This is a genomic window from Aeromonas sp. QDB63, from assembly GCF_027707425.1.
Lineage (GTDB): Bacteria > Pseudomonadota > Gammaproteobacteria > Enterobacterales > Aeromonadaceae > Aeromonas > Aeromonas caviae.
Map to the genome: position 1 here is coordinate 3842 of NZ_JAPCIS010000020.1, position 57226 is coordinate 61067.

General features: G+C 58.7%; 51 protein-coding genes and 1 riboswitch (1 of these 52 only partly in view). Of the genes, 35 read left to right on the forward strand and 16 right to left on the reverse strand.

All coding sequences use genetic code 11. The features are described 5' to 3' along the window. Positions 1-1119 precede the first annotated feature (1119 nt). The gene (locus tag PG879_RS13185) at positions 1120-3981 is read left to right on the forward strand and encodes a UvrD-helicase domain-containing protein (protein ID WP_119196781.1); all 2862 of its coding nucleotides are present in this window, start codon (positions 1120-1122) and stop codon (positions 3979-3981) included. A 33-nt stretch (positions 3982-4014) separates the two neighbouring features. Then, complete coding sequence (locus PG879_RS13190; RefSeq protein WP_125117152.1) at positions 4015-4686, forward strand: hypothetical protein; 672 nt, start codon at positions 4015-4017, stop codon at positions 4684-4686. 119 nt (positions 4687-4805) lie between these two features. On the opposite strand, the gene PG879_RS13195 is transcribed toward PG879_RS13190, so the two are convergent. The 4 genes from PG879_RS13195 to PG879_RS13210 are packed head-to-tail and all read right to left on the reverse strand — an operon-like array spanning position 4806 to position 10156. Then, positions 4806-5219: a hypothetical protein gene (locus PG879_RS13195; RefSeq protein WP_125117153.1), complete on the reverse strand. Its 414-nt coding sequence runs from the start codon at positions 5217-5219 to the stop codon at positions 4806-4808. Beyond that, complete coding sequence (locus PG879_RS13200) at positions 5219-7285, reverse strand: integrase (RefSeq protein ID WP_125117154.1); 2067 nt, start codon at positions 7283-7285, stop codon at positions 5219-5221. Before PG879_RS13200 ends, PG879_RS13195 begins: the two co-directional genes overlap by 1 nt. Continuing rightward, positions 7282-8937 (reverse strand): hypothetical protein, encoded by a 1656-nt coding sequence (locus PG879_RS13205; protein WP_125117155.1) that lies wholly within the window; start codon positions 8935-8937, stop codon positions 7282-7284. Before PG879_RS13205 ends, PG879_RS13200 begins: the two co-directional genes overlap by 4 nt. 1 nt (position 8938) lies before the next feature. After that, positions 8939-10156, reverse strand: a complete 1218-nt coding sequence (locus PG879_RS13210; RefSeq protein WP_119196780.1) for a tyrosine-type recombinase/integrase — start codon at positions 10154-10156, stop codon at positions 8939-8941. 138 nt (positions 10157-10294) lie between these two features. Between PG879_RS13210 and dnaQ the strand changes: the two genes are divergently transcribed. After that, positions 10295-11017: a DNA polymerase III subunit epsilon gene (gene dnaQ / locus PG879_RS13215; protein WP_270830294.1), complete on the forward strand. Its 723-nt coding sequence runs from the start codon at positions 10295-10297 to the stop codon at positions 11015-11017. Further along, positions 11014-12264 carry a TIGR03503 family protein gene (locus PG879_RS13220; protein ID WP_171864876.1) on the forward strand — a complete coding sequence of 417 codons (1251 nt, stop codon included), beginning with the start codon at positions 11014-11016 and terminating at the stop codon, positions 12262-12264. Before dnaQ ends, PG879_RS13220 begins: the two co-directional genes overlap by 4 nt. Before the next feature lie 75 nt (positions 12265-12339). On the opposite strand, the gene PG879_RS13225 is transcribed toward PG879_RS13220, so the two are convergent. After that, positions 12340-13857, reverse strand: coding sequence for an HD domain-containing phosphohydrolase (locus PG879_RS13225; protein ID WP_039038835.1), 1518 nt, complete (start codon positions 13855-13857; stop codon positions 12340-12342). A gap of 174 nt (positions 13858-14031) precedes the next feature. Next, the gene (gene fadE / locus PG879_RS13230) at positions 14032-16488 is read right to left on the reverse strand and encodes an acyl-CoA dehydrogenase FadE (protein ID WP_270830296.1); all 2457 of its coding nucleotides are present in this window, start codon (positions 16486-16488) and stop codon (positions 14032-14034) included. A 252-nt stretch (positions 16489-16740) separates the two neighbouring features. Between fadE and lpcA the strand changes: the two genes are divergently transcribed. The 3 genes from lpcA (at position 16741) to PG879_RS13245 (ending at position 18865) form a co-directional block, all read left to right on the forward strand. Further along, positions 16741-17319, forward strand: a complete 579-nt coding sequence (gene lpcA / locus PG879_RS13235) for a D-sedoheptulose 7-phosphate isomerase (protein ID WP_270830297.1) — start codon at positions 16741-16743, stop codon at positions 17317-17319. 112 nt (positions 17320-17431) lie between these two features. Continuing rightward, the gene (locus PG879_RS13240; RefSeq protein WP_010674143.1) at positions 17432-18229 is read left to right on the forward strand and encodes a class II glutamine amidotransferase; all 798 of its coding nucleotides are present in this window, start codon (positions 17432-17434) and stop codon (positions 18227-18229) included. A gap of 300 nt (positions 18230-18529) precedes the next feature. Next, a complete protein-coding gene (locus PG879_RS13245) occupies positions 18530-18865 on the forward strand; it encodes an Hpt domain-containing protein (protein ID WP_039038838.1) in 336 nt (111 codons plus the stop codon). A gap of 12 nt (positions 18866-18877) precedes the next feature. Here the strand turns inward: PG879_RS13245 and PG879_RS13250 are convergent, their stop codons facing one another. After that, a complete protein-coding gene (locus PG879_RS13250) occupies positions 18878-19801 on the reverse strand; it encodes a gluconeogenesis factor YvcK family protein (RefSeq protein WP_270830298.1) in 924 nt (307 codons plus the stop codon). Positions 19802-19914: 113 nt separating this feature from the next. Between PG879_RS13250 and PG879_RS13255 the strand changes: the two genes are divergently transcribed. Together PG879_RS13255 and PG879_RS13260 are read left to right on the forward strand one after the other, a co-directional pair. After that, positions 19915-21096, forward strand: a complete 1182-nt coding sequence (locus PG879_RS13255) for an FIST signal transduction protein (RefSeq protein ID WP_270830299.1) — start codon at positions 19915-19917, stop codon at positions 21094-21096. Between the two features lie 18 nt (positions 21097-21114). Then, positions 21115-23190 carry an ATP-binding protein gene (locus PG879_RS13260; protein WP_270830300.1) on the forward strand — a complete coding sequence of 692 codons (2076 nt, stop codon included), beginning with the start codon at positions 21115-21117 and terminating at the stop codon, positions 23188-23190. Between the two features lie 272 nt (positions 23191-23462). Here PG879_RS13260 and PG879_RS13265 read toward each other — a convergent pair whose 3' ends face one another. The 4 genes from PG879_RS13265 to narQ all read right to left on the reverse strand — a co-directional run bounded on the left by PG879_RS13265 (position 23463) and on the right by narQ (position 27263). Beyond that, positions 23463-24038 carry an LON peptidase substrate-binding domain-containing protein gene (locus PG879_RS13265; protein WP_043154220.1) on the reverse strand — a complete coding sequence of 192 codons (576 nt, stop codon included), beginning with the start codon at positions 24036-24038 and terminating at the stop codon, positions 23463-23465. A 302-nt stretch (positions 24039-24340) separates the two neighbouring features. After that, entirely contained in the window at positions 24341-24766 is a 426-nt protein-coding gene (locus PG879_RS13270) for a globin domain-containing protein (protein ID WP_042882584.1), read from the reverse strand. Positions 24767-24912: 146 nt separating this feature from the next. Further along, complete coding sequence (narL, locus tag PG879_RS13275) at positions 24913-25551, reverse strand: two-component system response regulator NarL (RefSeq protein WP_039038841.1); 639 nt, start codon at positions 25549-25551, stop codon at positions 24913-24915. Further along, positions 25551-27263, reverse strand: coding sequence for a nitrate/nitrite two-component system sensor histidine kinase NarQ (gene narQ / locus PG879_RS13280; protein ID WP_042882582.1), 1713 nt, complete (start codon positions 27261-27263; stop codon positions 25551-25553). Before narQ ends, narL begins: the two co-directional genes overlap by 1 nt. A 78-nt stretch (positions 27264-27341) precedes the next feature. After that, a riboswitch (molybdenum cofactor riboswitch) is annotated at positions 27342-27481 on the forward strand. On the opposite strand from narQ, the gene moaA reads away from it, so the two are divergent. The 18 genes from moaA (at position 27469) to PG879_RS13370 (ending at position 42285) form a co-directional block, all read left to right on the forward strand. Continuing rightward, positions 27469-28464 (forward strand): GTP 3',8-cyclase MoaA, encoded by a 996-nt coding sequence (gene moaA, locus PG879_RS13285; protein WP_270830301.1) that lies wholly within the window; start codon positions 27469-27471, stop codon positions 28462-28464. Its footprint overlaps the riboswitch before it by 13 nt. Before the next feature lie 251 nt (positions 28465-28715). Next, the gene (napF, locus tag PG879_RS13290) at positions 28716-29225 is read left to right on the forward strand and encodes a ferredoxin-type protein NapF (protein ID WP_270830302.1); all 510 of its coding nucleotides are present in this window, start codon (positions 28716-28718) and stop codon (positions 29223-29225) included. Next, positions 29222-29524, forward strand: coding sequence for a chaperone NapD (locus tag PG879_RS13295; protein ID WP_010674154.1), 303 nt, complete (start codon positions 29222-29224; stop codon positions 29522-29524). The genes napF and PG879_RS13295 overlap by 4 nt, the downstream gene beginning before the upstream one ends. A 189-nt stretch (positions 29525-29713) precedes the next feature. Continuing rightward, positions 29714-32203 (forward strand): nitrate reductase catalytic subunit NapA, encoded by a 2490-nt coding sequence (gene napA, locus PG879_RS13300; protein WP_270830303.1) that lies wholly within the window; start codon positions 29714-29716, stop codon positions 32201-32203. Positions 32204-32219: 16 nt separating this feature from the next. Then, positions 32220-32954, forward strand: a complete 735-nt coding sequence (gene napG, locus PG879_RS13305; protein ID WP_119196777.1) for a ferredoxin-type protein NapG — start codon at positions 32220-32222, stop codon at positions 32952-32954. Further along, positions 32951-33826: a quinol dehydrogenase ferredoxin subunit NapH gene (gene napH / locus PG879_RS13310; protein ID WP_119196776.1), complete on the forward strand. Its 876-nt coding sequence runs from the start codon at positions 32951-32953 to the stop codon at positions 33824-33826. Before napG ends, napH begins: the two co-directional genes overlap by 4 nt. After that, complete coding sequence (locus tag PG879_RS13315; RefSeq protein ID WP_041212738.1) at positions 33826-34281, forward strand: nitrate reductase cytochrome c-type subunit; 456 nt, start codon at positions 33826-33828, stop codon at positions 34279-34281. Before napH ends, PG879_RS13315 begins: the two co-directional genes overlap by 1 nt. Positions 34282-34292: 11 nt before the next feature. Continuing rightward, positions 34293-34883: a cytochrome c3 family protein gene (locus PG879_RS13320; RefSeq protein ID WP_010674159.1), complete on the forward strand. Its 591-nt coding sequence runs from the start codon at positions 34293-34295 to the stop codon at positions 34881-34883. Positions 34884-35077: 194 nt separating this feature from the next. Beyond that, positions 35078-35584: a molybdenum cofactor biosynthesis protein B gene (gene moaB / locus PG879_RS13325; RefSeq protein WP_270830305.1), complete on the forward strand. Its 507-nt coding sequence runs from the start codon at positions 35078-35080 to the stop codon at positions 35582-35584. 50 nt (positions 35585-35634) lie between these two features. Then, on the forward strand, positions 35635-36129 hold the full coding sequence (gene moaC, locus PG879_RS13330) for a cyclic pyranopterin monophosphate synthase MoaC (RefSeq protein WP_052814825.1): 495 nt from the start codon (positions 35635-35637) through the stop codon (positions 36127-36129). Then, positions 36126-36371, forward strand: a complete 246-nt coding sequence (gene moaD / locus PG879_RS13335; protein WP_048207331.1) for a molybdopterin synthase sulfur carrier subunit — start codon at positions 36126-36128, stop codon at positions 36369-36371. The genes moaC and moaD overlap by 4 nt, the downstream gene beginning before the upstream one ends. A 2-nt stretch (positions 36372-36373) precedes the next feature. Then, the gene (moaE, locus tag PG879_RS13340; RefSeq protein ID WP_119196775.1) at positions 36374-36853 is read left to right on the forward strand and encodes a molybdopterin synthase catalytic subunit MoaE; all 480 of its coding nucleotides are present in this window, start codon (positions 36374-36376) and stop codon (positions 36851-36853) included. Between the two features lie 54 nt (positions 36854-36907). Then, positions 36908-37630 (forward strand): molybdate ABC transporter substrate-binding protein, encoded by a 723-nt coding sequence (modA, locus tag PG879_RS13345; RefSeq protein WP_223954906.1) that lies wholly within the window; start codon positions 36908-36910, stop codon positions 37628-37630. Between the two features lie 116 nt (positions 37631-37746). Then, positions 37747-38427 carry a molybdate ABC transporter permease subunit gene (modB, locus tag PG879_RS13350; protein WP_223954907.1) on the forward strand — a complete coding sequence of 227 codons (681 nt, stop codon included), beginning with the start codon at positions 37747-37749 and terminating at the stop codon, positions 38425-38427. Then, complete coding sequence (gene modC, locus PG879_RS13355) at positions 38424-39479, forward strand: molybdenum ABC transporter ATP-binding protein (protein WP_223954908.1); 1056 nt, start codon at positions 38424-38426, stop codon at positions 39477-39479. The genes modB and modC overlap by 4 nt, the downstream gene beginning before the upstream one ends. A 67-nt stretch (positions 39480-39546) precedes the next feature. After that, the gene (locus tag PG879_RS13360) at positions 39547-40323 is read left to right on the forward strand and encodes an alpha/beta fold hydrolase (protein ID WP_042017457.1); all 777 of its coding nucleotides are present in this window, start codon (positions 39547-39549) and stop codon (positions 40321-40323) included. A 113-nt stretch (positions 40324-40436) separates the two neighbouring features. Continuing rightward, entirely contained in the window at positions 40437-41480 is a 1044-nt protein-coding gene (gene parM / locus PG879_RS13365) for a plasmid segregation protein ParM domain-containing protein (RefSeq protein WP_223302530.1), read from the forward strand. After that, a complete protein-coding gene (locus PG879_RS13370; protein WP_223954909.1) occupies positions 41473-42285 on the forward strand; it encodes a hypothetical protein in 813 nt (270 codons plus the stop codon). Before parM ends, PG879_RS13370 begins: the two co-directional genes overlap by 8 nt. Before the next feature lie 71 nt (positions 42286-42356). Here PG879_RS13370 and moeB read toward each other — a convergent pair whose 3' ends face one another. Beyond that, positions 42357-43112: a molybdopterin-synthase adenylyltransferase MoeB gene (moeB, locus tag PG879_RS13375; RefSeq protein WP_053288587.1), complete on the reverse strand. Its 756-nt coding sequence runs from the start codon at positions 43110-43112 to the stop codon at positions 42357-42359. Beyond that, complete coding sequence (moeA, locus tag PG879_RS13380) at positions 43109-44335, reverse strand: molybdopterin molybdotransferase MoeA (RefSeq protein ID WP_270830307.1); 1227 nt, start codon at positions 44333-44335, stop codon at positions 43109-43111. The genes moeB and moeA overlap by 4 nt, the downstream gene beginning before the upstream one ends. 370 nt (positions 44336-44705) lie before the next feature. Here moeA and folE point away from each other — a divergent pair, with 370 nt between their 5' ends. From folE to PG879_RS13395, 3 genes are all read left to right on the forward strand, one after another. Next, positions 44706-45362, forward strand: a complete 657-nt coding sequence (gene folE / locus PG879_RS13385) for a GTP cyclohydrolase I FolE (RefSeq protein WP_128273863.1) — start codon at positions 44706-44708, stop codon at positions 45360-45362. A 411-nt stretch (positions 45363-45773) separates the two neighbouring features. Beyond that, positions 45774-47429 (forward strand): methyl-accepting chemotaxis protein, encoded by a 1656-nt coding sequence (locus tag PG879_RS13390; protein WP_104452710.1) that lies wholly within the window; start codon positions 45774-45776, stop codon positions 47427-47429. 247 nt (positions 47430-47676) lie between these two features. Beyond that, on the forward strand, positions 47677-49764 hold the full coding sequence (locus tag PG879_RS13395) for a methyl-accepting chemotaxis protein (protein WP_128343474.1): 2088 nt from the start codon (positions 47677-47679) through the stop codon (positions 49762-49764). Between the two features lie 253 nt (positions 49765-50017). Here PG879_RS13395 and PG879_RS13400 read toward each other — a convergent pair whose 3' ends face one another. After that, positions 50018-51751, reverse strand: a complete 1734-nt coding sequence (locus PG879_RS13400) for a formate--tetrahydrofolate ligase (RefSeq protein WP_270830306.1) — start codon at positions 51749-51751, stop codon at positions 50018-50020. A gap of 66 nt (positions 51752-51817) precedes the next feature. On the opposite strand from PG879_RS13400, the gene PG879_RS13405 reads away from it, so the two are divergent. After that, a complete protein-coding gene (locus tag PG879_RS13405; RefSeq protein ID WP_010674174.1) occupies positions 51818-52219 on the forward strand; it encodes a hypothetical protein in 402 nt (133 codons plus the stop codon). 8 nt (positions 52220-52227) lie between these two features. On the opposite strand, the gene PG879_RS13410 is transcribed toward PG879_RS13405, so the two are convergent. After that, positions 52228-53130: a LysR family transcriptional regulator gene (locus PG879_RS13410; protein WP_039038856.1), complete on the reverse strand. Its 903-nt coding sequence runs from the start codon at positions 53128-53130 to the stop codon at positions 52228-52230. Between the two features lie 109 nt (positions 53131-53239). Between PG879_RS13410 and PG879_RS13415 the strand changes: the two genes are divergently transcribed. The 4 genes from PG879_RS13415 (at position 53240) to PG879_RS13430 (ending at position 56149) form a co-directional block, all read left to right on the forward strand. Then, positions 53240-53800, forward strand: a complete 561-nt coding sequence (locus PG879_RS13415; protein WP_010674176.1) for a YceI family protein — start codon at positions 53240-53242, stop codon at positions 53798-53800. After that, a complete protein-coding gene (locus tag PG879_RS13420; protein WP_213319526.1) occupies positions 53800-54534 on the forward strand; it encodes a hypothetical protein in 735 nt (244 codons plus the stop codon). The genes PG879_RS13415 and PG879_RS13420 overlap by 1 nt, the downstream gene beginning before the upstream one ends. 185 nt (positions 54535-54719) lie before the next feature. Further along, positions 54720-55841: an adenosylhomocysteinase gene (locus tag PG879_RS13425; protein ID WP_103259839.1), complete on the forward strand. Its 1122-nt coding sequence runs from the start codon at positions 54720-54722 to the stop codon at positions 55839-55841. Next, positions 55838-56149 carry a SelT/SelW/SelH family protein gene (locus PG879_RS13430; protein ID WP_010674179.1) on the forward strand — a complete coding sequence of 104 codons (312 nt, stop codon included), beginning with the start codon at positions 55838-55840 and terminating at the stop codon, positions 56147-56149. The genes PG879_RS13425 and PG879_RS13430 overlap by 4 nt, the downstream gene beginning before the upstream one ends. 63 nt (positions 56150-56212) lie before the next feature. Here the strand turns inward: PG879_RS13430 and PG879_RS13435 are convergent, their stop codons facing one another. Next, positions 56213-57226 carry the 3' portion of a lysophospholipid acyltransferase family protein gene (locus PG879_RS13435; protein WP_216944016.1) on the reverse strand. 711 nt of this gene lie beyond the right edge of the window, so only the last 1014 of its 1725 coding nucleotides appear in the window; its start codon lies beyond the right edge, outside the window — the gene reads right to left on this strand; its stop codon occupies positions 56213-56215.

Genomic DNA, 57226 nt, shown 5'->3' on the forward strand with positions numbered 1-57226 from the left:
ATCTCTAATCAGCTGCTCAATATTATCAGGCAGCTTAGGCATCGCTGCACTTCTAATCAGCTGCTCAACATGATCAGGTAGCTTAGGCATCGCTGCACCTCTAATCAGCTGCTCAACATGGTCAGGTAACTTAGGAATTGCCGCATCTCTAATCAGCTGCTCAATATTTTCAGGCTGCTGAGGTATTGCAGCATCTCTAATCAGCTGCTCAATATTTTCAGGCAGCTGAGGTATTGCAGCATATCTAATCAGCTGTTCAATATTATCAGGCAGCTTAGGCATTGCAGCACTTCTAATCAGCTGCTCAACATGATCAGGCAGATTAGGCATTGCTACATCAATCTTCTCAAACAGTTTTTCCAATTTCTCAGGTAGTTTAGCTGATATTACCGCAGAGGGCTGAGGCTTATTATTAAGCTGCTGCATGGCATTGTGCCACCCACCAGAAATCCCATTGAGTTCAGCAATGATGTCTAACGCTTGGGCTAGCTTTATTCCCTTTTCCTTGACGAGTTTTTTGGCTTTTTTACGGCAAAATTCGACGGTATTACCAGAAGGGAATTTGATGTGATCGTTTTGGTGTTTCATGATACGCCTGTCCTTCATCAATTTAGATGCGCTAGCCGACATACGCCCTATAGAAGAATAGGGTTAATTGAATTTTCTTTCACTCTGCTGGTCACACACCTTCGCCTAGGTCGGCTAACTGGGTGCAGAAGTACCCATGACATTATCATGCCATGAACGAAGAGGACTCATCAAGATCTTTTCTATTGGCTTTATCAGTTAGCTCTCTCTGGAATCGTAGTATCTTCAACGATGATGCTGACCGTACTCTCCCGCTTGTCGCCAACGTGGCTGTATGGAGCGATACATTGTTGCCAGCCCCATGAGACTTGTATGCTATGTCACATAACACCTAGTGTGCTGTCAGTTGGTTTTACGTACCCAAAGCACAACTTAGATGTAGCTCAGTGTGATCGCCCTCTCATCTAGTTTTCTCTGCTCACAGGTTTGTGACCAAACCACTCATGTAATCTGTTACGATATCACTCATTTGGCACCACAACTTGTGGGCTATGAAATAAGTCGCAAGACGCATTAATTAGAGAGTTGTTAATGAATGATTCCATAGCCAAGCTATCATTTAATTTCATTGGAAAAATCCTCGGCTCAGATACTATTGTTGTGCAGGGAGATAATTTAGTATCCTCAAAAAAAGATAATATATTAGAAAATGACTCTGCATCCGATTTCAGGAGTTTTGCAACTTTTGAACGAAAATTTCTAGGCGGGATACTTACCTACAAGATTGGAAGTAAGACTAAAAAACATAAATTTATTAGATGTGCTGATTCAGATAGCTTCGTTGAGTCGCTAAATATTTTAATAGCAAAACATATTACAACAACAATAGAGCAGAAAGTTACCGAGTTTAATCGTCTTGCTTTTGACGAGTACCCAAGGGACTCTTGGGTAAGCCACCTTACCCAGATATGTGCATCATTGAGCTTCGACTATCAGGCTCAGAACGAGCAATGGGAAAGGTATTTAAAACCTGATCTGATAACGAAGGTTAAAAATGTTATTTCACATCACCCTATTAACATTGAATCTCTACGAGATCGACACGAAAAACTACAACTTATAAAAAGAAAAGGATTCTTTGATGTTGTCGAATCAAATCCATTAACTAATGAGCAGCGTTTGGGAGTATTACGCTCCAATGATAGGAATATGGTGCTTGCCGCTGCTGGCACGGGGAAAACATCAGTCATGGTTGCTAAAACTCTTGATCTAATCGACCGAGAATTAGCAAAGCCATCGGAAATATTGGTTCTTGCGTATAACAATACCGCCGCTAAAGAACTACGTGAACGCCTTGCAGATAAAGCTAAGACGTCTAATATCGAGCTAGAATCAGCTCCACACATAGCTACTTTCCATGCATTAGGCAGAATGATTCTACGTAATTCAAATGTTGATACCAACATATCTGTTTTTACTGATGATGACGTAAAGCTAAAAGTATGGGTCACCTCATGGCTTGAAGAATATTTGTCATCGGATATCGATAGAATTTATGACTTTATAAATTTGTTCCCAGAACCCGTTAACCCTTTTGATTTTAAGTCAAAATCAGAATATGAAGCGTATATCAGGGACAACGAATTTAGAACCCTCAATAGTGATCTCGTTAAGGGCTATCAGGAACTCCTTATAGCAAATTTCCTCTATGAGAATGGTGTTGAGTATAAGTATGAGTCTCCATATGTGACCAAACGGCGTATTGATATTGGTTTTGACTATCGCCCAGACTTTAAAATCATAGAACCTGAACTTTATATTGAGCATTTTGGTATAGACCGTCATGGAAGAACCAGGCCAGATATAGATCGTGTTTCTTATAATCAGTCCATTAATAATAAAAGAATGCTTCATAATGAATGTGAAACTGTTTTAATTGAGACATTCCATTATGAATGGATAGAGAGTGTTTTACTGGAAAACCTCAAGAAAAAGCTGTTAGATAATGGTGTCATTCTTAATCCATTATCTCCTGATGAATTGTTCAGCAAGCTGCGTGATATGGGTCATATCACAGGCTGGGGTGAACTTTTGACAAAAGCCCTCCAATCAATTCGAGTTGAACGCCTCACGAAAGAGTCCATACAGAGTCGGTTCGATGCTACTGGTGTGCATCATTCCAAGAAGCTCTCAGAAATTTTGGATTTGCTTCATCATGCATATATCAGTGAGCTCAGAGAACAGAATGCAATTGACTTTGATGACATGATAATCAGAGCGATTCAGGAGGTGAATGCTGGAAAATATATTCCTGAATGGCGATACATACTGGTTGATGAGTTCCAGGATATATCAACAGCTCGAATGGAGTTCATTCAGACCATCATTAATAATGGGCCACAGCCATCACTAACTGTCGTTGGTGATGATTGGCAGTCAATTTATCGATTTAATGGTGGAAAGTTAGAGCTAACAACTCGCTTTGGTGAAATCGTTGGTAGCTACACGCTTACTAAACTACAAAAGACCTTCCGCTATAACAATAGCATTGCCGATACTGCTGGTCAGTTCATTATGGAAAATCCTGAACAGTATAAAAAGTATATAGAAACGCATACTGTAGTTGAGGATTCACAGATTTATCTGCTTGATGACAAATCCCCAGAAAAAGGCGGTTTGAATAAAAGAGTCGCTGAGGTTGTTCAAAAGATTAGAGAGAATGATGCGACTGGAAGTATCGCCGTCATTGCTCGTTATAACTATCTTTTAAATGAGGCTAAGAGTGCATTAAAACAGACTAATAGTTTGCGCAATGTTAACTTCTGGAGCTTCCATAAAGCTAAGGGGTTAGAGGCAGACTATGTAATTTTAATCGGCTTCTTTCAAGGAAAGATGGGATTCCCTAATGAAAATAAAGACAACCTTATAGTTGAAGCCCTGCTGCCATCTCTAGACCCATATCCTCATTCTGAGGAAAGGCGTCTCCTGTATGTGGGCATTACCCGAGCAAGGAAGAAAGTATATATTATTGCCAATCCTACAGCACCATCCGATTTTGTGACGGAATTACTCTCGCCAAAATACAAGATAAATGTTGTTTCAAAAGCATTCAGTGAGGAATCAAAAAAAAGGTTCAAGTGCCCATACTGTACAGATGGCTATCTAAGGTTGGTCAAGGGGCCGTATAGTGATTTCTATGCTTGTAGCACAGGTTTTGGCTGTCCTGTAGGAAAGGCTAGAGTGTGTGAAAAATGCTACTCACCATCAATTGATACAAGGAATGAGAGTGTTTGCAATAATTCTCTTTGTGGTTGCAAAATTAAAATATGCCCTGAGTGCGGACGACCGATGAAAATCCGTAATGGTCAGTATGGTGACTTTTGGGGATGTACTGGTTATGGGATTAAGGATGACCAGTGCAAGGTTACCATCAAGGTCAAGGCAGGCTTATGATAACTAATTACGTAAGTTAAGGTAGGGGCACATATGGATACGTATTCCGAAATCATAAATGAATTCAATAGTACGTTTTCTACCAATGCTAGCCTGTGTGAAGATTTAAAGGTTGAGTGGGATCTGGGAGATTGTAGGTCTTTTGCTTTATACCAGTTAGTAGAAGACCAACGCAGTGCCCCCTTTGGTACGGTTCTATACCACCATATCGGCAGCTACAACACTGGTGAGGTATATGAGGCAGAGGGGACAGCCGGCTTCAAGCTCAGCTCACGACTCGATAGTATTGAAAAATTTTTCCCTTTGTCTTCAAACGAGGCGACTCGTAGATTAGATATTGGGTATCGGTCACCCTGGCTTGGCGGTAGTTGTGCATTTTCCTCTATTCCATTTAAGCGGTGGTGGGTTGATTCATTTAAAACATTGTGTGCAAATGTTCCTGCCCAGGCTGAGCTGGTTAACTCATTCTTGACGCGAGAGATAGAGGTTCTTGCAGAGGCTGCCAGGAATAAAGGCCATAGAAGTGGCTGGGTTTACAATAGGTTCGTTGATAAACTTGAGTATCTCTCGATGCGAGTGAATCATGAATTTCTTGACTCAACACAATATTTATTTAAGCCTGTGCTGTTTTTTAATGAGTTTTCTCATAACTTGGTTAGTTTGAATGAACAGGAGAAGAAGGAAATAAGACGTGAATTTCTATAAAGCATCTAATTGAGTTGTCAACTCAAGAATTTGTGATGCTTTTAATCTGGCTTCTATTTAGGTTTAAGGAATTAATAAGAAGCCAGATGTGAGGAACATATAATTTATATAAATGCTTGTTATTCTTTTCTGTTTTGTTTTGGCAATGCTCTCATCAGTGTTGAAGGGGTTAAGTTATGGAGGCTCGCATTATGGATAAAGCGCTGTGCAGTTTCTGCCATTCTCGACAACTCTTGTTTTAGTTGTAAGTTTTCTTGTCTCAACTTGGCAATCAGTTCGACAGCTGCGGGCATACTCTTGGGAATTGAAACATCAGCTAAAGCTAGCCGTTTTTTTTTCAGCTCAGCTTTCTTCGTTTTATAGGCATTTGTTAGTATCGGTTTCTTGGATAATGCCTGGCGTGTCGGCTTATAGCCAATAATCATCTCAGATGCATCACATATTGCATCCCAAGTGATGGACTCATTTGCTGGCCAGTTTCTGATAAGGGCTGCAATGTGTTGAAGATGCTTGTCAGTAATTGGACTAGGCATTAATTTTCCTCCGAAAGTAGCCGTAAGCAAGCGGCAAGATCATCACTGTATCCGAAGTCGATAACATCAACATTTTTTTCTAATGATTTTGTTTCTGTGTTATTTAAAATACGCATCTGATGACTAAAGTCAGTACCTTGAATTTTTATTGGGCTACCATCAGCAATATTTTCGTCTGTCATAATCTCAATTAGCTTGTTTAGCCGTTCAAGTGTTTGTAAATGTACTTGTTGCCAACGACTGGCTACTCTACGACCTGCATCTATTGCAGCCTGAGCCGCATCAAGATTTTCTTTAATATGATTACGTTCTTCAGTTATTGCCTCAAGAGATCTGCGGTGACCCTTGCATATTAGTAATTCAGAGCAGTTTAGACAATCAGCATGTTTGTTACAGGGCGTTAATGTATAGTCATGTGTACAAACACCATAACGAGTGGTGATGATTGGCCCAAAATCCATGATGCGATACTCGTCCTGGGTTATAGGCATTGATGTTTTTTGGCTTGGTGTCATGCCAGTTTGAGCTGCTATCTTTTGGGCTTTTCGATCTGGATCACCGTGCATATATACTCTGCTTTGAGCTTGAGATGCTCTGGTTGACCAGCGAGTAATGGCTTCAATCCCAACTCCTGCTTCATCAGCTACAGTGTTCAAAAAATGTCTAAGTTGATGCGAACGCAGCTCTAGCCCTTCGTAACCATGTTTTAATAAAATACTCATGTTCACTATCTTATTACCACGCTCCATATCTCTTGATTCAAGGCGTTTAGCATAATAATCGTAGTTCATTGGCGCGAGCAGTACAGAATTTGTCTGATTTCTAGTGGACAGTTGTTGATATCTGAAGCACATTAGCGACTCTGACATTCGCAATGGTGATCCGCTTGATGAATCTGTAGGATCAACCTGATAAGGAAAGAATGGGTTTAGTTTTTTATTTTCATTTTTTATGAGCGCCCATATTGAATTGAGCGTCCAGCCTTTGCATTTATATTTCCCCGTACAGCGATAGATAAAACTCTCGACATTTTTTGTGCTTGCGAATCCAAGCGCCTGAGTTAGCTCTTCTTGAGTTAGTATCTGATCATCCGACACATTAGGACACTGTGAGTGTCGGTAAAAAATGTCTGGCTTAGTTTCAATGTGTCGTGCTAATAAACGAGAGCTTTCTGTGATTTTCTGAAGTCGCCTCACAGCTTCCTTCGCTAGGGGAGCCATTACTTCGGGAATTTCTTTGTTAACATAACGGCCATTTTTAGGAACCCAATAGGATATGTATAGTTGGCTTTTCCCATTACTATCGGTTTCTTCTTTTAGTGGATTTGTTCTGAAAAATAGCATTTCATTAATGCGCATTGGTGCACATAACAAAAGACATGTCACGCAAGTGATAAAAATGTCTTCATCATCTTGAACACTTGTGTACCCGTTGGAAAATATCTCGGCTATTGCAAGTAGCGTGTCATCTGAAGGAAGTTTTTTAATCGCAGCGTCAGGGGAGTTTTTTAATACGCTAGCATTGGAGTCCTTCCCTAAAAATGGATGTTTCCAGTGTTTAAGGTTGGATGTACTAATATTCCAAGTGGCTAGATTCTTGGCTATGTTTTGGAGTGCATTTCCAATTCCTTGGCGGTCTTTGAATTCTTCAAAAATCATCAATTCGACAGCTCGGTCTAGATGTTTTCCGCTGATTTGTGTTACATCTGCATTTCCATTAATTTCGATTAGTGCAGCTTCAAGTAATTGTAATGCGGCAAAAGCTCTCCTGAAAGTCTTCGTTTTACGGATGTTCTGTGTATATCGTATATAGGATTTAGCAAAATATATGAATGGTGAGGTCATCAAATGTTGTTCTTCAGGTATTTTAGATTGATGCAAACCTCGTGCGCGGATGTTGATAAATCGAATGGAATTAAAGTGTGTTGGCCATACGGCTGCTTCCCAATCGAAACCATCTCGATCACTCCAAAGAGTCACTTTGTCACGTGATAAAACTATCAAGTCGGACAAGTTTTTTTCTGTAGATAATGACGCGTTGGATTTAAAATAAACAATATTGCTCATTTTATTTCCCCTAGGTATATTTTACGTGCCTCGCATAGAGCAATTACTTCTCTCACTGCTTGAATGTCCTTATCTAATTGAAGCGGCACAAGCAGTCGCCGCTGTTGTCTTGGTCTGGGAACTTCATTTTCTAGTCGTTGCCGTTCTAGCAGTCTGTTTAGTACTTCATTGTGAGGGCCAAATACCCAAGGTTGGAATTTGGTACAACGATAGCAAGGAATAGGGACTGAAGCGGAGCAAAAACCATATTCCCCGCATGTACCTACGCCCAAATCTTCCTGCCCATCTAGCTCGATACGGCTAGTCAGATCATCACCTCTGTCTGCTTGTGCCTCGCTATCTCTGAGATTGCCTTGAAACGCTTGGGCTAGAGGGGCTAATAATGGAGCTATTTGCTCGTTTAATACTCTGGCTCTTTCTGCTGGATCATCGTAATAAGCATCGAGAGAAAAATCCGTTTCATGACCCAGCCAATGTTGCAGGGCAGGTCTCGCACAACCAGCGCGAGCTATTTGCCGTGCGCGAGTATATCTGAACCGATATGCATTTTGGACTAATGGTTCATTTGTTCTATGAGAAACTACCGTCTCACCAAATGGACCTGTTTGTATAACACTGGAAACTTGGTTACCGGTTACGTGAAAGACATGTGATGCCAGCATTTCATTTTCATCATCTTCATGAAGAAACCTTGCATCATCCATTCGCTTCCTCAGTACGTTATCAGACCTATGTGTAAAGAGGGGTAATTTTAATTTCTGGTTCTGCGTAAGCTCATGGCCTAATGCCTCTTCAAATCGAAGAATAGTGTCTTTACTTTGACGCTGACAAAGTCGCCATAGTTCATTATTTATTGGATGAACTTCAATCTTTGAACCGCGAAATTCTGATGCATCAGCATCCTTAGCTCCAGGAAATTCAATGCGGCGACCAAAAACTCCACAGCTTATTCCATGCTCCTTGAGATCACAAATCTTCAGATGTGCAAATTGGATTGGACGACGTCCGAACTGTGCTGATAAAAGAAGAATACAAGTTCGCCACAGCGTATCTTCACCAGATTCATACGCCCGCCAAATAGCCTGTACAAGAGAGTCATACTCTTTGTCTGTATACCATCCTTCAGTTGGGTCATCAGATCGGACTCTGCTGCCTGAAGGCCTCTTTGGTTTCGGTAGTTTAACAAGGAATAAGAAGTCAATTACATCCTCTGAAATTGGATAATCCAGTGCATTCCACTTAATAAACAGTTGTTTTATAGAACCAAAAAAACTTGCTCCGACTTTATGACTTCGACATTTATCTAGAAATAATGATAGAGTCTCAACAGTGATGCCATCTATATATGCAAACCTAACATAGGATCTGAAGGCGATAATAATATTGTTTAATGATGCAATACCACCATTTGCACCGAGCCATCCAATGACACCAAGAAATGAGTTGAAGTCTTCATTTTTCAATTTCATCTTTATTGGATGAATATTAAATGAAGCGCCGCCTATTATTTTTAATTTGCGACCTTCTATTATCATATTCTTCGGGAATTTTATTGGTTGAGGTTTGTGTGTAATACGTGCAGTAATATTCATTGATTTATTCTTTACTTGCAGCTCGGTCAGTTCTGACTCTTCTATAAATGCAATGCCCATTTTAGACCTTCTTCTTCGTGTCATTAGCTATCTTTAAGCCAATCTCAAATGCAAGTTGCTCAATATATCGTCTGTTATATATTTTTGATGAAGGTGAGTCATCAACCCAGCCCATACAATATTCTCGAATCTCTCGCTCTTGTTTTTCAGTATAACCTCTTGACTTGGCTTCAAGTGAAAAACGGTAATTCCAATCATGCCTTAATAGATGTGGGTGGATCTCAGATAGCGCAGGAAATTTCTTCTTTAAATTCGATAATGAGGTTTCGAAATTTGATGTGTTAATCCCTAGACCAATCCTTGAACCACCTCTGAAATTCACTAAAAGAGGATCATGGTCTTTAAATCCTACACGGGGAATGTGAGAGCGTCTAATCATGTAATCAGAGATTGTAGTTGCGAGGTTCTCATCAATTGCGAGTTTACGACCAAGTGTTTTAGCTACAGGTTGTTTAACTCTATCATCATTTTCGGCGTCATGATTTCTACGTATAACCAAATATGCTGGCTCACCGCCAGAAGCAGAAATGAAATCTTGTAGCTGAAGTCCAAGGGCTTCTCCGATACGCATACCAGTCGAATACATAATTTGTAAAGCAAGAACATTTCGATGGCGAGTGTTCCGTTGGAGTGGATTTTTGAGACCACATTCAGGGTTGTGAAAGAGATTTAGTAGACATGTTCTTGCATCATCAGATAGTCGTTTGGTTAGTTGATCCTGCTTTTTCCGAGAAGCAGAACCTTGCCGTTTTATGCAACGACCAACTATCGATTTTTCCATACTGTCGATGGCTGAAGCTATCTCAAGTGCGTTAGAATCAGTGATTATTTCTCTTGCACACCACCCTAGATAGCTAGCGACAACACTTAATGAACGATTAAATCGCGACCTTGATATGGTGTTTCCTTGCTTATCCTTCACCTGTAAGAAAGTTGCCAATGAGTCTATTTGATGTGGTTTAAGAAATTGGCGTTTGAGAAAGGCCTGGTGCAGGTCTAAGGATGGTTTCTCTGAATGCGCCCAGTTGTAGAGCTTCTTGATCACCTGGAGTTGTTCTACTTGGCTGTTGTGCATCAGCCCCCGCAACTGTCTTGTGACATAAGCTGTTGGATAGAAAAGTGGAAACGCGGCATGATCAGAATCATCATGGTCAACATCGAACAGTAGTGAGAACCGTTCACCGTTTTGTGCAATGTAATTTCTGATCTGTAGTTTCATGTTTACACTTTTCAGGAGTTTGTTTGTACGATTTTTTGTAGTTTACACTTTTGCCCATAAATCTCATAGAGATTTCAGTCTAACTTCGTGATATAATTGAAATATTGTCTTTATAAACTGGTCTAAGGGTTACAGAGTATGTCTAATAGGGTAATTATTCTGGATACCGAAACCACCGGCATGAACACCGCGGGCGGCCCTGTCTATCTTGGGCACCGCATCATCGAGATCGGCTGTGTGGAGGTGATCAACCGCAAACTCACCGGCAACCATTTCCACGTCTACATCAAGCCGGATCGGCTGGTGGACCCCGAGGCCATCGCCGTGCACGGCATCACGGATGCCTTCCTGGCGGACAAGCCCTTTTTTAGCCAGATAGCGGACGATTTCATCGAGTTCATTCGCGGCGCCGAGCTCATCGCCCACAACGCCCCCTTTGACGTGAGCTTCATGGACTATGAGTTCAGCAAGCTCGGTCTGAACTTCAAGACGGCGGATATCTGCGGCATCACGGATACCCTGGCGATGGCGCGGGATCTCTTCCCGGGCAAGCGCAACAACCTGGACGTATTGTGCGATCGCTACGGCATCGACAACTCTCACCGTACCCTGCACGGCGCCTTGCTTGATGCGGAGATCCTGGCGGACGTCTACCTCCTGATGACGGGTGGCCAGACCAAACTCAATCTGGCGAGCGAAACCAGCGAGAGCGAGACCAGCCAGGATACCGGCATTCGTCGTCTGGAGAGCAATCGCCCGCCGCTCAGGGTGGTGCGCGCGAGCGACGAGGTGGCGGCTGTCCATGAAGCGAGGCTAGATCTGGTACAGAAAAAAGGAGGTGCCTGCCTGTGGCGGCAATGAGATCGCTTTGGGGGCTGCTGCTGCTGGCCTCCCTCCCGGCCGCGGCCAACGAGGTGTTTGCGCCTTCCGACATTCCTCTGCTCGACAACCGCTTTCGCATCGATTACGGCGTGAAGGAGATCACCTTCATCATCAAGCGCAAGCCGGGGACGCCTTCGGTGATCCTGGTGCGACCCGATGGCAGCAAGCTCTATGTGGGCAAGGTCAAGCCGCCCGACGTGGGCTGGTTGCCCCTCAAGGATCAGGATCTCATCACCATCCGCGACCCCATGCCCGGCCCCTGGCAGGCGATCGGAGAGGTGGACCCCGACAATCGGGTGCGCCTGCTCACCGACATCCAGGTCGAGAGCGAGCCGCTACCGGCCCGCCTCTATCAGGGTGAGCGTGTCAAACTGCAATCCCGTCTGCTGATCGATGGCGCGGCGCCTGGAGCGGGTTACTACCTCACCGATCTGGGCATGACCGTCAAGCTGCAGCAGTTCAACGATGCCAGCCAGAGCGGCGATCCCGTGTTCGAGGAGACCCTGGGACGCTACATGGATGATGGCAAGGGGGTGGACGAAGTGCCGGGGGACGGTATCTTGACCGCCGAGGCGGTACTGGACGTCCCTGCGGGAAAATACCGAGCCCTCTTCAGCACCGGCAATGAGGTCTTCTCACGAGCCCAGTCACAGCAGGTGCTGCTCTACCCCTGGCCGGTCAGCTATTCCCTGAATCCCCCCTCCGGGGAGGGGGGAGCCAAGCTCTCTCTGGTCATCGATGTGGATGAACTGGATCCCGCCTCCGTGGTCATCCAGGGCAAGGCCATCGACGGCAGCGGCAGTAGCATGACGTTCAACGAGGTGGCGACAGCGCCGCGTTTTGGCGTGGATCTCTCCGCCCTCAAGGCGGCAGGGCAGTACAAGGTGGAGGCCACCCTCTTTGGAACAACCCGGCTCGGTCGCGAGGTGCAACTGCAATTGCCGGCCAAGTCGTTCACCATAGCACCGCCTCCCCCCCCTCCCGCACCCTCTGCGGCCATGCCTGCATCCGCCGCCACCCCCGACCGGTTCGAGGAGCGGGAGAGTCCGGTCTGGCTGCCCTGGGCGCTGGGGGGAGGTGGCGTGTTGCTGCTCTTGCTGGGGGCCGGTGGTTTCATTCTGCTGCAAAAGCGCCGTACTCTGCACAAGGCGATGGCGGCGCAGAAGGCGCAACTTGAAGAGACGCCAGCAACCCCCAAACTGGATCTCAATCTGCCGGAGCAATAATTCCGCGCACATTGCAAAGAAGCCGCCCAATGGGCGGCTTCTTCATGGTGGCAAGTGGATGGGGTGAACCCGATATCAGTGAGCGCCGATATAGATGTCTTTGTACTGCTCGCGAATATCGAGGAACTTCTCCAGATTGGCCAGCATCAGGTCCACCAGGAGGGGGTCGAAGTGCTCTCCTTTCTCCTCCTTGATCAGCGCCAGCACCTGATCCAGCGGCCAGGCCTGCTTGTAGCAACGATCCGAGCCCAGAGCATCGAACACATCCGCCAGGGCGACGATGCGTCCTTCCAGCGGAATGTCCTCTCCCTTCAACCCGCGGGGATAGCCGCTGCCATTCCACTTCTCGTGATGGTTGCCCGCGATGGTGGCGCCTATCTGGAACAGGGCCAGGTCACTGCCGGAGAGCATGTCCTGCCCAAGCTGGGCGTGGGTTTTCATGATCTCCCACTCCTCGGGAGTGAGTTTGCCCGGTTTGTGCAAGATGGCGTCCGGGATCCCCACCTTGCCGATGTCGTGCAGGGGAGAGGCCCGCTTGATGAGCTCGCACCTGTCCTCATTCATGCCGAGCAGCTTGCAGAACAGTTCGGTGTAGAGGGCCACCCGCTTGACGTGCAAGCCGGACTCTTTCGAGCGGCTCTCCACCAGTTCACCGATGCGATAGATGATCTCTCGCTGGTTGTCACCGATCACCTCGTTGAGCCGGATATTCTCCAGCGCCACTATGATGTTTTCGGTGAACAGGCTCAGCAGCCCGGTATCCATCTGGCTGAGCGGGCGAGTGGTCTCGATGTGGAACAGCAGGTGATGACGGGCATTCTGGCAATAGAGCACCATCTGGTTGCCATCGTAGACATTGGCCCCCTTGGCCATGGCACAACGCAGGATTTCCGGCGCATCGACGAGGCGCAGCATGGGACCATCGCTGAGCAGAGGCTCGAGCACCTGATCCCGCACCTCATACGCCAGGTGCTTCACATCGTAAATCTGGGACTCTTCCAGATTGAGCAGGGCGCTGAGCTGGGTCTGGGCTCCTTCGACGAACTGGCGCAGGGCACGCTGCTCGAAGATCCCCTTGGACGCCTCGATGACCTTCTCCAGCCCCTGTCGATTGCTCTCAAGAGTTCGGATGTCCCGGTAAGAACGCAGGCTGGCGCGCAGCAGGGTGCGCAGTTTCTGGGAGGTAAGCTCGGTCTTGTCCTTGTAGTCGTTGATGTCGTAGTTGGTCACCACGTCATCTTCCGGGGCCTGGCCGGGCTGACCGGTTCGCAGCACGATGCGCACCATCTTGTTTTGCAGCTCGTCGCGCACGAACTTGACCACCTCGAGACCGGCATGATCGACCTCCATGACGACGTCGAGCAGCAGCAGGGCGACATCCGGGGTGAGGGCGAGCAAGGCTTTGGCTTCAGCCGCAGAGTAGGCGTGCAGAAAATCGATCGGCTTGCCGTCGAATTCAAACTTGTTCAGGGTGATTTTGGTGATGCGATGCACTTCGGGTTCATCGTCCACTATCATCACCTTCCAGCCGGCGGGACGCGGTGCTGATTGGGGAAGATCTTCATCATCAATAATCAGGATTTGATCATCCATTATGCAATCCTGTGTGTGATCCTGTGCTTACCTTAACCGCTTCATTCAATATAGGAAACGGATTGATATCCAAAATATGATCCAGTCGGTTTCTCTTTCTTCGTATCGGATGCCATCCACCAGCCCTTTCATGAAAAACGCCTCCACAAGGGAGGCGTTCTGGCATCAGAGGCATCAAGCTGCCCTGTGATAGGCGGAGGCTTCAAACAGTGCCTTGTTGGCCACCAGCTCGACGGGATCGAAATCATCGACGTTGATGGTGCGAAGACGACTCTCCTCGGCACGCCGCAGCAGATCCGCTTCGACCTGGTTGATGGCACCGAGGCTCAGGCCTGCCTCTGCCACCTTGTCGAGCTGGGTGAAGGGGCGTTTGCTCCCTTCGGCCTTGCACACCTTGTCAAACAGCGGCTCTGCGGTCAGCACATCGTCCAGCGCCTGTTCCAGCAGCCCGAAGGGGTTGCCCTCCTCGCGCGTCAGATATTGGCCCTCGGCCAGACGGCTGCGAGTGGCACTTGGCACCTGGAGCAGGCGGGCCACCTGGCTGTCGAGCTTGTCGGAGGGACGCTTCAGGTCGCGACCAAGGGGCAGCACGATGGCGCGCAGGGCCAGACCAATCCAGCGATTCGGGAAGTTGCGCAGCAACTCGTCGATCGCTTCCTGAGCCTTGAACAAAGCGTCTTGCAGTGCCCAGTGCAGCAGCGGCAGGTCGGCTTGCTGGCGTCCTTCATCCTGATAGCGCTTGAGGGCGCTGGAGGCCAGATAGAGCTGGCTCAGCACATCGCCAAGGCGGGCAGAGACCCGCTCTTTGCGCTTGAGCTCGCCACCCAGGGTGCCCATCGCCATGTCTGACAGTAAGGCAAGGTTGGCGGAGAGGCGAGAGAGCTGCTGATAGTAGCCCTTGGTCTGATCCTTGTAGGGCGCGGCGGCGAAGCGGGCACCGGTCAACCCCAGCCAGAAGCTGCGCACCAGGTTGCTGATGGCAAAGCCCACGTGGCTGAACATCGCCTTGTCGAAATCTTTCAGCGCCTGCTCTTTGTCGGGGTGGCTGGCGGCCAGCATCTCCGGCAACACGTAGGGGTGGCAACGGATGGCTCCCTGACCGTAAATGATCATGCTGCGGGTCAGGATATTGGCTCCCTCGACGGTCACCGCGATGGGGGCCCCCTGATAGCCACGGGCCAGATAGTTGTTCGGCCCCATGCAGATGGCCTTGCCGCCGTGGATGTCCATGGCATCGATGATGCACTTCTGGGCGCGGTCGGTGAGGTGGTACTTGACGATGGCGGAGATGACCGAGGGTTTTTCACCGAGATCGATGCCGGTGACCGTCAGTTTGGCGGCGGCGCCCATGATGTAGGCGTTGCCACCCAGGCGTGCCAGCGGCTCTTCAATCCCTTCCATCTTGCCAATCGGCAGCTTGAACTGGCGACGGATGCGGCTGTAGGCACCAGTGGCCAGGGCCAGCATCTTGACGCCGCCCGTGCTGTTGGAGGGCAGGGTGATGCCGCGACCGACGGAGAGACACTCCACCAGCATGCGCCAGCCCTGACCGGCCATGGCCGGGCCGCCGATGATGAAGTCGAGCGGTACAAACACGTCCTTGCCGCGGGTCGGGCCGTTCTGGAACGGCACGTTGAGCGGGAAGTGGCGGCGACCGATGTCGACTCCCTTGATGTGGGTCGGAATGAGGGCGCAGGTGATGCCGAGCTCTTCTTCCTCACCCAGCAGGTGGTCAGGGTCACGCAGCTTGAAGGCGAGGCCGAGTACGGTGGCGATGGGAGCCAGGGTAATGTAGCGCTTGTTCCAGGTCAGGCGCATGCCGAGCACCTCTTCCCCTTCCCACTCGCCTTTGCAGACGATGCCGAAGTCGGGAATCGAGCCCGCATCAGAACCCGCTTCCGGGCTGGTCAGGGCGAAACAGGGGATCTCCTTGCCGACAGCCAGACGGGGCAGGTAGTAATCCTTCTGCTCGTCAGTGCCGTAGTGTTGCAGCAATTCACCCGGCCCTAAGGAGTTGGGCACGCCGACGGTAGAGGCGAGCACGGCGCTGGCGCCGCACAGCTTTTGCAGCACGCAGGACTGGGCGTAGGCGGAGAACTCCAGCCCGCCATATTTCTTCTTGATGATCATGGCGAAGAACTTGTTGTCCTTCAGGTATTGCCACACTTCGGGGGAGAGATCGGCACGCTCGTGGGTCACTTCCCAGTCGTTGACCATGCGGCACACTTCTTCAACCGGGCCGTCCATGAAGGCCTGCTCCTCGGCGCTGAGGGTGCTCACCGGAATGGCGTGCAGCTTCTTCCAGTCCGGGTTGCCGGCAAACAGATCCGCTTCCCACCAGGTCGTCCCCGCTTCGATGGCTTCCTTCTCGGTACGGGACATCTCCGGCATGATGGACTTGTAGATCTTGAACAGCGGCTTGGTCAGCTGGTTACGGCGAAACTCCACCAGATTGAGGGGCAGGGCTATCACCGCGAACAGCGCCCACACCAGCAGGGGTACATGGCCATAGAAGGTGCCGGCGACCAGGGCGGCGGCCGTGGCAAGCGTGGCGGTGAACAGGGACGCACGGCGATAGGCCATGGCGCCGATCACCAGGATCACCCCGAGCAGAGTGAGGGTCGTCGTCATTGTTTGCTCCTTGCATGAATTGCCGAGGTTGGGAAATTGGCGTTAACTGATCCAGAGGTCTGACCTGTTGGATGTGGCCCCTGTTGTAATTCATACGCACAAACTTATCAAGCTGTTTACAAGCCTGTTACCTTGGCTCTGTGATCGCCATAACGCGCTGCCCGCCCCATCTTGGCGGGCGGGGGGCGACGATTGGACTGGCTTGTGCGACAATGCCGCCACCCTATGTTGGACGACGAGATTTCAAGAACCATGTACCAAGAACTGATCCGCAACGAGTTGACCGAGGCTGCCAGCGTGCTTCAGGCGTTCCTGGCAGATGAGCAAAATCTGAAAAACATCGAGGCGGCGGCCAGGCTGCTCGCCGACTCCTTCAAGCAGGAAGGCAAGGTACTCTCCTGCGGCAACGGCGGCTCCCACTGCGATGCCATGCACTTTGCCGAGGAGCTGACCGGTCGTTATCGCGAGAACCGCCCAGGCTATGCCGGCATCGCCATCTCCGATCCCAGCCACCTCTCCTGCGTCTCCAACGACTTTGGCTATGACTATGTCTTCTCCCGCTATGTGGAGGCCGTCGGCCGCCGTGGTGATGTGCTGCTCGGCATCTCCACCAGCGGCAACTCCGGCAACATCCTCAAAGCCATCGAGGCGGCCCGTGCCAAAGGGATGAAGGTGATTGCCCTGACCGGCAAGGACGGCGGCAAGATGGCTGGTCTGGCCGATGTGGAGATCTGTGTACCGCACTTCGGTTATGCCGACCGCATCCAGGAAGTGCACATCAAGGTGATCCACATCCTGATCCAGCTGGTTGAAAAAGAGATGGCCAAGTAATCAACGATCCGGGATTGAGAGGGGGGGATGGGTGACCATACCGGCCCTCTCATCCAGCCGTGACGGTTGATTGACGAAACCAGAGTCAAGACATTCAGGGAGTGGATGGTATATGTGCGAACTGCTCGGCATGAGTGCCAATGTGCCGACCGACATCTGCTTCAGCTTTACCGGGCTGATGCTGCGGGGCGGCAAGACCGGTCCCCACAAGGATGGCTGGGGGATCACCTTCTATGAGGGGCGGGGTTTTCGCACCTTCAAGGATCCCGAACCCAGCGCCCAGTCTCCCATCGCCAAGCTGGTCCAGGCACTGCCCATCAAGAGCCGCGCCGTGGTCAGCCATATCCGGCAGGCGAACCGGGGGTGTGTCTCCTTGGAAAACACCCACCCCTTTACCCGCGAACTGTGGGGCCGTTACTGGACCTTTGCCCACAATGGCCAGTTGACCGGTTACAAGAGGCTGCCCACGGGGCGGCACCGCCCGGTAGGCGACACCGACAGCGAGCACGCCTTCTGCTGGCTGCTCGACAGGCTGGAGCACAAGTACCCCAAACGGCCGGCAAATTTCCCCGCCATGTTCCGCTACCTCGCGACCCTGTGCGACGAGCTGCGCGGGCTCGGGGTGTTCAACATGCTGCTGTCGGACGGAGAGTTCGTGATGACCTATTGCAGCAACAATCTTTACTGGTTGACGCGCAGGGCTCCCTTTGGCGAAGCCCGTCTGCTGGATGAGGATGTGGCCATCGACTTTCAGAGTGAAACCACGCCGAACGATGTGGTGACCCTGATCGCCACCCGGCCGCTCACCGGCAACGAGAATTGGGTGAAGATGGTGCCCGGGGAGTTCTGCCTGTTCAGGCTGGGCGAGCTGGAATATGGCAATGCAGCCAACTTGTTGAACCAGAAATAAAAAATACCAGGGTAGATGTCTACCCTGGTTCTTCGCAGCAGCCATACAGGCAAAAAGGGATGAGAGAGGTGTTGCTGAGCCGCATCATTCTCATGGGTTGCATTGTTACTTTAATGTTAATTTTGTAACAACCTTTATCTCTCTCCATTCTGGCTGACATACCGATAACTTGAAGCTGCTCACATTCTGGTGTCGCAAGAGCATCCGGAGCGATACGGGCATGCCCGAAGGACGGGTGACAGCGGGGCTGTGGGTCCGCTATATTGTGGTCTGTTTGAATACCATCATAGGGAAGAGAAGATGGAGTGGCTGGATCAGAAAGTGCTGCGACAACTGGCAGATGATATCGGTCACGAGATGATGCCAGTCGTCATCTCGGTGTTTGTCGAAGAGGTAGGCGAGCAGTTGGCCCAATTAAGACCGCTTTTTGAGCAGCGGGACTGGTCAGCCCTTGCGCGTGTTGCCCACAGCATGAAATCGTCCTGTGGCAGCTATGGCGCCAAACCCAGCTATCAGCAGGTGATGGATCTGGAGTCCGCCTGTCGCCGGGAAGATGAGCAAGAGGCCGGCAGACTGCTGGCTGAGCTGGAGCACTCACTGCCCCAGGTCTTCACCCATCTGGCCCAGTTTCACTGAGCCAGAAGGGCATCAGCCCGCCATGTCGCGCTCGCCAAGCCTGCTCAGGATCACGGTGTCGAGTGCCAGCCGCAGCTTGAGGCGGTCGTGGCGGTGGGGGAGGGCCGCTTCACCCAGCTCGGCCCGAACGAGGCAGTGCTGCAACTCGGGTATCTGGGGGCCCTCGGGAGCCACAATGGCATCGATCCGGCCGCTGCCAATCCGCTCTTCCAGCCAACGATGTTGACTGGACAGTGACAACTGGCCTGCCGGACCCTCTTCGTCCACCAGATTGCTGATGAACACTACGATGGCGCGGCTGCTGCGGATCGCCTCCGCAATCTCGCGCAGCAGCAGAGGAGGCATGATGGAGGTGAGGAAGCTGCCCGGCCCCAGGATGATCATGTCGGCCTGGCTCAGCGCCTCGATCGCTTCGCGCGTGGCGGGCACGACCGGTTTCAGGCTCAGGGCCCGTGGCGGTGTGGTGAGCTGATCGATGGAGACCTCTCCCAGGATCTGATCGCCACAGACGGTGTGGGCGCACAGATCGGTGGGATGCTCGGACATGGGCAGCAGATTGGGTTCAATTTCCAGCATGTCGCTGATGAGCCGGATGGCATCCAGGGGGCGCACGCAGAGGTTGTCGAGGGCCAGCAGCATCAGGTTGCCGAGGTTGTGGCCCGCCAGCTCGCCGCGGCCGGTAAAGCGGTGCTCGAACAGCTGGCTACCGATGCTGGGGGTGGTCACCAACTGGTTGAGGCAGTTGCGCAGATCCCCCCAGGCGATGCACTCCTGGCTTTTGCGCAGGCGTCCGGTGGAGCCGCCATCATCCGTGGTGGTGACGATGCCCGTCAGCCGGGATCCCAAGAACGACAGGGAAGAGAGCACCCGGCCCATACCGTGCCCGCCGCCGATGGCGACAACCCGGTCGAAGTCATTGATATTTTTCTGCCACATGCAGTGATCCCGTGGGAGGCCAGTGAGCACCATTCTAGTCTCCATGGCCAGGTAATTGTTTGATAAGGGTATGATTTTTGCTTGATGCAAGCATCCCGTACCCCTAGGAGACGATGTTGAACTTCCTGACGGCTCACTCGCTTGCCGAGACGACCCCACTGGCCGCCCAACAAGTTACAGAGCGGTTGCATGCCCAGTCATCCCATGTTCCATCGCTGTTGCTGGTCTATTTTACCCAAGCACACGAGGCGGCGGAACTGCGCCGTGCGCTCAAGGCACGTTTTCCCGATACCCGGCTGATCGGTTGCAGCTCCTGCGGCGGTATCCTGACCCAGGATGGCCATCATGGTCGGCATGGCTGGAGCCTGTCGGTCGCCGCCCTTTATGATGACAAGGGGGCCTATGGCGTGGCTGGCCAGATGGGGGATCAACCGGATGTGCGGGCATTGCTGCGCCGCGCCATCGCCGATGGTGGCCGACCGGGAGAGCTGCCGCAGCTCGTGTTGCTGCACACCAGCCCGGGGCTGGAGGAGGTTGTGCTCGCGGGGATTGACGCCGAGTTTGGCGCGACCGTTCCCGTCGTCGGCGGGTCGGCGGCAGACGACGGCGTGGCCGGGCAGTGGCAGCTGTGCTGGGACGAAGGGGAGGGATCACAAGGGTGCGTGTTGGCGGTGCTTTACCCCGATTGCCAACTGGCGTTCCAGTTTCATTCAGGCTATGTACCCACCGAGTGTCGCGGCATCATTACCGGGATAGACGGGCGGGAGGTGCTGACCATCGATCACGAGCCGGCGGCCCGGGTCTATGGTCGCTGGACCGAGCGTGCGACGCCCTGGCCGGTGGGCCCCATCCTCAAGGAGACGACGCTCTCGCCACTGGCCCGTCAGGTCGGCATGCTCGATGACCTGCCCTACTACAAGCTCTCCCATCCCGAGGCGGTGACGGCGCGGGAGGGGCTGCGCCTCTTTACCGAAACCCGACTGGGAGAGCGGCTGCTGCTCATGTACAGCAGCCAGGAAGGGTTGTTGCAGCGTAGCCTGAATGCGGTGAATATCGAGCCTGAATATGGCATGGCGAGCAATATGCGCCCCTTTGGCGCCCTGGTGGTGTTTTGTGCCGGTTGTCGGCTGGCACTGGGGGACAGGCTGGGGGACATCGTCAGTCAATTCAGTCAGAGGCTGGGTGAGATCCCCTTCATCACGCCCTTTACCTTCGGTGAACAGGGACGATTACCCCATGGTGAGCTGGCGCACGGCAACCTCATGGTGTCGAGCGTAATCTTCCTCGAGAGCTGACACTGTGCTGGATTCAAGATGATAGGGAATAGCGAACTCGAAACTCTGGGTGACAAACTGCAAACCACGCTGGTGGAGCTGATGCGTTGCCGGGAGCGGGAGGCCAGATATCGGGAGGAGTCCCAAGCCCTGCTGTGCGGGGTGGCGACCCTGGCACAGGCCCAGAGTCTGGAGCAGGTACTGGAGAGTCTCATTCTTGCTCTCAAGCCCTTTATCGGATTCGAACAGGCGGACGTGGTCGCCTGGGAGGCCGTGAGGGGCAGCACCCATCTGAGCACCCAGCCGGACGAGGTGGGCCGGATCTGGTCGCTGACACCGATCTTCTCCAGGGCCATCGAGGGGGAGACCCTGGTTATCTATGATCCTGCCCAACTGCCTGAGCTGGCGCCGCTGGCGGGGGCGCCGGGCTGGGCCAGCGTCATGATGACAGGCTTGCAGGGACCGGGGTTTTCCGGGGTGCTCATCTGTCGGCACAGCGTGGCGGGCACCTTCGATCTCAAGAGCAAGGCGGCGATGCAGCGTTGTCGCCCGCTCATCTCCCAGGCCCTGGTCAACATCGCCTATCGGGCTCGCCTGCAAGAACAGGTTGACCTCAAGACCCTGGCCCTGCAGGCCAGCGAACAGCGTTTTCGCAGTTTTGCCGCCATGGCCTCCGACTGGTTCTGGGAGACCGATCCCCAGCACAGGCTCAGCTATGTCTCTGCCCCTGGCTATCAGGGAGAGGTGCTGGCCCGCCAGACGGGGAGAAGCCTCTATGATTTTGCCCACGACAAGCAGGACCCGGCCTGGAGCCACTACCGGCACCTGATCGCCCACCATCTGCCGGTGCGGGGAATGCGGGCCCAGGTGATGCTGGCGGGCGGGCCTTGCTGGATGGAGATCAATGCGGAGCCTTGCCATGATGCCGGTGGCCGCTTCCTCGGCTATCGGGGCACGGCGCGGGAGATAGGCAGCCAGATCCGCCGCGAGCAGGAGCTGGCGCGGGCGCGGGACGATGCCGAGACGGCCAACCGTGCCAAATCCCAGTTCCTCGCCATGATGACCCACGAGATCCGCTCTCCCATGAACGCCGTGCTGGGGATGCTGGATCTGCTGCAGCACGGCCGGCTCGACACTCCGCAACAGACCCTCATCGGCCATGCCACCCACTCTGCGCATCTGTTGCAGACCATCATCGACGATGTGCTCGATTTCTCGAAAATAGAGTCACATACCCTGACGCTGCACTGTGAACCCTTTCAGCCAGCCGAGCTGTGCCGTGCCCTGGTGGAGCCCTTGCAGGCACAGGCCAGTGCCAAGGGCATCACTCTGCACTGGCATCTGGATGAGACGCTCCCCGAACGCCTTCAAGGGGATGCCGTCCGCCTCTCCCAGGTGATAGGCAACCTGCTTGGCAATGCCGTGAAGTTCACCTCCGTCGGTAGCGTGCGTCTGGCGTTGACCTGGGAGGAGGAAAAGCTGGGGGTCATGGTCAGCGACACGGGGATCGGCATCTCCACCGAGGATCAGGCGTTGCTGTTCGAACCCTTCTATCAGGTCGACAGTTCGGCAACCCGCCGCTTCTCCGGCTCGGGGCTCGGGCTGGCCATCTGCAGGCGGCTGGTGCAGCTGATGGGGGGAGACATTTGCGTGCAGAGCACGCCTGGGCTGGGAAGCTGCTTCTGGTTCGAGCTGCCCGGGATGGCCTCTCCCTGTGCTCCGGCCGCCGCCCCCGATAGTGAAGAGTGCGCCAGACTGGAGCTGGATGTGCTGGTGGTGGAAGACAGTCCGGTCAATCAGCTGGTGGTATCCCTGATGCTGCAGAAGCTGGTGTGCAGGGTGAGGCTGGCAGGCAATGGGCTGGAGGCCCTGGCACAGGTGGCGAAGCAGCAGCCGGACCTTGTCCTGATGGATATGCGGATGCCGCAGATGGATGGGCTGGAGGCGACCCGACGCCTGCGGGACATGGGGTGCGAGGTGCCCATCGTCGCGTTGACGGCCAATGCCATGATGGAGGACAGGGCCCGCTGCCTTGCCCAGGGCATGAACGATTTTCTGGCCAAACCCATCAGTCTTGCCAGGCTGCGAAGCTGCCTGCTCCGCCATTGCAGGTGATGCCGGCCGATTTTGGGTAAAAAAAATGGTCAACCTGGTGGTTGACCAATTCTTCAGCAAATACTGAAGAGAGCACGGGATAAATCGGGTTGTACGGTTTTATATGAAAAAGTCGTGCCAACTTTTCAAAACCTGTTATTTGCGGCCTGTAGCTGAATTGTGTGTTATTTATCGCTACCGTGATTGCAAAATGCAATTCTCATTTTTTCATTATAAGAATGCAGTGCCGAGAATTCGCGTTTTGCAAACCAACCGTTGACTCACTCTTTGACTCACTGTGCGATCAGTCGGCGCAAGAACTGGCGCGCCGCTTCACTGTTCTGTTTGGCAATCAACATCTGTTTTTCATAGATCGGCATGGGCAGGATCTCGAGCCAGCGTTGGCAGAGCCAGGCTGCATCGTCGAACTGCTTGTCCGGGTAGAGCTCATCCAGTTCCGGGTATTGTGCAAAGACCTCTCTCAATCGGCTGACCAGCTGGTTGTCGCTGATATCAGAATCCGCACTCGGCCAGTTGGGCAGTGGCTCGACCTGGGCGTGCCTGAGGCCTGCGTCATCCGTTTCCATCTCGTGGATGCAGAAGCGTTCAAGGCCGAGCACGGTGACCCCGAGCAAACCGTCGTTGAGGGTATAAAAATCAGTCACCTTGACGCGGGTTCCGACCGGGAGAATCCGTCCGCAGGTACCCGTGCTGGTAGTCTCTTCCATCACGATGCCAAAACCCCGATCCTCGAGGAAGGACTCCTTGAGCATCTGCAGGTGGCGCGGCTCGAACAGGCGAAGGGGGAGCTTGCCGCCGGGCAGAATATGGGACGGCAAGGGGAACAGTGCCAGTTGTTGAAGTTTCATGTTCCATCCTCCTAATCAGTCATTGCTGAATGTGACAATGCAGTGACCGTGCCAGAGAGAGGTGGCGTGGCGAAGGGGTGAGCTATTTCCCGTGGTTATTTTTAATATCCATTTAAAATCAATCTATTGTGATTTGATGTCGCGAATGCAAGCAAGGTAGTGCGAAAGGGATTCAGGTGAGGTGTTAGGGCGCCGAACATACCCCGTGTGCAGAATGAGTCTATTTTCGCATATTGCAAATTTGATTCATGCAAAATGCCTGTTACAGACCCATTCAGCGATTGGGGGCAAAGGCCAGGGGATCAGGTGGTCAATTCGGTGTGCTGTGTCATGCCGTCCAGCATCAGGGCGGCTATCTCGTCATACATCTGCGACCAGGCCTGTGCCAGTGCCGGGGTAAAACCACTGCCGAGACGCCGTGCCAGTACCTGGGTCAGCGCCTGTTTGAGCAGCGCAAACTGGTGGGGTTGAACGTTGAATCGCTGGTGACGCCTGCCGAGATCGCGAATGATGAAACCCAGTGCATCCAGCTGGGAGAGGCTGGTGATGACGGTGTTCAGGGTGTCCGACACCTTGGCAACGGGCAGCTCCTGATATGGGGGAAAGAGGGCCCTGAGTTCGGGGGACAATCTGAACAGCTCTTCATACACCTCCTGGACATAGCTGTTGTTCAGGGCGCTCACCCTGCCCCAGGCTTTCTGGACCAGCTCTATCTGCTCAAAGGTCATGTCGATGTTTCCTTCCCGTGCGATGTCATGAAAATAATAATCCATCTACTCAATAGAGCACCGGGTTCCGCGCCATTTGGGGAAAAGGAGAGGGGGCCAGCAAGGAGGCACGGATGGTGACCCCTTGCTGGCAGGAGGCCGGGACCTCAGTTGCGCTGTTCCAGGTACATGACGGCTGCTTCGACGCGGCTTTGGGCCTCGAGCTTTTTCAGCAGGCTCTTGACGTGGACCTTGACGGTTCCCTCGGAGATATGGAGCACGGAGGCGACCTGCTTGTTGGACAACCCCTTGGCGATTTCACGCATGATCTGCATCTCGCGTCGGGTCAGGCTCTCCAGCTTCTGCTGCAGGTGGTCCAGCTCGTAGATGTTCTCGAGATAGGGACGTAGCGGCTCGCTCAGGATCTGCTTGCCGGTCATCACGTCAGCCAGCTGGGCCAGCAGCATGTCAGGCTCGGTGTCCTTGAGCAGATAGCCGTCCGCGCCTGCCTTGAGCAGGGCAACCACATCCTGGCGGGCGTCAGAGACGGTCAGGATCACCACGCGGGAAGTCACCTCTTCGGCCCGCAGCGCCTTGAGGGTATCGAGACCTGACAACCCCTTCATGTTGAGGTCGAGCAGGATAAGGTCCGGTTCGGACTCCTTGGCCATGGCCACGGCGTCGGTGCCGTTGGAGGCCTCGCCAACCACGTCGATGTTATCTTCCAACTCCAGCAGTTGCACAATTCCCTTGCGCATCAGGGGGTGGTCATCCACGACCAGAACACTGTATTTCATCTCGTCCATCAGGCGTCTCTTGTTAGGCTGGTGGGAAAGGTCAGGTGTATGCGGGTGCCCCCGGAGGGCGGCTCACTGATGGTCAACTGGCCGCGCAATTTGCTGGCGCGTTCATTCATGATGCTGAGACCGTAGTGATTCACCGCCGAGCTTGCGCCCCTTATTCCAACACCATCGTCTGCAATCTGAACCTGGATGTTACCATCAGCCAGGGTCTCACAGCTAACGTCAATGTGCCGCGCGCTGGCATGCTTGATGGCATTGAGCACTGCCTCACGGATCAGCTGCAGGATGTGGATGTGCTGCCCCGCTTCAAGGTCGGTGTCCGTCAGTCCGTACTGGAGCCTGATGTCGGCGTGCGTCTGGGGTTTGAGCTGCTCGAGCATGACCGCGATGGCTTCACCCAGGTTGGCATCGCCGATGCTGAGGCGGAAGGTGCCGAGCAGTTCGCGCAACTGGGTATAGGCATTGCTGAGTCCCTCGTCGATCTGCTCCATGGCTGCCTCGGTCTTGGCCCTGTCCCCTTTGGCGAAGGAGCGCTTGAGCAGAGTGGCCTGGATCTTCAGGTAGGAGAGGGCCTGGGCGAGGGAGTCGTGCAGTTCACGGGCGATGACGGCGCGCTCTTCCATCAGCAGCAGGCGCTGGTGCTGCAGCAGGGTCTGATCCTTGTGCAGCACCTGGGCCAGCAACATGGAGAAGTTCTTCATCAGCCGCTCGTCGATGGGGTGGCCGCTTATCATGTCGAGCCGGCCGTACTCCTCGTCATCCATCTGCAGGTAGAAACTCACCACGGCGTCCAGATCCCCCGGCCACCCCTTGCGCCCAGTGATGTAAACCGGCATCGCATTGTGCTCGAAGCGGGTGAGGCGGATGTACTCGATGTGCTGGTGGGCGGCGGCCCGCTCCAGCAGCTTTTGCAGGGTGCGGCGGCTGAGGGGCGCCGCGTGCAGTTTCTGGGCGGTGGAATAGAGGAAGGAGAGGGTGTCGTTGGCCTGTTGCAGCTTGGCCGTTTTCTCCTCCACCTTGCTCTCCAGCTCCCGATAGAGCTTGCCGAGCTCGTCGGCCATGGTCGCGAATGCCCCCGACAACTCTCCCAGCTCGTTTTCACAGTGGGGGGGCAGGGTGAGATCGAACTCCTGACGCTGGATCTGGCGTGCGCAATAGACCAGCTGGTTGAGGGGCGCCACCACCTGCTGGCGGGTGAAGCGCACCGTGCACCAGGCGATGGTGATGATGGCGAGCAGCCCTAGCCCCTCTGCCAGGGCCAGCATGCGCACCTTGAACTCCACGTGGTACTGCATCTGGTTGACGAAGTCATCGATGGCGGCGACGAACTGTTCCGTATTGTCGGTATAACGGCTGGGCGTGGCATTCTCGATGTGTTCGCGCATCACTTGCCATTGCAAGAGGACTTCACCATAGGTGCGGCGCAGGGAGGCGGGCGTGATCCAGCGCTGGGTCTCCTGCAGCTCGGGGGCATGAAGGGTCTGTTCAAACTGGGCGAGCCGACCGAGGACGACCTGATCCTTCTCGATTTCATAGGCCATGCGGTAGGCCTGCATGCGCAGGGATCCCGACAGGTTGATGGCCTTGGCATCGGGAACCGAATAGAAGAGGGTGACCATGGCCACCACGGCGATCAGGCTGGCCATGAACAGGATCAGCACCATGGAGCGACCGATGGCGCTGCTGACCGACTGCACTCTGAACCATTTTCCCATGCCGACCGGCTCCCTTTTCACCCACAAAGACCCCACAAAGTAGCATGGGAGTGTACTCCAAGTTGTGCTAGCATCGAAAAACTAGATGAACTCCGAGCGATTTTGCCTAAGTCATTGAGATAGGGGGAGATCGCCGTCAGCCGATGTTCGAGCTGAAAGGGTCAGGAAAGAAATGCCCTGGCCTCCCGTATTTGGAAAGGTGTTTATGTTGCCACTTGAAGATGGTTTTTCCCGTCGCTTTTACTATTTGCGTCTGTCGGTCACCGACGTCTGCAATTTCCGCTGTACCTACTGTCTGCCGGACGGCTATCACCCGCCGAAAGGAGATGGTGAGGGGCGCCAGTCCTTCCTCTCCCTGGAGGAGATCCGTCGCGTCGTCTCCGGGTTTGCCGCCATGGGGACGCGCAAGGTGCGTCTGACCGGAGGCGAACCCTCCCTGCGCCGTGACTTCACGGCCATCATCGAGACCGTGGCCAATACCCCCGGCATCGAGAAGGTGGCCATGACCACCAACGGGTATCGCCTCAAGGAGCGTGCCCGCGAGTGGTTCGATGCGGGGCTGACGGCCCTCAACGTCAGTGTCGACAGCCTGGATCCCCGCCAGTTCCACCAGATCACCGGCGAGAACAAGCTGGCGGAGGTGATGGCGGGGATAGACGCCGCCCTGAGTGCCGGTTTCCGGTCGGTCAAGATCAACGCCGTGCTGCTCAAGGGGCTCAATGATCATCAGCTCGAGACGTTCCTCGCCTGGATCCGGGACAAACCCATCGAGCTTCGTTTCATCGAACTGATGCAGACCGGCGAGATGGACGCCCTGTTTCGCGATCACCATACCAGCGGTGAACTCATCAAGCAGCGTCTGCAAAAGAGCGGCTGGGTGCAGCAGCTGCGCGGCCTGGATGATGGCCCTGCCCAGGTGTTCACGCATCCGGACTCGAGGGGCGGGGTGGGGCTCATCATGCCCTACAGCAAGGATTTTTGCGCCGGTTGCAACCGGCTGCGGGTCTCCTCCAAGGGCAAGCTGCACCTGTGTCTCTTTGGCGACAACGGGGTGGAACTGCGGGATCTGCTCACCGATGACAGCCAGCAGGAGGCGCTGCAATGGCGTATTCGCCAGGCGCTGACCGGCAAGGCCGCCACCCATCGCCTCCATGAAGGCAATGCAGGCATGACCCCTCACCTGGCCTCCATCGGCGGCTGACAGCCGCCGTGCACCTCAAATAACCTTCGATTAATTATCAATCCTCACATAGGGGTAATTTACCTTGCCCCTGCTGTGTCTAATTGCGCCAAGGGTTTGATCCAGCGCAAGAATCCCCCCTGTTTATCTCCCTGGTGGTATATCCCCTGACTTGTCAGGGCAGCAATATACACCCACGCTTATAATTGGTATTGAAAATGCCATTCACGGGATCCGCGCGGGGGCATCCGTCCCCGAAAAGAGGAGTCGATATGACCGATGGGGTCAACTTGTCACGCAGAGGCCTGTTTCGGGGACGCCTGAGCGCCCCCAAGGCCGGGATCCAGTTGCCCTGGTCCGTCTCCTGGGACGAGTTCGTGGCCGGTTGTACCCGCTGTGGCGACTGTCTGGCGGCCTGTCCGGAGCAGATCCTGATCAAGGGAGACGGGGGCTTCCCCACGGTGGATTTTCACCGCGGCGAGTGCACCTTCTGCACCGAGTGTGTGAGCGCCTGCCAGGCGCCGGTGTTCAGGCCGACAACCCAGACACCCTGGGAGTATGTGGCCCATATCGAGGCGGGCTGTCTGGCCACTGCCCAGGTGTTCTGCCAGCGCTGTCAGGACAGCTGCGAGCAGCAGGCCATCCGCTTTTCCCCCCAGCTGGGGCGCGTACCCACCCCCGACATCCATGCCGAGTCGTGCAACGGCTGCGGGGCCTGCGTAGCGGATTGCCCAGTGGGCAGTATCAGCATCGGTCTGTCTCGTGGCGAGGCTTCGCGATGACCCAAGAGACGAACAAGTTGGAAAACGGTGATATGACGCGAGAAGAGTTCCATGTATCCAGCCTGGTGGTGCTGACCCAGCCCGATCTGCGCCACGCCCTGGCAGAGCGGATTGCGACCCTGGACGGGGCCGAGATCCACGCCGTCAGCGAGGAGGGCAAGCTGGTGGTGACCTTGGAGGGGCCGAGCCAGCGCCCCATCATGGCGGCCATCGACACCATTCAGGGGTTGCCCGGGGTGCTCTCTGCGGCCCTGATCTACCACCAGTTCGATGAAATGGACGCCGAAGATGGGGAATAAGGCGTCATGTGGCAGAAGCGCAAGAGTCGTTCGCTGACCGCCACGGGTAATACACGGGATGCCGGGTCTGTTGTCTGCGTTCGATGAACGAAAAGCCCAGAGCAAAGGAATAAAGCGCCATGGAGCTGAGCCAGCGCGGCTCGTCACAATGGCTGTCATTGATGTGATTAAGCAATGCGAGGATATGTCATGAAGCTGAGTCGACGCGACTTTATGAAGGCCAATGCGGTGGCGGCAGCCGCTGCCGTGGCCGGTGTCAGTGCCCCCACTCTGGCGGCGAACCTGATCACCAGTACCGACAAGACCGCCATCACCTGGGACAAGGCGCCATGCCGCTTCTGCGGGACCGGCTGCTCCGTGCTGGTGGGCTCCCAGGCTGGCCGCGTCGTGGCGACCCAGGGGGATCCCGATGCACCGGTCAACCGCGGCCTGAACTGCATCAAGGGCTACTTCCTCTCCAAGATCATGTACGGGGAGGATCGCCTGACCCAGCCCATGCTGCGCATGACCAACGGCAAGTTCGACAAGAACGGCAACTTCGCCCCCATCAGCTGGGATCAGGCCTTCGACATCATGGCCGAGAAGTTCAAGGCGACCCTGAAAGAGAAGGGCCCGACCGCCGTCGGCATGTTCGGCTCCGGCCAGTGGACCGTCTGGGAAGGCTATGCCGCCGCCAAGCTGATGAAGGCAGGCCTGCGCTCCAACAACCTGGATCCCAATGCCCGTCACTGCATGGCCTCCGCGGTAGTGGGCTTCATGCGTACCTTCGGCATGGATGAACCCATGGGCTGCTACGACGATATCGAGCAGGCCGACGCCTTCGTGCTGTGGGGCTCCAACATGGCCGAGATGCACCCCATCCTCTGGTCGCGCATCTCCGATCGCCGTCTGTCCCACCAGGATGTGCAGGTGCACGTGCTCTCCACCTTCGAGCACCGCAGCTTCGAGCTGGCGGACAACGGCATGGTGTTCACCCCCCAGACCGATCTGGCGATCCTCAACTACATCGCCAACTACATCATCCAGAACGACAAGGTGAACTGGGATTTCGTCAACAAGCACACCCAGTTCCGCAAAGGGGTGACCGACATCGGCTACGGCCTGCGTCCCACCAACCCGCTGCAGCAAAAGGCCAAGAACCCGGACAGCGGCGACTCCACCCCGATGAGCTTCGACGACTTCGCCAAGTTCGTGGCGGATTACGATCTGGAGTCCGTCTCCAAGCTCTCCGGCGTGCCGAAGGACAAGCTCGAGAAGCTGGCCCAGCTTTATGCCGATCCGAGCAAGAAGGTGGTCTCCTACTGGACCATGGGCTTCAACCAGCATACCCGCGGTGTCTGGGCCAACAACCTCTGCTACAACATCCACCTGCTGACCGGCAAGATCTCCCAGCCGGGCTCCGGCCCCTTCTCCCTGACCGGCCAGCCCTCCGCCTGTGGTACCGCCCGTGAAGTGGGTACCTTCGCCCACCGTCTGCCGGCGGACATGGTGGTCACGGATCCCAAACACCGCGCCATCGCCGAAAAGATCTGGAAGCTGCCGGAAGGCACCATCCCGGAGCAGGTGGGCTACCACGCCGTGCTGCAAAACCGCATGCTGAAAGACGGCAAGCTCAACGCCTACTGGGTGATGTGCAACAACAACATGCAGGCCGGCCCGAACATGAACGAAGAGGCGCTGCCCGGTTATCGCAACCCGGCCAACTTCATCGTGGTCTCCGACCCTTATCCGACCGTGACCGCCCAGGCGGCTGACCTCATCCTGCCCACCGCCATGTGGGTGGAGAAAGAGGGGGCCTACGGCAACGCCGAACGTCGCACCCAGTTCTGGCACCAGCAGGTGAAGGCACCGGAAGGGGCCAAGTCCGACCTGTGGCAGCTGATGGAGTTCTCCAAGCGCTTCACCGTGGAAGAGGTGTGGCCGGCTGAGTTGATTGCCAAGATGCCGGAAGTGAAGGGCAAGACCCTGTTCGACGTGCTCTATGCCAACGGCCAGGTGAACCAGTTCCCGAAAGAGCAGAGCAAGGGGGCCCTGAACGACGAGGCCGAGCACTTTGGTTTCTACGTCCAGAAGGGGCTGTTCGAGGAGTACGCCTCCTTCGGTCGCGGCCATGGCCACGATCTGGCGCCGTTCGATCAGTATCACGAGGCCCGTGGCCTGCGCTGGCCTGTGGTGGACGGCAAGGAGACCCTGTGGCGCTATCGCGAAGGGTTCGACCCTTACGTGAAAGCGGGGGAGGGGGTACGCTTCTACGGCAAGCCCGACGGCAAGGCGGTCATCTTTGCGCTGCCCTATGAGCCCGCCGCCGAGGCTCCGGACAAAGAGTACGACATGTGGCTCTCTACCGGTCGCGTGCTGGAGCACTGGCACACCGGCACCATGACCCGCCGGGTCCCCGAGCTCTATCGCGCCTTCCCGGATGCGGTGCTCTTCATGCACCCGGAAGATGCCAAGGCTCGCGGCGTGCGCCGTGGCGAAGAGGTGATCGTCTCCTCCCGCCGGGGCGAGGTGAAGACCCGGGTCGAGACCCGCGGCCGCAACCGTCCGCCCAAGGGACTGGTGTTCATGCCCTTCTTCGACGCGAGCCAACTGGTCAACAAGCTGACCCTGGACGCCACCGATCCGCTCTCCAAAGAGACGGATTACAAGAAGTGCGCCGTCAAGGTCATGAAGGCCTGAGGCGGGGGAGCGCGAGATGAGTCGTAGTCGGCGCCAGTTTCTGGCCGACATGGCCAAGGGGGCCTGCGGTGTGGGCCTGCTTGGCGTGGGGCTTGGCGGCGTGGCGCGCCAGCAGGTGCAGGCCGTGCCTGCCCAGGCGCTGCGCCCGCCGGCGGCCCTCGACGAGGCCGAGTTTCTCGGCGCCTGCGTGCGCTGCGGGCTCTGCGCCCTGGCCTGCCCCTACGACACCCTCAAGCTCGCCCGGCTGTTTGAACCCGTGACCACCGGCACCCCCTATTTCAAGGCGCGCGCCGTCCCGTGCGAGATGTGTGACGACATCCCCTGCGTGGCGGCCTGCCCGAGCGGGGCGCTGGATAGGGCCATGACCGACATCGATCAGGCGCGGATGGGGGTGGCGGTGCTCATCGATCACGAGACCTGCCTCAACTACCTGGGGCTGCGCTGCGACGTCTGCTACCGGGTCTGCCCCCTCATCGACAAGGCCATTACCCTGGAGCTGCAGCACAACCCGCGCACCGGCAAGCACGCCATGTTCCTGCCCACGGTGCACAGCGATCTCTGTACCGGCTGCGGCAAGTGCGAGCACGCCTGCGTGCTGGAGGAGGCGGCCATCAAGGTGGTACCTCGCCAGCTTGCCAAGGGGGAGCTGGGTCACCACTACCGGCTCGGCTGGGAAGAGAAGGAGAAGGCGGGCAAGTCCCTCATCGGTGAGCGACTGACCCTGCCGACCCGCAAACCGGAGGGCCTATGAGTCGGTATCCAGGGGCCGAGGCCACGGCCAGGCTGGGGTGGTGGCGTGCCCATCGCTTCCTGCTGCTGCGCCGGCTTTGCCAGTTCGGGGTGCTGGGGCTGTTCCTGCTGGGGCCGCTCGCGGGCATCTGGATCCTCAAGGGCAACCTCTCCAGCTCCTTGCTGCTGGAGACGGTGCCCCTCACGGATCCCCTGACCCTGTTGCAGTCGGTGGCGGCGGGCCAGTGGCCCATCCCCACCCTGTGGCTCGGGGCCGGGCTGGTGCTCGCGGGTTACTGGCTGGCCGGGGGGCGGGTGTTCTGCTCCTGGGTCTGTCCGGTCAACCTGGTCACCGATGCTGCCGCCTGGCTCAGGGGGCGACTTGGCCTCAAGGGCAATGGTCAGTTCAACCGCGCTACCCGCTACTGGCTGCTGGCCATGGTGCTGGTGGCACCGGCCATCACAGGCGTGCTGGTGTGGGAGCTGGTCAATCCGGTGTCCCTCACCCTGCGCGGCCTGCTGTTCGGCATGGGGGCGGGCTGGGGCCTGCTGGCGGCGCTGTTCCTGTTCGACCTTTTTGTGGTGGAGCGGGGCTGGTGCGGCCACCTCTGTCCGGTGGGGGCCTTCTATGCCCTGGTCAACCGGGTCGGGTTCATCAAGATTGCAGCCTCGGGGCGCGAGCGGTGCAGCAACTGCATGGATTGTTATGCGGTCTGCCCGGAGCGTCCCATCCTGCGCGGCCCCGTTCACGGCGCCAGGCGTGGTCACGGGCCCTTGATTGCAGCTCAGGAGTGTACCAACTGCGGCCGTTGCATCGATGTCTGCGCGGAGCAAGTTTTTGAAATCACTGTAGGTTTTGCCGTCAAGGCAGAGAAAACGTCGGAGAACACATAATGAAGAAGCTGATTGGAGCAATGCTGGCCTGCCTGATGGCGGGTTCCTTGATGGCGGCCGTCCCCGAGATCACCAACAGCACGGGGGGCATCAAGTCGGAGCGGGGAAGCACGGATCTGGTAACGGATGCCGACGCGGCCCCTCTGAAGAACTTTCGCAAGGATGGCGACCTCTACGATCGCCAGTACATGCACCAGCCCCCGCTGATCCCCCACGACACCCGCAACTATGAAGTGGACAACAAGGTCAACAAGTGCCTGGCCTGTCACAGCTTCAAGAACGCCAGTGCCATGAAGGCCCCCAAGATAAGCCCCACCCACTTCGAGACCCGCGACGGCATGACCCTGGGCGAAGTCTCGCCGCGTCGCTACTTCTGTCTGCAGTGCCACGTGCCGCAAGCGGATGCCAAGCCGCTGGTGAACAATACCTTCAAACCGGTTGAAGCGCTGAACTGAGGAACCCATAGATGAAATTACCCGGCTTTGTGAAGCGTCTGTGGACCACCTTCAAGTCACCGTCGAAGGCGGCCCTCTGGGTCATCCTGCTGATGGGCTTCTTTGGTGGCGTCATCTTCTGGGGCGGGTTCAACACCGCCATGGAAGCGTCCAACACCGAGGCCTTCTGCACCGGTTGCCACGAGATGAAGGACAACGTGTTCGTGGAGTACCGCGACACCATCCACTACGCCAACCGCTCCGGCGTGCGGGCCAGCTGCCCGGATTGCCACGTACCCCACGAATGGACCTACAAGATCATCCGCAAGGTGCAGGCCTCCAAGGAGCTGTGGGGCATGATCACCGGCAAGGTGGATACCCGCGAGAAGTTTGAATCCCACCGGCGGGAGATGGCCGAGCGGGAGTGGCAGCGGATGAAGGAGACGGATTCGCGCGAGTGCCGCAACTGCCACAACTTCGAGTACATGGACTTCTCCCTGCAAGGGCGTCGAGCCGCCCAGATGCACTCCACCAACCTGGCAAGCGGGGCCAACACCTGCATCGACTGCCACAAGGGGATTGCGCACCAACTGCCTGACATGAAAGGGGTGCCAGGCTTCTGATGGGAAGGCCGCCGGATCCCCGGGATCCGGCGGCCTTCGAGATTAATGGGCAATGACGCCCCCCCAGCCAGACATCTTTTGATAGAATCCCTTCCCGGCAACGCGGCGCCCACCGGCTCCTTTCATGGCTGGCACCACGGTGCGGCGCGTTCACCTCATCCTCTCGTGGTCAATGATTGACAGGAATGGCCCCAATGGCACCCAAACACAGCGAATTCATCCCTCTCAAGATCGCCGTCCTGACGGTTTGCGACAGTCGCACCGCTGCCGATGACAGCTCGGGGGACTATCTGGTCGAGGCCCTGACCCAGACCGGCCACGTGCTGGCCGACCGGGCGCTCTGCCCCGACAACCTGTTTCGCATCCGCGCCCAGGTGAGCGACTGGATTGCCGACGAGGGAGTCCAGGTGGTGCTCATCAACGGCGGCACCGGCTTCAACGAGCAGAACCGGGTGCCCGAGGCGGTCGGCGTGCTGTTCGAGCGCACGGTGCAGGGCTTTGGCGAGATGTTCCGCCAGCTCTCGTTTGCCGAGATAAAAGGCTCCGCCATGCAGAGCCGTGCCCTGGCAGGGCTCGCCAATCGCACCCTGATCTGCTGCCTGCCCGGCTCCACCGGCGCCTGCCGTCTGGGCTGGGAACAGCTTATCCGGGATCAGCTCGATGCCCGTACCCGGCCGTGCAACTTCGTGACCCATCTGTGATCCCGGGAGTAAACCCGGATCATCCATCTTATTTTTCGATAGGTGCATAGATGAACCTGACCCATCTCAACCAGAGCGGCGAGGCCCACATGGTGGATGTCACCGACAAGCAGGTGACCGAACGCGAGGCCCGCGCCGAGGCTTTCGTGACCATGGCCCCCGAGACCCTGGCGTTGATCCTGAGTGGTCAGCACCACAAGGGGGACGTGTTCGCCACCGCCCGCATCGCCGGCATAATGGCGGCCAAGAAGACCGCCGACCTCATTCCCCTGTGCCATCCCCTGGCCCTGACCCGGGTGGAGGTAGAGATAGCCCCCCAGACGGCGCACAATCGGGTCCATATCCGCACCCTGTGCAAGCTCTCGGGCAAGACCGGGGTGGAGATGGAAGCGCTCACCGCCGCCTCGGTGGCGGCCCTGACCATCTACGACATGTGCAAGGCGGTGCAAAAGGACATGGTGATCGAGCAGGTGCGTCTGGTGGAGAAAAAGGGCGGCAAGTCCGGTCATTTCCAGCTGGGTGCGACCCAAGGAGAGCAGGCATGATCAAGGTTCTGTTTTTTGCCCAGGTGCGTGAGCTGGTCGGCTGCGACGAGCTCAGCCTGCCTTGCGACTACGCCAGTGCCGATGTCCTTCGCGCCGCCTTGAGCGAGCGAGGTGACAAGTGGGCGCTGGCGCTCGAATCCGGCAAGCTCCTGGTGGCGGTCAACCAGACCCTGGTACCGCTGGATACCCCCCTCCATGACGGGGATGAGGTCGCCTTCTTCCCGCCGGTGACCGGAGGCTGATGATGAGCGAGGCAACCATGATCGATCGCATCCTGGTGCAGCGGGATGACTTCTCGCTGGCGGACGAATATGCCCGCCTCGCTGCCCGGCAGGACACAGGCGCGATTGTCAGCTTTGTCGGCAAGGTGCGCGACTTCAATCAGGGGGAGCATGTGAAGGGGCTGGCCCTCGAACACTACCCCGGCATGACCGAGAAGGCGCTGGCGAACATAGTGGCCGAGGCCCGCGGGCGCTGGCCCCTGCAGGAGTGCACCCTCATTCACCGCATCGGCGAGCTGCTGCTCGGGGATCAGATTGTGCTGGTGGTGGTGAGCAGCGCCCACCGCGAGGCGGCTTTCGAGGCCTGCCACTTCATCATGGATTTCTTGAAGACCCGGGCGCCGTTCTGGAAAAAAGAGCTGACCGCCGACGGGGTGCAACGCTGGGTCGAGGCCAGGGCGAGCGATGACGCCGCCCTGGCCCGCTGGCAACAAGGGGAGTGAGCCTCGGGCTCGCGTCAATCGATCCGGCCGTGCCGGAGCATAAGGAGCAACGGAATGAAGAGATGGGTATCCGTGTTGGTGCTGGGCGCCGGCGCCATGTACAGCAGTGCTGTGCTGGCTGACGAGGTCAAGGTGGCGGTGGCGGCCAACTTCAAGGGCACCATAGAGCGCATCGGCAAGGAGTTCACCGCCAAGACCGGCCACAGCGTCGTCATCAGTTCGGCGGCCACCGGCGTGCTCTATACCCAGATCACCCACGGTGCGCCCTTCGATCTCTTCCTCTCGGCCGACGTGGCGACCCCTCAAAAGCTGGAGTCGGAAGGCAAGGGGAGCGAACGCTTCACCTATGCCATCGGTCAGCTCGGCCTCTGGCAGAAGGGGGGGCCTGCTCCTGATGAGGCCACCTTGCGCTACTGGCAGGGGGAGCTGGCCATCGCCAACCCCAAGACAGCGCCCTATGGCGCCGCCGCCATGGCGACCCTGGCTCACCTCAAGATCGATCCCAAGCAGTATCGGGTGCTGACCGGCACCAACATCAGCCAGACCTGGCAGTTCGTCGACACCGGCAATGCGAAGCTGGGCTTTGTCGCCTGGGCCAATCTGGTGGAGGCGGGTAAGACCGGCGAAGCCTGGGCGGTGCCGGCCAGCTTCTATCCCCCCATCGAGCAGCAGGCCCTGGTGCTGAAGAAAGGGGCGGCGGTGGATGCCCTGGTCGCCTGGCTCAAGGGGCCGGGACAGGCGCAGATCAAGGCGGCGGGTTACGCCCTGCCGCAGTAAGCGCCCGGCGTCTGCCGGCCAGCTCCGTGCTGGCCAGATCCGGTGCCTGACGTGTCCCAAGGCGGCGCCCGTCATGACGGCGCCCTGTTTTTTATCGACACCCGAGAGGGGACCCTATGAGTGAAGGGGATCTGCTGGCGGTCTGGCTGACCCTGAAACTGGCGGCCAGCACCACTGCCATCCTGCTGTTGCTGTCGCCGCCGCTCGCCTGGTGGCTGTCTCGCAGCCAGCACCGGCTGCGCCCCCTGGTGGAAGCCATGGTGGCCCTGCCGCTGGTGCTGCCGCCCACCGTGCTCGGTTTCTATCTGCTGCTGGCCTTCTCCCCGGAGTACGGCCTCGGTGACTGGTGGCGGGAGACCTTCGGGGCCCCGCTCGCCTTCAGTTTCCTCGGCCTGCTCATCGCCTCCATCATCTATTCGCTCCCCTTCGTGGTACAACCCCTCACCTCCGCCTTCGTCAACATGGGCAACAAGGAGCTGGAGGCTGCCGCCACCCTGGGGATGGGCCCGTTTGAGCGCTTCTTTCGCATCATCCTGCCCATGACGTTGCCCAGCTTCGTGATGGCGGCAGCGCTGGGCTTTGCCCACACCCTGGGGGAGTTCGGGGTGGTGTTGATGATTGGCGGCAACATTCCCGGGGAGACCCAGGTGCTCTCCATCGCCCTGTTTGATCACGTGGAGGCGATGGATTACCAGAATGCCCATATTCTGGCAGGCGGCCTGATGGGCTTCTCCCTGGTGATGCTGGTGCTGGTCTACGGCGTGCTGCAACGCCGGCAACGGAGGCTGTTCGGATGAACCTCTACCTCAAGGCCAGACGTGATTTCGGCCCCTTCACCCTGGCGTGCGATCTGGCGCTGCCCCCCAGCCGCATCCTCGGCCTGTTCGGTCCTTCGGGCTGTGGCAAGAGCACCCTGCTGCGCATCATCGCCGGGCTCGACAAGGCCCCGGGCGATGCCCTGCGCTGGCAGGGGCGCGAGCTTGCAGCCCTGCCCCCCGAGGCGCGGCGCATCGGGCTGGTGTTTCAGGATGCTCGTCTCTTCCCCCACCTGAGCGTGCTCGGCAACCTGCAACTGGCGGCTCGCAAGGGGAGGGGGCGCTGGCAGCCAGAGGATCTGGCTGCGCGCCTCGGCTTTGCCGAGCTGCTGGGGCAACCGGCCCACGGCCTCTCCGGGGGTCAGCGTCAGCGGATGGCACTGGCCAGGGCCTTGCTGGCCGAGCCCGACTTGCTGCTGCTGGATGAACCCTTCTCGGCGCTGGACAGGCGCAGCCGCATCCATCAGGCCCACGTGCTCAAGGGCTTGCAGCAGGAGAGCGGCATCCCCATGATCTTCGTCAGCCACGCCATGGAGGAGGTGAGCCTGCTCTGCGATGGACTGGTGCTGCTGGCAGAGGGACGGGTGGAGGCCCAGGGCACCCCCGAGGAGATCTTCGCCCGCACCGACCTGTCGCTGGCCAGTCGCGACGACGTCGGGGTCATGCTCTCGGCGACCCTGTCCCACTACGACGAGCACGAGCAGATGGCGACCCTGCGACTCGGGGAGCAGACCCTGATGGTGACCATGGAGCATGCCCCCGATGAAGCAGGCCCCTTGCAGATCAAGGTGGCGGCGCGGGATCTGGTGATCGCCACCGAGCCCATCGTGCACTCCAGCCTCTCCAACTGCCTCGAGACCCGGCTGCTGGAGGTGCGGGAGGTGCGACCGGGGCAGACCCTGTTGCAGTTGGCGCTGGGGCAGCAGATACTGCTGGCCCGGATCACCAGCCGCTCCGCGCAGCGGCTCGCCCTGACGCCGGCCATGCGCCTCTACGCCTACATCAAGGCGGTGAGCCTGGTGGGAGAGGGGTAGACAGGGGACCGGAGTACGGATTGGCTGGCCATGAGTGGCCGGCATGGCGTCGAGAAAGGGGGGACGGGTGCGTCGCAATCAGGTAATGAAATCCCATGGCTTGGCCCTGCGTAGTGCGGGGGAGGGGCCCTTGCTGCTCTTGCTGCACGGGCTGGGCTCTTCCAGCCTCGACTGGCAGGCGCAGATCGAGCGTTTTTCCGAGCGCTACCGGGTGGTGGCCATCGACTTGCGCGGCCACGGCCAGAGCATGCAGGAGGGGCCCTTTGACGTGCCCACCCTGGCGGCGGATGTGGCCCGCTGGCTCGACGAGCAGCCCGAGCCTGCCTGGGTAGTGGGGTTGTCGCTCGGTGCCATGGTGGCGCTGGAGCTGGCGCTGCAACTGCCCCACAAGGTGCAGGGGCTGGTGCTGGTCAACGGCTTCAGCGAATTTCTGCTGGAGACGCCAAAGGAGCAGGAGCGCTATGCCATGCGCCTCAAGTGGCTGCGCTGGTTCGGCATGCGGCCGTTGGCGTGGTGGCTCGGTCGCGAGCTCTTTCCCGGCCCCGATCTCGCCCAGGTGCGCCACACCTTCCGGGGGCGCTTCGTGCGCAACAAAAAGAAGACCTACAAGGCGCTGCTGGAGGCGCTACCCGGCTGGTCGGTGCGGGCTCGTCTCGGCACCCTCTGGCAGCCGGTGGCCATCATCTCCACCAGTCACGACTATCTGCCCCTGGCGCGGCGGGTGGAGCAGTTCGCCTCCCTGCCCAATGCCACCATCCACACCCCGGATGGTCACCACGCCTGGCCGGCGGAAGATCCCGCCGGGTTCAATCATTTGCTTCACCGGATTTTAGAAACCCATTAGACTTGTCGCCTTTTGACCTTGATCCCCCGTGTATGTATTGGTCCGATCGCCTTGCCAGTGGCAGATGGCAAGGCAATCGGACCCATCTTGCCCTATTGAACAGGTATTTCCTCATGTCTGAAGTAATGAAAATGGCCATCGACGATGGTTCAACCAACGTCAAGGTGAGCTGGATTGAGAACAAGGTGCTCAAGACCATCATCTCCCCCAACTCCTTTCGCAAGGATTGGAAGAGTGCCGCCTTGCGCAAGGACAAGAAGATCTACAACTACGAGATAGGCAACACCAAGTACACCTACGACGCCACCTCCGACAAGTCCCTGGCCACCACCCACGTGGAGTACCAGTACGACGATCTCAACCTGCTCTCCGTGCACCATGCCCTGTTGCAGACCGGCGTGACCCCCTGCGATGTGGCCATCACCGTGACCCTGCCCATCACCGAGTTCTACAACCCGGATGACTGTCAGCGCAACGAGGAGAAGATCGAGAAGAAGCGCCGCAACCTGATGCGGGCCATCAGCCTCAACAAGGGTGAGCTGTTCAACATCGTCAGCGTGGAGGTGATGCCGGAAAGCCTGCCGGCGGCGCTCTCCCGCCTGATTGGCTCGGGCTGCAACGAGTTCACCAAGACGCTAGTGATCGACTGCGGTGGCACCACCCTGGACATGGGGATCATCGTCGGCGAGTTTGACGACGTTTCCGATGTGTATGGCAACAACGAGATCGGCGTCTCCATGGTAACCGACGCGACCCGCAAGGCGCTGGCGGCGGCAGACAGCGACTCGAGCTATCTGGTGGCCAACGAATTCATCAAGCGCCGCCACGACATGAGCTTCGTGCGTGACGTGGTCAACGACGAGAGCCAGATCCCGAAGATCCTCGAGAAGATGCAGAACAAGATCGACGAGCTGGGATCCCAGGTGGCCCACGAGGCGAAGAAGTTCGCCAAGAACCCGAACCGGATCTATCTGGTCGGTGGCGGCGCGTCCCTGATCGTCGATGCCATCAAGGCTGCCTATCCGACCCTGGGGGAGCGGGTGGAGCTGCTGGACGATGCCCAGTCCGCCCTGGCGCGGGAGATCTGCCTCTACACCACGGAAGAGGAAGAGGTGTACCGTGAGGCGCCCGTGATGGCCGAGGTCGGCGATGAGTAGTCAACTCAAGCGCATGACCTTCTCCATCTTCATGGATCCGGGTGCGCTGGAGTCTGATCGCTATGCGGCCGGGATCTTGCAAAGCTGGTATCAGCGGGCGCGCAAGATCCAGGACGACGTGGAGGAGTTCGACTTCTCCAAGAGCCGTTTTCACAAGGACATCTACCTGAGCGGCATGTTCCTGTACGTGCTGGCACCGAACCTGTGCAAGGGGATGGCCAATGCCTTCGGCCCGGAGCAGGTGAACCTCTCGACCCTGCGCCATGTCTTCGCCAGTTGCGGCTTCGATCTGGGGGAAGGGAGTGCGCCCGTGGCGACCGATACCCTGATCGATGAAATCGTGGCCAGGCTGGCTCCCCAGCTGGGGCAGGGGGACAACCGGGGGCTGGCGGATGAAATCGTTCAGCGTCTGGGTCAGCAGGCGGCGGCGCCACTTCCGGACAGCCTGGTGGACGAGATTGTAAGCCGCATCGGCGAGCAGCAGCCCACCGGGCTCTGGGACGAGTTGAAGCAGGGGTTGCCGGCCCCGCTCGATCACGATCTGCTGGCAGAGGCCATCGCGGGCAAGCTGCCGACGGCGGGGGGAGAGGCGGATCTGGCCCCCCTTGCGGGCAGCATCCAGCTGCTCTCCCGCCAGTTGGAGGAGCAGTCCCGGCTCATTCGCGAGCAGCACCGCCTGATCCAGCGCCTGGCCAGCCAGCCCGTCCGGGGGGCTGGCTCGTCCGAGCTGGCCGAGCCCCTCATTGAGGATCTCTCGAACCAGGTGGCGAGCATGAAGAAGGTCAAGGCGAAGGGGATCTTCTAGGCCCTTTGTGACGACCCGCAGCCCAATGAAAAAAGCCGAACCCCGGGGTTCGGCTTTTTTGTGGGCGCTGCTCAGGGCCTTGAGCAGACCGGGCAGTCGGGGCGCTTGGGCAGTTTCAGCTCGCGAAAGCTGCCACCCAGACCGTCGATCATCAGCAGGCGGCCACTGTAGCTTTTGCCCATGCCCGCCAGCAGCTTGATGGCTTCGAGCGCCTGCAGGCTGCCCACCAGCCCCACCACGGGGGCCAGTACCCCCGCCTCGACACAGGTGAGGGCCTGATCGCCAAAGAGGGCGCTGAGACAGGCGTAGCAGGGTTCATCCTCCTGCCAGGTGAAGCTGCAGAGCTGCCCTTCCAGCCGGATGGCGGCGCCGCTGACCAGGGGCACCTTGTGCTGGCGGGCACGCTGGTTGAGGAGGTTGCGGATGGAGACGTTGTCGGTGCAGTCGAGCACCAGCTGATGGCCTGGCAGCAGGGCATCGAGCAGCACCTCGTCGGCGAGGGCGGCGTGGGTCTCCACCTCGAGCCAGGGGGTGAGGGCGCGCAGGGACGTCGCCGCGGACTCCACCTTGAGCTGGCCGATGCGCGCGTCGCTGTGCAGCACCTGGCGCTGCAAATTGGAGAGCTCCACCCGATCGAAATCCACCAGGGTGAGGTGGCCGACCCCGGCCACCGCCAGATACTGGCTGGCGGCGCAGCCGAGGCCCCCGGCGCCGATGACCAGCACGCGGGATTGCTTGAGCGCCTCCTGCCCCTCGAAGTCGAAGGATTTGAGCACGATCTGGCGGTTGTAGCGAAGGAGCTCGGCGTCGCTCAGGATCTCGCTCACAGCAGCAGCCCCGAGAAGGGCTCGACGGTGACCGTCTCACCGGCGGCCACCTTGCCGCGCTCCTGTTCGAGCACGATGTAGCAGTTGGCCCGGGACAGGGAGCTGAACACCCCGGAGTCCTGGGAGCCGGTGCTGCGTACCTCGAGGCCATTGGGGCCCACGCTCAGGATGCCGCGCTGGAAGTCCAGGCGCCCCGGGCTCTTCTTGAGCGGCTCTGTCGCCAAGGCCTGGAGGGGGTGCGGGCGTGCAAACTGCTGACCGGCCAGTCTGGCCAGGGCCGGTTGCACCAGCTGATCGAAGGTGACCATGGCGGAGACCGGGTTGCCCGGCAGACCGAAGAACCAGGCGTTTGGCAACCGGCCAAAGGCGAAGGGTTTGCCCGGCTTGATGGCGAGCTTCCAGAAGCCAATTTCCCCGAGCTCTTCGAGCAGTTGTTTGGTGAAGTCCGCTTCCCCCACCGAGACTCCCCCGGTGGTGATAAGGGCATCGGCCTCGCGGTCGGCCTGCAAGAAGGCGGCGCGAAGGGCCGCCGGATCGTCGGGGATGATGCCAAGGTCCAGGCACTCACAGCCCATGCGGCTCAGCATCGCCTTGACCCCGTAGCGGTTGGAGTCGTAGATGTCCCCGTGCTGGAGCGGGGTGCCCAGAGGCTTGAGCTCGTCCCCTGTGCTGAAGATGGCGACCCTGAGGGGACGGCGCACCGTGACGTTCGCGATGCCAAGGGAGGCGAGCAGCGGCAGCTCTCTGGGGCTCAGGCGAAGGCCGCTTTCGAGCACCCGGGCGCCCTGCGCCAGGTCCTCGCCGCGGCGACGGATGTTCTGGCCAGCAACGGGGCGGGTCAGGAAAGTGATCCCGTTGTCGCCGGCTTGCGTTTCTTCCTGCATCACCACAGCGTCCGCACCCAGGGGCACAGGGGCCCCGGTCATGATGCGGATGCAGTGGCCGGCGGGCCACTCCCCCTCATAGGGCTGGCCCGCAAAGGCCTTGCCCGCCACGGGGAGCGGCACCTCGGCGGCGAGATCCGCCAGGCGCACGGCATAGCCGTCCATGGCGGCGTTGTCGAAGGGGGGGACGAAGAGGGGGGAGCTTATCTCCTCGGCCAGGATCCGATCCAGCGCCTGGGGCAGGGGCAACCGCTCCGTCTCGCAGCAGCAGGTGAGTTGTTCCAGCATCCCTTGCAGGGCCTTGTCCAAGGGGAGGAGTGCACCGGTATCGAATCCCATCATCATGACCTCTCTGGTGTGTAGGGGGCGGATTATCCCAAAAATCTGCTCCGATGGGCAGGCCGAAGGTGCGGTAATGGGGGGCAGATGCCCCAGTGTGATCGGATTCTGGGGCGTTATCCCGTTGAATTACCTCCTGATGGGTAACCAGGGCGAGGCTTGTGCGAGATGGTGGCTGGGGAAGAGGCGGCACGGCCGTGCGCCTTGCCCCCGAATGGGCAGGCCGGTGCGGACAAAACGGGGTGGTTTGGCATAAAGTCGGGCACCGGGCTTGAGTTAGACAGAATTATGACAATAATCGCCCTGTAAGATTGCGCCGCGGCACCATGCCGCAGGCCAGCACAGTCCCTGAGCGTGGGAGAGAAACACGATGACGAGCTTAAGCCAGGAAGCCCTGTTAGTCAGGGCGGCGCTCGAGGCCGAGGGCCTTGAGACACCTCTGGTGGCCAATGAATTGAGCGGCCAGCAGAAAAAGGAAAAAATCGAAGGTCATATGCGCGCCATCATGGAGACGCTGGGACTGGATCTGGCCGACGACAGTCTGGCCGAGACCCCGCACCGCATTGCCAAGATGTACGTGAACGAGATCTTCTCCGGCCTCGACTATGCCACCTTCCCCAAGGTGACGGTGATCGAGAACAAGATGAAGGTGGACGAGATGATCATGGTGCGGGACATCAGCCTCACCAGCACCTGCGAGCACCACTTCGTCACCATAGACGGCTTTGCCCACGTAGCCTACATTCCCCGCGGCAAGGTGATTGGCCTGTCGAAGATCAACCGCATCGTGCAGTTCTTCGCCCGTCGTCCCCAGGTACAGGAGCGGCTGACCCAGCAGATCCTGCTGGCGTTGCAGACCCTGCTTGGCACCAGGGACGTGGCCATCAGCATCAAGGCGACCCACTTCTGCGTGAAGGCCCGTGGCGTGATGGACTCCACCTCCTACACCACCACTACCTCCCTGGGCGGGGTGTTCAAGACCCAGCCCGATACCCGGGCCGAATTTCTGGGCGGCCTGCGCGGATAAGATGGCGGTTGTTTTGTAACCGCCTTGCTGAATAAACGAGACGCCAGCAGCCATTGCTGGCGTTTTTCATTGGTCCCGGATGAGAGTGGCGGCCTGCAACGGCTTGACCCGCGCGGCTTGCCTTATGCAAACGTTATGCATTTTTCCGATTTATTCATCTGAGCGGTATATTTAATCGAACACGAAAAACCCCTCGTTTTCACCTTACAAAAAGTAACCGGGCAGACTCTTTCCGAACCGTCACAATCCGGTTACTCTAGCGCCCCCTCACGGCTCTCGCTGCCGCTCATGGAATTCAGAGATATTCATCAAGGTTGGATGGTGGGCCACTGAACAGGTGGCCAGATAGTTCATGCCAGGAGGGCGTGAACCGGACGAGTGCTACGAATTTAACGACCACCAGGATATCCCATGAATACCAGTTCCATGACCATAGGCAAAAAACTCACCGCCGGCTTTGCCGTGCTCGGTTTGATGGTTGCCTTTATCGGCGGTTTTTCCCTTGTCCAGTTTGGCAACATGAATGATGTTGCCATCCGGTTTACCGACAGCATCTTGCCAGCGGTCAATCGCACCAGCGCGATCGGGGATTCTCTCGGTGAGTTGCGTCGTTATGAGCTGGGTTATTTCGTTGTGGCCGCCGAGCCGCTGAAAAGGGCTGAATATCGGAATATTGCCAGTCAACAGCTTAACTCGATCGCGCAGCAGCTGATTGCCCATGACAAGACGATCTGGCCTGAGGATGTGGCGGAGCGCCGTACCTTCGATGCGGTGAAATCTGACTGGGATCGTTACGTCGCCCTGCACCAGCGAGTCCAACAACTGCAAGACAGCGATCAGCTTGCCGAAGCCCAACAGATCTTCCTTGAGGAGGGGGTTCCCCTTTATACCGCGCTGAGCAAGTCAGTGGCCTCCCTTATCCAGATTAACCATGGTTATGCGTCTGAATCCCGCAGCGATATTGTCGACTCTTATCAATCCGCCAATCTGAGTGTCACCATCGCGCTGGTGATCGGTTTGATCCTTGTGGTGGTGCTCTCCGTGGTACTGACCCGCCAGATCCGCGATCCGCTGATCATGCTGGCCCGTCAGGCCCAGCGCATCGCGAGCGGCGATCTCGGTCGGGGCGAGCTGCAGGAGTGGGTCCGCGGCAACCGCTTCAACCGCGACGAGCTGGGTCAGCTGGGGTCGGCCATCGACCGGATGCAGGGGGCACTGGCAGAGCTGGTGAGTGAAATCTCCGGCTCGGTGAGCCAGCTCAGCAGCGCGGTAGAGGAGGTGAGCGCCATCTCCGAGCAGTCCGCCAAAGGCATGGCAAGCCAGCAGGGAGAGGTCTCTCAGGTCGCCACCGCCATGAACGAGATGCAGTCCACCGTCAATGAGGTGGCTCGCAACACCACGGACGCCATGGGGGCGGCCAAGCAGGCTTCCCGCACCTCCACCCAGGGCAACCAGGTGGTGCGCAGCGCCATCGGCAGCATAGAGCAGGTCTCCCGCCAGATAGAGCAGGCCGGGAGCGTGGTGCAGCAACTGGAGACCGACAGCGCCAGCATCAGCATGGTGCTGGACGTGATTCGCGGCATCGCCGAGCAGACCAACCTGCTGGCCCTCAACGCGGCCATCGAAGCGGCCCGGGCTGGCGAGCAGGGCCGTGGCTTTGCGGTGGTGGCGGACGAGGTGCGCAGTCTGGCCCAGCGCACCCAGGCGTCCACCGCCGAGATCAGCAAGATGATCGAAGTGCTTCAGGAGCGCACCGCCGAGGCGGGCAGCGCCATGCAGCTGAGCCGTCAGCAGATGCAGGAGAGCGTGGAGCTGGCGCGGGAAGCGGGGAGCAGCATCGACAGCATCAATGGCGCCGTCACCCAGATAACTGACATGAACACCCTGATCGCCACCGCCACCGAGCAGCAGAACGCGGTCACCGAGGAGCTCAATCGCAGCATCGTCAAGATCCACACCGCCGCCGACGAGAATGCCCAGGGGGCGCAGCAGACCGCCCAGGCCTGTGTCGAGCTGAGCAAGCTGGCCAATACCCTGCACCATATGACCCAGCGCTTCACCCTCTGAGTCTTGCTGCCACCCGGCACAGCGCAGAAGGCCCCGCCAATCGGCGGGGCCTTGTTGTTTGTCATCGCCCCCCCTGTGCCCGTTTCAACCGGCCCGCCTGCCCCGTCACCTACCGGATGGGGGGATGACAGGCCGGATGTTCGAATTCGCTCACAAATCGGCGATTAATTTCATGCGGGGCCGTTTACGACCTGTTTGCGAGCCCGCATAATGCCTCTGTTTTGGCTCAAGAGACCCACCATCCGCCATGTTCCGTTCCATCAAGTATCAAGTCATGTTCTTTGCGGGTTGCATCCTGCTGACCACCGTCCTCAGCGTGGTGGGTTACAGCTATGTTTCCCTGGCCAGCATGCAGGAGAAGATCCAGCAGGAGAGCCACGATGCGGCCCACCAGCAGGCCAGGCAGTGGCTGCTGACCCTGGCGGATGGTCAGGCGAGCGAGGTGGCACGCTCCTTCGAACTGGCGCTGGATGCGGCCGAAACCCTGGCGGCACTGCTGGCGGGCAATGTCCATCAGTCCGAGCCTCTCGATCGGGACGAGGTCACGGCCCTGCTCAAGGACATCGGGGATCGCAACCCGGATTTCCTCAGCATCTACAGTGGCTGGGAGGCGGATCGTTTCGACGGTCAGGATGCGCTCCATACCGGTGATGGCCGGCATAGCCAGGCATCGGGCAACTTCGCCCCCTACTGGAGCCGCGGCCCGGCCGGTTTTGACCTCAAACCCCTGGGGGATTTCTACAGCAAGACGCCGAGCGCGACCGGGATCCGGGCCTCCGAGTGGTATCTCTGCCCGCAGGAGAGCAAGGCAAGCTGCGCCGTCGACCCCTCCGTCTACCAGGTCAACGGTCAGCCCACCCTGCTCACCTCCTTCGTGGTGCCTGTGCTGAACGGGGATCAATACCTCGGCATGGTGGGCATCGACTACTCCCTCAACTACCTGCAACGGCTGGCCGCTGACATCAGCCGACGGGTATTCGACGGGCAGGGCAGGGTGCGCATCATCAGCCCCATGGGCATCATCGCCGCCGACTCCCGCGATGGCGACGGGGTAGGGCAGCGCTTGCAGGATCCATCCTTGCTGGCCCAGTTGCAACGCGGCGAGAGGGGCAGCGACGAGCATGCCGATGGCTTGAGGGTCTTCGCACCCATCAGCCTCAACAAGGTCACACAGGCCTGGGGGATCGCCATCGAGGTGCCGGGCAGCGCCCTCTATGCCGAGTACGAGCGGATGGCGCAGGCCCGTGCCGAGGCCTTTGGCAAGGGGGTCTGGACCCAGCTGATGGTGGGCATCCTGGTGGCGGGTATAGGTCTGGTCGGACTCGCTTTCGCGGCAGGGTCCATCTCCCGGCCGGTGCAGGAGACGGCTCGCATGGTGGTGCGTCTCTCCAGCGCCGGAGGGGATCTGACCCAGCGGCTGACCCAGCACCGGCGCGATGAGACCGGGGTGCTGGCGGAGGGGATCAACCAGTTCGTCGCGACCGTGCAGGGCATAGTGACCGACACCGCCACCAGCGTGCACGAGTTGCAGCAGGCGGCGGTGAACTCGGCCAGGCAGGCCCAGCAGGGGCTGGCGAACAGCCATCACCAGCTGGAGCAGGTCGAGCTGGTGGCCACGGCCATCCATGAAATGTCATCAACCGCAGACTCCGTCTCCAGCAGCGCCCAGATCACGGCCCAGGCGGTGGATGAGACCCGTCATGCGGTGCACAAGGGTCAGCAGGTGGTGAGCGCCTCTGCCAACGGCATCCGCCAGTTGAGTGCCCAGGTCAGCGAGGTGTCGGACAGGATCACCGCCTTGCAGCAGCAGGGGGTGCAGATTGGCAGCATCCTGGATGTGATCCGGACCATCTCTGAGCAGACCAACCTGCTGGCGCTAAACGCAGCCATCGAGGCGGCACGGGCCGGTGAACATGGTCGCGGTTTCGCCGTGGTGGCCGACGAGGTGCGTACCCTGGCATCCAAGACCCGGGCCTCGACCCAGGAGATCCAGCTGATGATAGACAGGCTGCGGGATACCACGCGCGCCGCGGTCGACACCATGACAGAGGGACGCCAGTTGAGCAGCCTGGCGCTGCGTGATGCCGAGCAGGCGGTAAGCGAGCTGGCGACCATAGTGCAGGCCGCCGACCGTATCCAGGACATGGCGACCCAGATTGCGAGCGCCGCCGAGCAGCAATCCAAGGTGAGCGAGGAGATTAACCAGAACGTCAGCAACATCCACGAGCTGGCGAGCGCCTCCACCCGGGTGGCCCGGGAGCAGGATGCCCAGAGCCGGCAGATGCACGGGTTGACCGAGACGGTCATGAGCAAGCTGGGGCGCTTCCACTACTGATGGCGTTCTGATACGCACAACAAGGCCCCGCCAATCGGTGGGGCCTTGTTGTTGATGGCGGGTGTGTTGATGTCAGGGTCGATTAGCGCCGCGTCATCGGCCGGCGCCAGACTGCTTGTCCGATCATGTGACGCAACCGGACTATCTCGCCGTCAGGCGCTCAGGGAGGGCTGACCGCCAGCCTGCGGACGATGTTGCCATCGTCGTCGATGTCCATATGGCGTTCAGGGAGGGCAGGCTGCCAGCCTGTACGTCAGCTCAGGCCGACAATGTCGCCGTCATCGTCGATGTCGATATGGCGATAGGCCGGCAGACTGCCCAGGCCCGGCATGGTCATGATGGGGCCCGCCAGGGCATAGACGAAGCCTGCCCCCGCGCAGAGTTTCACCTCCTCGATGGGCACCTCGAAGTCCGTCGGCACGCCCTTCCTGGCGGGGTCATGGCTGATGGAGAGCGGCGTCTTGGCCATGCAGACGGGCAGGTGATCCTGGCCCTCTGCCGAGAGTCTGGCCAGTTGCTGGCGCGCCTTGTCCGAGAGGGTGACGCCCCGGCCACCATAGCCGCACTCCACCAGGGTGGCGAGCTTGGCGGCAAGGCTCATCTCATCGGGGTAGAGCAGCCTGACCTCACTGGGCTGCTTGCAGGCCGCCACCACGGCGTGAGCCAGATCCGCCGCACCCGCGCCACCGTCAGTGAAGGCCCGGGAGAGGGCGACGCCACAGGCACCGGCCTGGCGCGCCGCCGCCTCCAGCAGGGCCAGCTCGGCATCGCTGTCGGTGGGGAAGCGGTTGATGGCGACCACCACGGGCACCCCGTAACGGCGGGCGTTGTGAATATGCCAGGCGAGGTTGGCGCACCCCGCTGTCAGGGTGGGGAGATCTTCCCCTTGCAGGCTGGCCGGCAGCGGCTGGCCCGGCCGGATGTCAAGCAGGCCGCTGTTGGCCTTGAGGCCGCGCACCGTGGCCACCAGCACCACGCAGGCGGGGGCGAGGCCGGATTGGCGATACTTGATGTTGAAGAACTTCTCCAGCCCCATGTCGGAGCCAAAACCCGCCTCGGTCACCACGTAGTCGGCAAGACCCAGCGCCATGCGATCGGCGATGACGGAAGAGTTGCCGTGGGCGATGTTGGCAAAGGGGCCGGCGTGGACCAGCACAGGGGTCTGCTCCGTGGTCTGCATCAGGGTGGGCTTGAGGGCGTCTTTGAGCAGCACCGTCATGGCCCCCGCCACTTCCAGCTGCTCGGCGGTGATGGGCTTGCCGCGCAGGTCGAGGGCGAGCTGGATGCGGCCGATACGCGCGCGCAAGTCCTTGAGATCCCTGGCCAGGGCCAGAATGGCCATCAGCTCGGAGGCGGCGGTGATGACGAAGCGATCGGGGCGCTCGACACCATCGGCAGCGCCGCCCTGGCCGAGGGTGAGGTGGCGAAGCGCCCGGTCGTTCATGTCCAGGGTGCGGGGCCAGAGGATGTTGGCCGGGTCGATATCGAGCCGCGCCAGACCGGTTCTGGCGCTGAACTGGTCACCGAGTTTGCGTTCATGGAACAGGCGGGCATCGAGGGCGGCAGAGGCCAGGTTGTGGGCGGCGGTGAGGGCGTGAAAATCCCCGGTGAGGTGCAGGTTCATCTCCTCCACCGGCACCACCTGGGCCATGCCGCCCCCGGCGGCGCCCCCCTTGACCCCGAAGACGGGGCCGAGGCTCGGTTGGCGAATGGTGGCGATGCTGGGCTGGCCGATGTGGTTGAGCCCCATGGAGAGGCCGATCGTGGTGACCGTCTTGCCCTCCCCAAGGGGGGTCGGCGTGATGGCGCTCACCAGCACCAGCTTGCCGGGCTCGCGGGTGGGGGCGTGATGGAGCAGCGCGAGGTCGAGTTTGCCCTTGTAATGGCCGTGGGGGTGGAGATGGGCGGCCGCTATGCCGAGCTGAGCTGCCACCTCGGCGATGGGCAGGCGGGGGGACTGGCGGGAGATCTCGATATCGCTTAGCATCAGCACCTCGTTGGCATGTCAGGTCAAATATGCGGCGAAGTCTAGAGGAATCAACAGGGTAATCCAATGAGCAATACTATTTTATCCGGCAGTCGTGAGCCCCATCAAAGCCCCATCCTGCTGGATCTCAACGCCCTCTATCACCCGCCCAAACGGCCCCTCACCGCCCTTGGCATCGTCAGCGCCTTCATCCCGCTCTTTGGCTACGGCTGGCAGGCGATGACCCAGGATCCCGAGACCCACTTTCGCCACGAGCTCGGCAAGCGCATCAACAAGCACAAGAGCGACGAGGCGAACCTCGCCCTGATGATGCAGTTGGCGGCCATGCTGGATTGCCACTGCCTGCACGTCACCCTGCCCTATGCGCTGGGGGAGGCCGAGCTCGCCGCCTTGCGCCAGCGTCTGCCACGCTGGCAGATGAGCCAGCAGGATCACCTGCTGGTGGCCGAGCTGATGCCCACCCCCTGAGCCCGGGCTCAGGTCTCCCTGTCCCAGTAGTGGGGCGCCAGATAGCGCTCCTGCACGAATTCGATGAAGCAGCGCACTTTGGCCGACACGAAACGGCGGTGCGGATAGAGGGCATAGAGCCCCACCTGCCCCTTCTCCCACTCCAGCAACAAGGGGACCAGCGCCCCCGAGCGCAGCGCATCCCCCACGATGAAGGTGGGCTGCAAGATGATGCCCTGGTGGTCGCAGGCGGCCCGGGTCAGGGCCACCCCGTTGTTGGCGCGAAGGGGCCCCTGGGGGCGGATGCTGTGCTCCTCCCCATCCCGTTTGAAGACCCAGTCCGGCTGGGTCAGGGTGTAGATGAGGCAGTCGTGCTGCTTGAGATCCTCCGGGGTCTTCGGCCTGCCCCGGCGGGCCAGGTAGTCGGGGCTGGCGCACACCACCATCTTCATCATGGCGAGCGGCTTGGCCACCAGGGAGGAGTCCGGCAGGTTGCCGATGCGCAGGGCCAGATCGAACCCCTCCTCCACCAGGGCCACCCGCCGGTCGCTGTACTCAATCTCGAGCTTCAAGTCCGGGTAGCGCTCGCGAAACAGGGGCAGGGCGGGGGAGAGGTGCAGGTAGCCGAAATCCATGGGCACCGAGAGCTTGAGGGTGCCCTGGGGCTGCTGGTTGTTGTGGGTGAGCTGGCTGTGGGTCTCTTCCAGCTCCGCCAGCAGGGCCAGGGAGCGCTGGTAGTAAAACTGGCCCGCCTCGGTGGGATTGACCTGGCGGGTGGTGCGCGACAGCAGCCGGGTGGAGAGGGACTCCTCGAGCTGCTGCATCAGCTTGGAGGTCATGGCGACCGAGATCCCGAGCTGATGGGCGGCCTTGGTGAAGCTCTGGCACTCCACTACCTTGATGAAGGTGCGCATGGCGGCTATCTGATCCATATTCCACTCTCGGTTGATAATTATTTTAATAAATCGATGATTATCTATTCTCGATAGGAGGTTAGCATTTTGGACACCGTTGTGAACCCCCAATGAAGGAACGATCGGAATGAAAATGACCAAGGCCCTGCTGGCCTCTTGCCTGTTTATGGCGGCTCCCCTGATGGCTGCCGATTACGATGTCGATGCAGCGCACACCACAGTCCAGTTCAAGGTGGGCCACCTCGGCTTCTCCGAACTGGTAGGCCGGTTCAACACCTTCAGTGGCACCTTCAGCATGGACGACGCCAACCCGGCGGCGGCCAAGGCGAGCTTCGAAATCGATGCCGCCAGCGTGGATTCCAACCACGAGGCCCGCGACAAGCACCTGCGCAGCCCCGACTTCCTGGACGTGAAGCAGTACCCCAAGATGACCTTCGTCAGCACCGGCTATGAAGGCACCAAGGACAAAGGCGTGCTCAAGGGCACCCTGACCCTGCACGGCGTGTCCAAGGACGTGGCCTTCGACCTGGTCCACATCGGCGAAGGCAAGGATCCCTGGGGCGGCTACCGCAGCGGCTTCAACGCCACCACCACCATCAAGCGCAGCGAGTTCGGCGTGAACTACATGGTGCCGAACATCCCTGACGAGATGACCATCAACCTGTTCGTTGAAGGCGTGCGCAAGTAATGGGCGCAGCACTCCTGCTTCAAACCCTGGCGGCTCCTTTAGGGGCCGCTTTGCTGTCGTGGCGCTGGCCGCGGCTGGGCTATCTGTGGGGCGCCCTGGGGATCTGGCTGGTGGGCTGCCTGCTGGGCGGTGCCTATGGCCTGCCGGTCAAGGCGTGGCAGTGGCTGCCGCTGACCCTGCTGGTGCCCGCCCTGACCCAGGGTACCAGCAAGGGGGTCGCCCTCGCGCTGTTCGGGGGGCTGGGCGCCCTGGTGTGGTGGCAGGGGCTGGCCTCCGTGCTGGCGAGCGAGCCCGGGATCTGGCTGGCCCTGCTGCCCGCCATCCTCTGGTCTGGCTGGACGAACTGGCGTGGTGACAGCGAGGAGGGGCTCGGCTTCGCCCTGGCCTTCATCTGGCTGGCGCTGGTCATCGGCATCGATGGCAGCCTGCTCATCGCCCAGCTGACGGGTGCCCTGGCCGCGTTTGCCGGATTCCGTGCCCTGCTCGGCGCCTTTGCAGGGGTCAAGGTGACCCCGGCCGCCCTGGGGCTGGCACTCGCCTTCGTGCAGATGCTCGCCTGGCAGTACGTGGAAGTGCCCCTGCTGGTGCTGCTGCCGGTCTGGCTGTTGCCGCTGCTGGAACGTGCCCTGCACGGGCGCCCGGGACTCTCTCGCTGGGGGGTCTTGATCCTGGTGGCGGCCGTCGGTGCCGGAGTGAGTCTGTGGTGGGTATGGCCAGAGGCGTCACTTTACTGATTTCTGCATGAAAAACAGGCTATTACCTTAGAAATTGATGGGCTTGTCAAAGTCTGGACAGATAAAGATTGAGACCCATGGTGCTTTCGGATAAAAAGGATTTTCAATTATCTGGATACACACAGAACCCGGCTATGCCGGGTTCTGTTTGCCTGCTTTCCCGCGGCACGCTAAGGAGGCCACAGTTGCACAGTCAGGGATCTGAGCATCTGTTTTTTCGCCATTTCACCGAACAGGGATGTCTTGGGGATCTCTGCATCCTGCTGGTGACCCACCTGCTTCCCGACAGACCCGACTTCATCCAGGTGCTCGATCGGGTGGGCCGGGTCGGTGCCATCCTGCCCAAACCCAAGTCCGTGCACGGGCCGACGCTGGCCTGGGCCCAGCAGCACTACCCCGTGCTGCCCCTCAATCGCCACTGGACCTCGGATCCCGGTGAGGTGATCGCCCAGATTGCCCCCCTGGTGATGTCCCACGAGCGGCTCATCATCCTCGACATCGGCGGCTACTTCGCCAAGAGCCAGGCGGTACTGGCCGAGCACTTTGGCGCCCGCTTCATCGGGGTGGTGGAGATGACCGAGAACGGCCATCAGCGCTACGAACAGGAGTCCCTGGCGGCCCCCGTCATCTCGGTGGCCCGCAGCCCCCTCAAGCAGGCGGAAGATATCCAGATCGGCCTGAGCGTGGTCTACTCCGCGGAGTCCCTCGCGCGTACCCTGAGGCGTACCTTCAATGTCTGCCAGGCCGCCCTGTTCGGCTATGGCAAGGTGGGGCGCAGCATCGCCCGGGAACTGCGCTGTCGCAACCTGCATCTGGAGCTGGTGGAGACGGATGCCCTGCGCCAGGTGGAGGCGCTCTCCCACGGCTTCAAGCTGGTGAACAAGGCCGAGGCCCTGGGCCGCGCCGAGCTGGTGATCTGCTCCACCGGCAACGGCTCCCTCGACATCACCGATCTGCAGGCCCTGCGCCCCGGCGCCATGCTGGCCTCGGTCACCTCCGCCGACGACGAATTCGCCTTCAGCCTCGCCCAGCTGCCCTGGCCGAGCGAGGAGGTGTGTCCCCATGTGCTGGCCCTGACCCGGCCGGACGGCAGCACCATCTTTTTGCTCAACCGGGGGGAGGCGGTCAACTTCGTCCACGGCGCCGTCATCGGCGAATATGTCTACCTGGTGCTGGCGGAGATCATCGAAGGGGTGCACCAACTGGCCCATCAGGCATCCACCCCGGGCCTTCACGAACTGCCCCAGGCCACCATGCAGCGCATCGCTCGCCACTGGTTGACCGATTTTCACGGAGTCACCCCATGACAGACACCCATTTGCCCCTCGCGAAACCGCGCATCGAAATCCGTTACTGCACCCTCTGCCGCTGGATGCTGCGAGCCGCCTGGCTCGCCCAGGAACTGCTCTCCACCTTCGACGGCGAACTGGGCGAGGTGGCCCTGGTGCCCGCCAGCAAGGGGGAGTTTCGCATCCTGGTGGACGGGGTGCTGGTGTGGGACAGGGTGGCCGACGAGGGCTTCCCCGAGGCCAAGGAGATCAAGCAGCGGGTGCGGGATGTCATCGCCCCGGAGCGGGATCTCGGCCATGCGGATCGCAAACCCGCAGCCGAGTAGGCTGCATCACCCATGATGTGAAAGAGGGAGGCGCAGGCCTCCCTCTTTCGTTGCGGCCCCCGGTCAACGGTCGCCAGATGTGGCCAGCCCTTCCCCGGCGGGGAGGCCGATATAGCGGGCCCGCTTGTGGGGCTTGATGCGGCTCACGTCCACCCACACCAGGCCGTCGATGCAGTGGTTGAAGTCCGGGTCGATGCCAAAGTCCATGAACTGCACGCCCCCCGGCTCGCACAGCTCGGCGTACTGCTTGTAGAGGGTGGGAATGGCGCAGCCCAGGTTGTCTAGCCCGGCCTTGAGCACCTTGAGGTCGTCCCCGTAATCGCGCCCCTCGAACAGCGTCGGCGTGGCGGGATAGGGGCGGCGGGAAGGGGCGAGGGCAAGGGCGGGGGCGAAGTGCTGGCGATAGAAGCCCACCAGCAGATCCTTGGCCGCTGGCGGCAGGCTGCCGGAGAGGGTGACGGGCCCGAACAGGTAACGGTATTGGGGATAGCGGGCCAGATAGGCCCCGATGCCGAACCAGAGGTAATCGAGCCCCCGCTTGCCCCAGTAGGCGGGCTGGATGAAGCTGCGGCCAAGCTCGATGGCCTGTTCCAGCCGGGGCAGCAGCTTCTCTTCGAAGCCGAACAGGGTGTGGCTGTAGAGGCCATCCAGCCCCTTGCTGGCCAGCCGTTCGGCCACCGGGGCGAAACGGTAAGCGCCGATGATGTCGAGGCGGGCGGGATCCCAGAGGATGAGGTGGTGATAGTCATCGTCGAAGGCATCGAGATCCCGCCGCTTGCCCGAGCCTTCCCCCACCGCCCGAAAGGCGATCTCCCGCAGGCGCCCCAGTTCACGCAGGATCACCGAGTGGCTCTGCTCGTGGCGGCGATAGAGCAGGATACGCTGGCCGTCCGGGGTCTGGCCGAGCAGCTCGCACCCGTCGATGGCCTGTTTCAGCAGGCGGCGATCCTCCGGCAGGGCGATGGGGGCCTCGGTCTGCAACCGTCCCGCCTTGCCTCGAGCGATTCGGTAGAGGTGGCCGCGCACCAGCCGGGCTGCCGTCTTGGCCGGCAACTCCTGAAAACTGGCGAGGGGAAT

What these genes read in the sequence shown, in the direction of transcription:
- moaB (WP_270830305.1), top strand. Translation starts at nt 35,078, where the DNA reads ATGGCACCCAAACACAGCGAATTCATCCCTCTCAAGATCGCCGTCCTG.
- PG879_RS13250 (WP_270830298.1), bottom strand. Translation starts at nt 19,801, where the DNA reads ATGTGGCAGAAAAATATCAATGACTTCGACCGGGTTGTCGCCATCGGC.
- modB (WP_223954907.1), top strand. Translation starts at nt 37,747, where the DNA reads ATGAGTGAAGGGGATCTGCTGGCGGTCTGGCTGACCCTGAAACTGGCG.
- PG879_RS13405 (WP_010674174.1), top strand. Translation starts at nt 51,818, where the DNA reads ATGAGCAATACTATTTTATCCGGCAGTCGTGAGCCCCATCAAAGCCCC.
- moeA (WP_270830307.1), bottom strand. Translation starts at nt 44,335, where the DNA reads ATGGGATTCGATACCGGTGCACTCCTCCCCTTGGACAAGGCCCTGCAA.
- modA (WP_223954906.1), top strand. Translation starts at nt 36,908, where the DNA reads ATGAAGAGATGGGTATCCGTGTTGGTGCTGGGCGCCGGCGCCATGTAC.
- PG879_RS13315 (WP_041212738.1), top strand. Translation starts at nt 33,826, where the DNA reads ATGAAGAAGCTGATTGGAGCAATGCTGGCCTGCCTGATGGCGGGTTCC.
- moaE (WP_119196775.1), top strand. Translation starts at nt 36,374, where the DNA reads ATGAGCGAGGCAACCATGATCGATCGCATCCTGGTGCAGCGGGATGAC.
- PG879_RS13210 (WP_119196780.1), bottom strand. Translation starts at nt 10,156, where the DNA reads ATGAAACTACAGATCAGAAATTACATTGCACAAAACGGTGAACGGTTC.
- PG879_RS13370 (WP_223954909.1), top strand. Translation starts at nt 41,473, where the DNA reads ATGAGTAGTCAACTCAAGCGCATGACCTTCTCCATCTTCATGGATCCG.
- PG879_RS13320 (WP_010674159.1), top strand. Translation starts at nt 34,293, where the DNA reads ATGAAATTACCCGGCTTTGTGAAGCGTCTGTGGACCACCTTCAAGTCA.
- parM (WP_223302530.1), top strand. Translation starts at nt 40,437, where the DNA reads ATGTCTGAAGTAATGAAAATGGCCATCGACGATGGTTCAACCAACGTC.
- moaA (WP_270830301.1), top strand. Translation starts at nt 27,469, where the DNA reads ATGTTGCCACTTGAAGATGGTTTTTCCCGTCGCTTTTACTATTTGCGT.
- PG879_RS13255 (WP_270830299.1), top strand. Translation starts at nt 19,915, where the DNA reads ATGTTGAACTTCCTGACGGCTCACTCGCTTGCCGAGACGACCCCACTG.
- PG879_RS13220 (WP_171864876.1), top strand. Translation starts at nt 11,014, where the DNA reads ATGAGATCGCTTTGGGGGCTGCTGCTGCTGGCCTCCCTCCCGGCCGCG.
- napH (WP_119196776.1), top strand. Translation starts at nt 32,951, where the DNA reads ATGAGTCGGTATCCAGGGGCCGAGGCCACGGCCAGGCTGGGGTGGTGG.
- PG879_RS13415 (WP_010674176.1), top strand. Translation starts at nt 53,240, where the DNA reads ATGAAAATGACCAAGGCCCTGCTGGCCTCTTGCCTGTTTATGGCGGCT.
- PG879_RS13395 (WP_128343474.1), top strand. Translation starts at nt 47,677, where the DNA reads ATGTTCCGTTCCATCAAGTATCAAGTCATGTTCTTTGCGGGTTGCATC.
- napA (WP_270830303.1), top strand. Translation starts at nt 29,714, where the DNA reads ATGAAGCTGAGTCGACGCGACTTTATGAAGGCCAATGCGGTGGCGGCA.
- dnaQ (WP_270830294.1), top strand. Translation starts at nt 10,295, where the DNA reads ATGTCTAATAGGGTAATTATTCTGGATACCGAAACCACCGGCATGAAC.
- PG879_RS13205 (WP_125117155.1), bottom strand. Translation starts at nt 8,937, where the DNA reads ATGGGCATTGCATTTATAGAAGAGTCAGAACTGACCGAGCTGCAAGTA.
- PG879_RS13390 (WP_104452710.1), top strand. Translation starts at nt 45,774, where the DNA reads ATGAATACCAGTTCCATGACCATAGGCAAAAAACTCACCGCCGGCTTT.
- napG (WP_119196777.1), top strand. Translation starts at nt 32,220, where the DNA reads ATGAGTCGTAGTCGGCGCCAGTTTCTGGCCGACATGGCCAAGGGGGCC.
- PG879_RS13245 (WP_039038838.1), top strand. Translation starts at nt 18,530, where the DNA reads ATGGAGTGGCTGGATCAGAAAGTGCTGCGACAACTGGCAGATGATATC.
- moaD (WP_048207331.1), top strand. Translation starts at nt 36,126, where the DNA reads ATGATCAAGGTTCTGTTTTTTGCCCAGGTGCGTGAGCTGGTCGGCTGC.
- PG879_RS13400 (WP_270830306.1), bottom strand. Translation starts at nt 51,751, where the DNA reads ATGCTAAGCGATATCGAGATCTCCCGCCAGTCCCCCCGCCTGCCCATC.
- PG879_RS13270 (WP_042882584.1), bottom strand. Translation starts at nt 24,766, where the DNA reads ATGACCTTTGAGCAGATAGAGCTGGTCCAGAAAGCCTGGGGCAGGGTG.
- PG879_RS13240 (WP_010674143.1), top strand. Translation starts at nt 17,432, where the DNA reads ATGTGCGAACTGCTCGGCATGAGTGCCAATGTGCCGACCGACATCTGC.
- PG879_RS13260 (WP_270830300.1), top strand. Translation starts at nt 21,115, where the DNA reads ATGATAGGGAATAGCGAACTCGAAACTCTGGGTGACAAACTGCAAACC.
- fadE (WP_270830296.1), bottom strand. Translation starts at nt 16,488, where the DNA reads ATGACGACGACCCTCACTCTGCTCGGGGTGATCCTGGTGATCGGCGCC.
- napF (WP_270830302.1), top strand. Translation starts at nt 28,716, where the DNA reads ATGACCGATGGGGTCAACTTGTCACGCAGAGGCCTGTTTCGGGGACGC.
- PG879_RS13420 (WP_213319526.1), top strand. Translation starts at nt 53,800, where the DNA reads ATGGGCGCAGCACTCCTGCTTCAAACCCTGGCGGCTCCTTTAGGGGCC.
- modC (WP_223954908.1), top strand. Translation starts at nt 38,424, where the DNA reads ATGAACCTCTACCTCAAGGCCAGACGTGATTTCGGCCCCTTCACCCTG.
- PG879_RS13195 (WP_125117153.1), bottom strand. Translation starts at nt 5,219, where the DNA reads ATGCCTAGTCCAATTACTGACAAGCATCTTCAACACATTGCAGCCCTT.
- PG879_RS13410 (WP_039038856.1), bottom strand. Translation starts at nt 53,130, where the DNA reads ATGGATCAGATAGCCGCCATGCGCACCTTCATCAAGGTAGTGGAGTGC.
- PG879_RS13295 (WP_010674154.1), top strand. Translation starts at nt 29,222, where the DNA reads ATGACCCAAGAGACGAACAAGTTGGAAAACGGTGATATGACGCGAGAA.
- PG879_RS13225 (WP_039038835.1), bottom strand. Translation starts at nt 13,857, where the DNA reads ATGGATGATCAAATCCTGATTATTGATGATGAAGATCTTCCCCAATCA.
- narQ (WP_042882582.1), bottom strand. Translation starts at nt 27,263, where the DNA reads ATGGGAAAATGGTTCAGAGTGCAGTCGGTCAGCAGCGCCATCGGTCGC.
- moaC (WP_052814825.1), top strand. Translation starts at nt 35,635, where the DNA reads ATGAACCTGACCCATCTCAACCAGAGCGGCGAGGCCCACATGGTGGAT.
- folE (WP_128273863.1), top strand. Translation starts at nt 44,706, where the DNA reads ATGACGAGCTTAAGCCAGGAAGCCCTGTTAGTCAGGGCGGCGCTCGAG.
- PG879_RS13185 (WP_119196781.1), top strand. Translation starts at nt 1,120, where the DNA reads ATGAATGATTCCATAGCCAAGCTATCATTTAATTTCATTGGAAAAATC.
- narL (WP_039038841.1), bottom strand. Translation starts at nt 25,551, where the DNA reads ATGGACGAGATGAAATACAGTGTTCTGGTCGTGGATGACCACCCCCTG.
- PG879_RS13430 (WP_010674179.1), top strand. Translation starts at nt 55,838, where the DNA reads ATGACAGACACCCATTTGCCCCTCGCGAAACCGCGCATCGAAATCCGT.
- PG879_RS13265 (WP_043154220.1), bottom strand. Translation starts at nt 24,038, where the DNA reads ATGAAACTTCAACAACTGGCACTGTTCCCCTTGCCGTCCCATATTCTG.
- PG879_RS13200 (WP_125117154.1), bottom strand. Translation starts at nt 7,285, where the DNA reads ATGAGCAATATTGTTTATTTTAAATCCAACGCGTCATTATCTACAGAA.
- PG879_RS13190 (WP_125117152.1), top strand. Translation starts at nt 4,015, where the DNA reads ATGGATACGTATTCCGAAATCATAAATGAATTCAATAGTACGTTTTCT.
- lpcA (WP_270830297.1), top strand. Translation starts at nt 16,741, where the DNA reads ATGTACCAAGAACTGATCCGCAACGAGTTGACCGAGGCTGCCAGCGTG.